The sequence below is a fragment of the Marinobacter sp. B-21 genome (assembly GCF_056857895.1).
In genome coordinates, this window is sequence record NZ_JBSXNZ010000087.1 from 57,672 (window position 1) to 114,564 (window position 56,893).

The following is a 56,893-nucleotide window of genomic DNA, read 5'->3' on the forward strand; positions in this document are numbered from 1 at the left end:
TGCGCTGGGCCAGGTTACGAACTTCATCGGCAACCACCGCAAAACCGCGCCCTGCCTCACCGGCCCGAGCCGCCTCAATGGCTGCGTTCAGGGCCAGCAGGTTGGTTTGCGCAGCAATGCCCTGAATCACGTCCAGCACCGTGGTGATGGAGCTCACATCCTTGCCAAGGGTATCGATCACCTCCGCAGCGGCGTTAATTTCTTTCGACAGCTTCTGAACGGCGTCCCGGGAGGCCGCGACTGTCTCCAGCGACGCACGGCTGTCACTGTCAGCTGTGTTTGCGGCATCTGCGGTCTGTTGGGCGTTCCGGGCTATTTCTCCGGCCGCAGCGGACATTTCATTGATTGCGGTTGCCACCATATCAATCTCGGCCTGTTGGCTGTCAACGCTGGCGCGGCTGGCGCTGGCAGTGTCTCTCAGAGACCTGACATTGCCGCCAAGCTCGGCACTGCCCTTCTGAACATCCCGGACCACGGTCTGGATGTTCTCAACGAACCGGTTAAAGCTTTTCGCTAACTGGCCAAACTCGTCTTTGGCACTGTCGTCCAGACGCTGGGTCAGGTCCGCATCGCCGCTGCCGATATCCGCCATGGCATTATTCAGGCGGCGAACCGGAGCCATAAGAACCTTGATACCAAGGTGCAGAACGACCAGAGAGACGATCAGGCCAATAGCAGCCATGACCAGGCCTGTCATCCGGGCACTCTGTACCGGCGCATTGATCTTGTCGTCATTGACAAAGGTACCCAGGTACCAGTTCACGCCCCGGGCTTCACTGATGGGGTGGAAGCTGGCGTTCCAGGTGCCTTCGTCATTCTCATAAACAACGGCATTGCCGCCCAGGTCCGGTTTGCCACCAATCAATCCACTGATATTTTGGCCGACCAGTTCCTGGCGGGGATGGAACAGAACCGTGCCCTGTTCGTTGATCACCGCAGCGTAGCCGGTGTCTGCCAGGGTAACCGTAGACAGCGTTTTGGCGATCGCTCCCAGGCCAATATCCGCACCGGCCACGCCTTCATACTCTCCACGTTTAACCGGCGCGAGCGTTGAAATGATCATGTCGCCGGTTCCCGCGTCCTGGTATGGCTTGGTAAAAGAAGCTCTGCCAAGACTCACGGCTTTCTTAAACCAGGGCCGCTGCCTTGGATCGAAATCCGCCGGCAGGGTCGCGTCGGCTTCAGGCGTTTGCATAAGCATGTAGCCGTCTGTCCGGCCCACGTAAGCATCCCTGAACCCGCCACCGCTCCTGATCATCTGCAGAACAAGCCGGGCCTGATCATCATCCTGAACACTTTCCAGCGCTTTTGCCGTGGCTTCGGTCATCGTCAGGCGGGTATTGAGCCACTCGGCAATACTCGACGTACTCTGCTTTACCGTGTCGTCGATCAATGCGTCGACATAGGTTTCCGTGGTGCTCTGCAGTCGTACATCGCCTGAGAGCGTGAACGCTGCCATGACCAGCAGCAGCAAAACACCGAAAGCCGTCAGGAGCTTCTGTTCGAAAGTCAGTTGCACATTCACTTCCTCGGTCAAAAAGGTGGGGGTTTGGAAAAGCGCCGGATACTACACCCGGCAGAAATTTATATCCGTTAAATCTTGTTTCGGCCCACCATGCGAAGTCTTTAACGGCTTCTGATAAACTTTCACAGTATTGACGGGTTCCAGCCCTTTGTCCTTTTTTTCAAATTAAACGGGAGCCGAACTGAATGGCCCATGAAGAACTGCATCTTAACCTCCGGAATCTGAAGCTTGAGGACTATGGCCAGCTTCAGCAACTGATGGACCGGGTCTACGATGACATCGGGGGCGCCTGGCCCAAGGAAACCATTAAGGCACTGGTAGAACAGTTCCCGGATGGGCAGATCTGTATTGAGGAAAGCGGGCAACTGGTGGCGGTAGCGCTGACTGTACTCGTGAAGTACGAACGGTTCAGTAACCCCCACACCTACGACGACCTGATCCTCCGAAACGAAAAAATCTGGCATAACGCTAATGGCGATTCGCTGTACGGGCTGGATGTGTTCATTCACCCGGAATACCGCGGTTATCGCCTGGGCCGTCGGCTCTACGAAGCCCGCAAAGAGCTCTGCCGTTCCATGAACCTGCGGGCGATTCTCGCAGGCGGGCGTATCCCGAACTATTTCAAGTACGCCGAGCAATACTCACCGGAAGAATACATTCAGCGGGTGGACCGCAAGGAAATCTACGATCCGATCCTGAGCTTTCAGCTCTCGAACGATTTCCAGGTTACCCGGCTGATGCACAAATACCTGCCGGAGGACGAAAAATCCCTCGGCTACGCCACGCTGCTGGAGTGGCGGAATATTCTGTATACCCCGCCCTCGTCGATTCTGAACGTTAAAAAGACCCAGGTTCGCCTGGGCGCCGTTCAGTGGCAGATGCGTGAATTTACCTCCGTGGAGGAAGTGCTGAAACAGGTTGAGTACTTCGTTGACGCGCTGTCTGATTACAAGAGCGACTTCGCCCTGTTCCCGGAATTTTTTAACGCGCCGCTGATGGGCCTGACTGACCAGATGGACCAGACCCGGGCCATTCGTTTCCTGGCCGGGTTTACCCAGCAGTTCCGGGAAGAAATGTCGGAAATGGCAGTGAGTTACAACATAAACATCATCACCGGCTCCATGCCGCTGATTGAAAACGACCGGGTGTACAACGTCTCATACCTGTGCCACCGTGATGGCCGGGTAGACGAGCAGCGCAAGATCCACATCACGCCCCACGAGCGCCGTGACTGGGTCATCGAGGGTGGCAACGAGTTCAAGGTGTTCGAAACCGACGCCGGCCGGGTCGCCATCATGATCTGCTACGACATCGAGTTTCCGGAGCTTGGCCGTATGGCAGCCGCCCAGGATGTGGACATTATCCTCGTGCCCTTCTGGACGGATACCAAGAACGGTTATCTGCGCGTTCGTCACTGTGCCCAGGCCCGGGCAATCGAAAACGAGTGTTATGTCGTCATCACCGGCAGCGTCGGTAACCTGCCGAAAGTTGAGAACCTGGACGTCCAGTATGCCCAGTCCTCCGTATTCTCGCCGTCTGACTTTGCCTTCCCCCACGATGCGGTGATGGCGGAGACAACGCCGAATACCGAGATGATCATGTTCTCTGACATGGATCTGGAAAAGCTGATGCTGGTGCGTAACGAGGGATCCGTTACCAATCTGAAAGACCGCCGTGTTGATATGTACGAACAGAAAAACAAGTGATTTGGCCCGGGCAGCCAGGCCAGGCTGTTGAAAAACTGCCTTAGGGGGCCATCGTATGGCACTGATGGCGTTGCAAAACCAAAAGTCAGTGTCTATTGTTTAATCAATATCCAACCTGTCTCCCAATGAGGTAGGTTGCTGTGGATACGGAAATCACCAGAGAACCTGAATTCATGAATGAAGCATTGCCGGATCTTGTCGCCCATTTCAAAGTCAGGCAGGGCCTTTTCAAAAAGGAACTTGTCGAAGCCTCCCTGTATGAACTGGACGGCTACGGGTGTGTTATAAAAACCGACAGGGTATTCAACCCGGGCGATACCCTGGTGCTGGATCTGGTTATGGATATGCCCTTTGACAAGATCCGTGCCGAAGGAATGTCTGGCCTGGTGACCGAGCGCAGAAAGCATTGCAGCAATTTCTTTTATTCCATCGATTTCGTGGAATTCGACTCCAACGGAAACTCTTCCCCGGCTGAGAAACTTCGCAGGATCCGGGAAGTGCTTTCCAAAAAGCAGTCGCTCAGATCACGTCGTTCCTCAGGCTCCGTACCCGGTTTCCGGCAAATGGCCTGATTCAGATTGTTTGTTGAAACCCGTCCAGAAGGAGACATTTCATGGCGAAAAAAGCCAAACAGAACGTTGATAAAATCGTCAAGAAAGTGAATAAGGAGTTCGAAAAAACCTCTTCCCAGATCGAAGGCCTTGTTAACGATGCGTTGAAGCAGTTCGACAGCCTGCAGAATCAGGTTCAGGAGCCGGTGCGCAAACTGCTCAAGGAAATCGACGAGCTGCGTGACCGAGAGATGAAGCGGTTCCATGAGGAGTTCGAGCGTCGCCTGAACGAATTCCACGAGCTGCAGAGCAGCATTCTGGAGCGGCTCGGTGTCGCCTCTAAAGAGGCGGGCGCCGAGGTGAAGAAGCTGACCGATGAAGTCAGCCGGGAAGCCAGCACCGCAGCCAAGAAAGCCGCGCCGAAAAAAGCCACCAAGGCACCTGCCAAGAAGCCCGCTGACAAAAAACCTGCTGCCAGAAAAGCACCTGCCGCCAGGGCCACGAAGCCGGTGGACAGGAGCGATCTCACCCAGGTCAAAGGCATCGGGCCGGCAACCGCGAAAAAGATGAAGGATGCGGGCATCACTTCGATCGATCAGATTGCCAACCCTTCGGAGGCAGATCAGGAAAAGCTGAAGGCCTTCTCAAACATCAAGGGATACAGCCAGCTGACCGCTGAAGCCAAAAAAGTTAACTGATGCGAACGCCTGACCAGCCTGTTTTACGGGACATAGTCCTGATTGGCGGCGGGCACAGCCACGTCGGGGTACTGAAGCGGTTCGCCATGAACCCGGTCCCCGGCGTGCGTCTTACGCTCATCTGCCGGGATACCCACACACCCTACTCCGGCATGCTGCCCGGTTACATAGCGGGCCATTACAGCTATGACGATGTCCACATCGACCTGAGTCGACTGGCGGAATACGCGGGAGCCCGTTTCTACCGGGCCGAGGCCATCGGCATCAACCGTGATCGAAAGCGGGTTATCTGCCGCGGCCGCCCGGATGTGCCTTACGACATTCTCTCCATCAATATCGGTTCGTCTCCCCGGGTCAATGACGTGGAAGGTGCTTCAGACCATGCGGTTCCGGTGAAGCCGATTACCGGTTTCAACAACCGCTGGCTCGCCCTGCTCTGCCGCATTGAAAACCACGAAGGGCCGCTTACCGTGGCCGTGGTTGGTGCCGGTGCCGGTGGTGTTGAACTGACTCTGGCCATGCAGTTCCGCCTCAAGAACGAGCTGAAACAGCGGGGCAAGGACCCAGCGCAACTGCATTTTCACCTCTTTGATGCTGCTGACGAACTTCTTCCTACCCACAACCCGAAGGTTCGTGAGGTATTCCGGAAAACGCTGTCTGAGCGTGGTGTGAAAGTTCATCTCGGAGCGCCGGTGAGCAAGGTTCAGCAAGGTCTGCTGGTCACCGAATCCGGTGAAACCCTGCAAACCGACGAGGTACTCTGGGTAACCCGGGCCGGAGGTCCGGAGTGGCTGAAGGAAACGGGCCTGGCCCTGGACGACGGCCTTTTCCTCCGGGTTCGAGACACCCTGCAGGTCGAGAACGACGACAGCATTTTTGCCGCTGGCGATATCGCCAACGTAACCAACCATCCCCGGGAGAAAGCGGGTGTGTTTGCGGTGCGGCAAGGCCCCCCCCTGGCGGACAACCTCAAACGGCTGGCAACCGGCAAAGACCCGAGGGACTTCTACCCGCAGCAGAAGTGGCTGGCACTGATCAGCACCGGTAACAAGTATGCGGTGGCATCCCGTGGCGATATGCGGTTTGATGGCCGCTGGGTTTGGCGCTGGAAAGACTGGATCGACCGCCGGTTCATGAAAAAATTCAACGACTTGCCTCCCATGGAGGATGAATCGAAACTACCGGATACGGCTGCCGCCCAAAACTCTGAGGAAGCCTCCCAGGCCATTTCTGCCGTGTCCATGCGCTGTGGCGGTTGTGGCGCCAAGGTAGGCAGTACCGTTCTTTCCCGGGCCCTGGGCGAACTCAGGCCCATTGAACGGGACGACATCCTTATCGGCCTTCACGCCCCGGATGATGCGGCGGTTCTGAAGGTACCGCCGGGTAAAGCGGTGGTTCATACCGTGGACTTCTTCCGCGCCTTTATTGACGACCCCTACGTATTTGGCAAGGTTGCCGCCAACCATAGCCTCGGCGATGTCTTTGCCATGGGCGCCGAAGCCCAGAGTGCCACGGCAGTGGCCACCGTGCCTTACGGTATTGAATCCAAGGTTGAAGACGTGGTGTACCAGATGATGTCTGGTGCGGTGGAAGTGCTGAACGAAGCCGGCTGTGCCCTGGTGGGCGGCCATACCGGCGAAGGCAAGGAGCTGGCACTGGGCTTTGCGGTAAACGGCCTGATCGACCCGGAAGACGTGATGAGCAAAGGAGGATTGGAAGCCGGAGACACGCTGATTCTCACCAAACCCATCGGCACCGGAACGCTCTTTGCCGCCCACGCCAGGCTGGCTGCCAAAGGCCGCTGGATCGACTCTGCCCTCGCCTCCATGGTTCAGTCCAGCAAGGCCGCAGCGGATTGTCTGAGAAAGTTTGGTTCCAAAGCCTGCACGGATGTGACCGGATTTGGTTTGCTCGGGCACCTGGTGGAGATGACCAGACCGTCCGGAGTAGATGCGGAGCTGGACCTGTCCGCCATTCCGGTATTGCCGGGTGCTGAGGAAACCGCAGCCGCGGGCATTCTGAGTTCGCTGCAGCCGGCCAATATCCGGTTGCGGCGCGGTATCCGGGATCAGGAGAAGTGGGTAAATCATCCCCGCTATCCGCTGATTTTCGATCCCCAGACGGCCGGCGGCCTGCTCGCCGGCGTCGCTGCCGACAAGGCAGAGGAATGTGTCCGGGAGCTGAAAACGTTGGGCTATCCCCACGCCGCCATCATTGGCCGCGTCACGGCTCAGGACGAAACCGGTCCCATAGAGCCTGTCTCCCTTCGGGATTAAACCCTCTCTGAGCAGCGCTGCACCGCCAGGGTCAGCGCCTGCTCCAGAGATGCCTGCTCCTTTTCCGGTACAAAACGCCCGGCCAGTTGGCTGACCTGCTCTTTCAGGGCTGCCAGAAATTCCGGATGCTGTTCGGCCCGGTAAAGCAGGTCTGCCAGGGTCCGCTCATCCTTCACGGGAAAATAACCGGGATATTCCTTGCCAAGCAATCCGATATTACCGGGGATGCCTGAGGCAATCACCGGCAGACCGGCCCTGCAGGCTTCCGAGACAACATTGGCACCGCCCTCCATCACGGAACTGATCACCATCAGCTGACTGTTTGCCATCAGTTGCCGGATTTCATCCTGCTCCAGTTCGCCCAGCCAGCGGAAGCGTGGGTTCTGCTCCATTTCCCGCTCGGCCATCCTCTGCCACTCCCCGTTGTGGGGCTTACCAGCGCAGAGAACCCGGATCGATGAATCGTCTGGCAGCAACCTCGCTGCATACGCAGCCCGTAGGGAGTCCTTTTCCTCTCTCAGGTGGCCAATTACACACACGCCGAACCCTGCATTCGCCTGGGTTGGTTGCGGTGAAGGATAGGTTTCAGACCCCTCCGCTGACTGGCAGAGGGTGACCAGTTTGGTGGCGAACCCAGCGGGAATGTCGTTTGCCACCAGCGCATGCAGCCCGATCAGCGCATCTGCTTCCGTGATGGAATACAGCGTGTCCTGCGGAAACTCATGCTGGTGCCGGTAGATATCGGTTCCGGTAAGCGCGACAATTAAGGGCTTTCCCGGGCGGGTTTCCCGAAACTGGCGTATCGCCTGAACGCTGCGCCAGGCATGCAATGCCACGAAGGCATCACAGGGCTCCCCCCGGTATTCCGTAACCACAGAGACCCTGTGCCCGACATTTCCCAGTAGGGATTTCCATCGCTCTGCCGTAGCCCGGTTGCCAGCTTTTGACCCAGGTTCTGCTGGCGTAATTATAATTATCTTCATGGCACTCGCTTGGGATTGAATAAGTGAAAAATAAGGCGCCGGTCCCTGAGCCAATTAATCCTGGAAATCGTATAGCTGTTCAGAGTTAACGTAAATCAAGGTATCCTGCGGGACACTAGGAATCGCTGATTTCCCTCGTTGCAAATCCCAACGTGGTAAACCCAAACTGCCTGGCTATTCAAGGAACTTCCATGGCTCTTAATGTTATACGGAAATTGATGATTTCCAGCCTTTTCTGTTTCACCGCAGTATCGGCGTCCGCTGAAACCTTTGTGTTTACAGCCATACCCGATGAGGATGAAACCAAACTGGTAGAGCGCTTCAAAGGTGTTGCGGATTACCTCTCCGGTGAACTGGATGTTGAGGTCCGCTACATCCCCGTTAAATCGTACGCCGCCGCGGTTTCCGCGTTCCGCAATAATCAGGTTCAACTGGCCTGGTTTGGCGGGCTGTCCGGTGTTCAGGCGCGTCGCCTGGTGCCGGGCTCCGAGGCGATTGCCCAGGGCGTGGAAGATGAAGCGTTTGAAACCTACTTCATTGCCAACACCAGCACCGGTATAGAGCCTGCGGATGAACTTTCCGCGCTGGAAGATGAACTTCGGGGCAAAACCTTCACCTTTGGTTCCAAGGGCTCTACATCCGGCCGCCTGATGCCTGAATTCTATATCCGTGACGTGTTTGGTGCCCAGCCGGCAGACTTCTTCTCCCGCGTTGGCTTTAGTGGCAACCACACCCGTACCCTGCGTCTCGTCGAAGCCGGTACCTACGAAGTGGGCGCCCTGAACTTTCAGGTTTGGGAAAAAGAACTGGCCGACGGCAACATCGACACCGACGCGGTTAAGGTCATCTGGACCACGCCTGCCTACCCGGACTATCAGTGGACCATTCGCGGTGACGTCGACGAGCGTTTCGGCGACGGTTTCAAGCAGCGCGTCACCGAAGCTCTTCTCAACCTGGACGATCACAAACTGCTTGAGAGCTTTCCCCGCTCCGGTTTTATTCCTGCATCGAACGACGATTACGAGCCTGTTCGCAAGACTGCGGAAGAGATTGGGATCCTCGATTGATGTCAGGCTTTGACCTAACGGGCCTCACGGCCTCTTTCGGTGGTGAGCGGGTTATTGGCCCGCTCTCACTGAGGGTTCAACAGGGTGAAAAGGTCGCTCTGGTTGGCAAGAGCGGTGCCGGTAAGTCCACACTCATGCGCTTGATTCACGAACGGGTTGATCGCGAGTCCTCCCTGGTACCCCAGGATCTGGGCCTGGTGAATGCACTGCCGGTATTCCATAACGTGTTTATGGGCCAGCTCGACAAACATTCTGCCTGGTACAGTACGGTTACCCTGATACGCCCGTTTTTCCGGGACCGCGATAAGGTTCGCGAGATTCTACAAGCGCTGGGCATGTCGGAAAAACTCTGGATGCCGACCGCTTCGCTCTCCGGAGGCCAACGTCAGCGGGTTGCCATTGCCCGTGCTCTTTATCGTAATGCGCCGGTGTTGCTTGCTGACGAGCCAATTTCCGCACTCGACGGCCCCATGGCTCATCTGGTAATGCAGCTACTCAGGCAACGATTCGCCACAAGTGTGATAGCCCTCCACGATGTCGAAATGGCCCTGAAATACTGCAACCGGATCGTCGGAATCCAGGACGGACAGGTGGCCCTGGATGAAGCCAGTGACCACCTGAAGGCAGCCGACATCATGTCTCTCTACTAGGGAAACGGCCAGTTACATGCTTTCTTCGCCAACGGTTCGCACCAGCCTGATCTTCCTTGGCATCGCCCTGGTCGGACTGCTGTTTGCTGACATCGCCATTACGGCATCGAATCCCTGGCGGGACCTCGGCAACTTCTTTCTTGGCGTGATCACTCCGAATTTCTTCAGCAGCGAAGGCTTGATGACCGCGCTGCTGAGAACCGTTGCCTTTGCCTTTGTGGGGGTGGCGTTGGGTAGCGCTTGCGGATTTTTACTGTCGCTGGTCTACCACTTGCTGCCTGTCCGGATATTCTGTGCCTTTATCCGGGCCATCCACGAGCTTTTCTGGGCGCTCATTTTTCTTCAGTTTTTTGGATTTCACCCCCTTACCGGGGTGCTGGCGATAGCCATTCCCTACTCAGGGATTTTTGCCAAGGTCTATTCCGAGATCCTGGATGAGGCGGACCCGGAACCCGGCCGTCTGCTGCCGCCGCGCACCGGGGTTATCGCGGCGTTTCTCTACACCCGGATTCCCGATTGCTGGGTGCAGTTGCGGACCTACACCGCCTACCGCCTGGAATGCGGCCTTCGTTCCAGCGCCATTCTCGGGTTCGTTGGCTTGCCCACGCTCGGCTTCTACCTGGAATCTTCCTTCTCCCAGGGGCTCTACTCCGATGCCGGGGCAATGCTGATCCTGTTTTACGTGTTGATTGCAACGATGCCCCTGTGGGTGAAACCAAAGCTCTTGCCGGTTTATGTTCTCGGTGCTCCATTCTTTCTGGGCGAAGGGCTGCCGATTGTCTGGGGCAATATGGAACGCTTTTTCACTAAGGACATCGTCCCCAGCCCGCTGCGGGATGGCGAGGGGCTGGCAGGCCTGCTCCCCTGGCTGAGCGACCTGATGATTAACGAGGCCCTGCCCGGCATCTGGAATACCCTGGTACTTACCCAGATCGCCCTTGTGGCTACCGGAATACTGACCCTTCTGGCTTTCCCGTTGATCTCCAATCATTTCGGCGGCCCGGTCCGGCGTACCTCCGGACATGTTTTCCTGGTGATTGCGCGTTCCACGCCGGAATACATCCTGGCCTATATTCTCCTGCAGCTCTGGGGACCGTCCATGCTGCCAGCAGTGGTGGCACTGGCGCTTCATAACGGCGGCATCATCGGCCACCTGATTGGCCGGCAGACCAACTCCATACACCTGCGCCCGGACGCGCCCACCGGTTTCAACCGTTACAGCTGGGAACTGGTTCCGCGGGTCTACCGGTCCTTCCTTGCGTTTCTTTTCTACCGGTGGGAAATCATCATGCGGGAAACCGCCATTCTCGGCATTCTTGGTATCTACACGCTGGGCTTCTATGTCGACAGTGCCATCCAGAACATCCGGTTTGATCGGGCCATGATCCTGATCCTGATCACCGCCCTTCTGAACATCGGCATTGATGCCCTGGGCCGTTACATTCGCAGGAAACTGGCCCTGCAGACCATGCCAACCTGCTGATCGGCCTGCTTTTCACGGAATGCCCGCTGCGATCCCTGTCACAGTTCCGTCATTTGAGTCAATTCTGAGCCAGGATATGGCGACAGGTTGGCGGTATTGGTCAGATACATACCGTTACAATGTAATCACCTTTTGCAACATTCCGGGTTCTGGTGACCATGGTTGACGGGTTGATTCTTCTTACTCAGGTGGGGCTGCTGGCGCTGCTTCTTTTACTGGCTTTCCGGATGTCGGCGCTGGTGCGCGCGGAACCCGTTAATTGCACGTCTCCTGTCTATGTCAGTGAGCCCCGCACCGCTGCCCGGGGAAGTTTCGGGCAGCATTCGTCCAGACCTGTTTCAGATCGGGCCCGGCTGATCACCCAGTTGCATATCCTTGCCGGCTTGCAGGAGCGGGATTGCAGGGTGAACGGCTTGGAACTGCCTGCGGCACCGGAAGTGGTGCGGGCGTATGCCGCGGCGTGGTTGTACGGTGCCGGATGCGCACTCAGCGAAAAATCCACCCGCCATTCCGGGGCGCTGGCCCGCGTGGTCGCCCAGATCGCCAGCCGTAAGACCGGCATCCCGCAACAGGAAGCCCTCCAGGCAATAAGCACATTAACCGGAAGCACCGTACTGCTGGCCTGCTTCCGGGCAGGGCTGGAAGGCGCGGAATTCTGGCGGGAAAGTCAGTACGTGCCGCCGGCGTCGAGCCTTTACGAGGCCATTACCGCCAACGCGTTTATCTAGCGGCCTGTCTCGGAGTGGTTTCAAGCACCCAGTCAGTGCCCAGGGCAACCGGTTCTGCGTGGTCCTGTTCGTCTGCCCGGGTACCGGTAATCTCTGGGTGTGTGAACCCGCCATCATCGGTATTGGCCATGCTGTCCACATCCACCGACCGCACCACGTAGGTGACGCCGCCGGCCAGCACTTTCGCCCGGTGGGTCAACCCGAAGACAAAACGGCAATAATCGAGTTTCAGTTGGATCAGATCCTGCTCGGCCTTGCGGATTTTCCTCAGCAGTACCTTCTGAACACTATCTCCGTAATCCATCACGTGCCCCCTGACATTGGCAATTTCGCCATTTTACACAATCCCGACCGCTTGTCAGCCAACCGATTCCCGGTTTGCGGCTCTCAGCGTGACTGGGCCTGAAATACCAGCTTTAGCGGAATATCACCGATCGGCTCCTGGCCCTGCTGCAGATCAATACGCCAGGTCATGGCGGAGTCCATAGTGCAGAAAGGCGCGGTAAAGCGTGCGGAATATTTGTTTTCAATGCGGTTGCCCAGAGGCACCGGATACTCCCCCATGTACATGGATTCGCCTCTCAGAACCGCCAGAAACCGCTCAGGTCGCTGCGGGGTGGTTACTGTGAGCTGGTATTCAATACCCGGCTCACCCTCCCCGGTTAATGTATCCAGAGTGGCCTCCCACTTGCCAGCGGGCGTCGTCCACTGGCAGGGCGCAGCGAGAAGATTGCACTCGGCCATGGGTTGGCCGCTCCCGCTTTGGTTAACGGCATCCCCCAGCATTCGCGGGCCGAAGACCACGGCAGCAATCAAACCCACGATCAATCCCACAACTGCTATTGCGCGTACCATAACCGCACCCTGAATTAACCAGCACGGTATTATGGTGGTTTCTCCTGCCAAGGCAAAGGTTTCTAAACTGGCGCCAGTCATGAGAAAATACGGCGCCTTCAATTGACCCATTCTGACCACAGGACACGCCCGTGCAGCCGGATATTTCCGTTAAGCACCTAAGCAAGGTTTATGATGACGGCTTCCAGGCCCTGAAAGACATCAACCTGGACATCAAGCGTGGCGAGATCTTCGCCCTGCTCGGCCCCAATGGCGCCGGCAAAACCACGCTGATCAGTATCATCTGCGGCATCGTCAACCTCTCTTCCGGCCAAGTACAAGCCGCCGGTTACGACATCGTCAAAGACTACCGCAAGGCCCGGGAAACCATTGGCCTGGTACCCCAGGAGCTGAATACCGATTCCTTCGAGACCGTCTGGAGCGCGGTGTCTTTCAGCCGTGGCCTGTTCGGCAAGCCACCGAAGCCGGCACACATCGAGAAGGTGCTGAAAGACCTGTCCCTGTGGGACAAACGCAACAATCGGATCATGTCCCTCTCGGGCGGCATGAAGCGCCGGGTGATGATTGCCAAGGCCCTGTCCCACGAGCCGCAGATCCTGTTCCTGGATGAGCCCACCGCCGGCGTTGACGTGGAATTGCGCCGGGACATGTGGGAAATGGTCCGCAAGCTCCGGGAAAACGGCGTCACCATCATCCTCACCACCCATTACATCGAAGAGGCCGAGGAAATGGCGGACCGCATCGGTGTGATCCGGGGTGGTGAGATCATCCTGGTGGAAGACAAAGCCCAGCTGATGACCAAACTGGGCAAAAAGGAACTCCGGCTCCAACTGCAGCAGAAGCTGGACAAGATGCCCGGCGAACTCATGCTGGAGCCCGTGGAACTGTCGGACGACGGTTACGAGCTGGTTTACACCTTCGATTCCCAGCAGGAACAAGCCGGCGTGGCCCGGCTGCTTCGCACACTCGGCGACCTTGGTATCGAGTACCGGGATCTGCAAACCCGGGAAAGTTCCCTCGAAGAGATTTTTGTCGGCCTGGTGCATGAATAAGCCCGCCGACCCATTGGAGAAAGGCATGAACCTTTACGGTATCCGCGCAATCTACAATTTTGAAATGGCCCGCATGAAGCGCACGGTGATGCAGAGCGTGCTTTCACCGGTGATCTCCACCTCCCTGTACTTTGTCGTTTTCGGCTCGGCCATTGGCTCACGCATGGGCGACATCAACAACATCGCCTACGGTGCCTATATCATTCCCGGCCTGGTGATGCTGTCCCTGCTGATGCAGAGCATTTCCAACGCCTCCTTCGGCATCTACATGCCCAAGTTCTCCGGCACCATCTATGAGGTGCTCTCGGCGCCGGTGTCCTACGTGGAAGTGGTGCTTGGCTACGTGGGTGCTGCGGCCACCAAGTCAGTCATCCTGGGGCTGATTATTCTGGCAACGGCGAAATTCTTTGTGGATTACGACGTGCTGCACCCCTTCTGGATGGTCTCCTTCCTGGTGCTCACCTCAATCACCTTCAGCCTGTTTGGATTCATCATCGGCATCTGGGCGGACGGGTTCGAGAAACTGCAGATTGTACCCATGATGATCGTAACGCCGCTGGTGTTCCTTGGCGGTACCTTTTACTCCATCGATATGCTGCCGGAAACCTGGCAAACCATCAGCCTGTTCAATCCTGTGGTATACCTGATCAGTGGCTTCCGCTGGGCGTTCTATGGCGTGTCCGACGTCCATGTGGGCATCAGCGTAGGCATGACCCTCGTGTTCCTGACCGCGTGCATGACAGGCATCTGGTGGATTTTCAAAACCGGCTACCGGTTGCGCTCGTGAACCCGGGAATCAGCCTGTTCCGCACGCTGAAGTACTGGGCGATACTTGCAGCCGGTCCCGCAGTGTATGGCTGCTCCCTGGGCGTAGCCGCGCCCCAGGAGGGCCTGCCGGTCATTGATGCTTGCTTTGTCTCAGAGGCAGGCTCCGTGCCCGTCCAACTGGAAGTGGCCAGCACCGCGGAACAGCGGCGAAAAGGATTGATGGGTCGAACCTCCCTGGCGCCCGATGCCGGCATGCTCTTCGAGTACCGGGAACCCAGAGACGCCGGTCACGGCTTCTGGATGTACAACACCCTGATTCCGCTGGACATCGCGTACCTGAACCGGGACGGGGTGATTGGCAGTATCCGCCAGATGGTGCCCTGCGTTTCAGCCAGTGGTTCCAGGTGCCCCAGCTACCCGGCCGGCGTGCCTTTCATCAAGGCAGTGGAGATGAACGCCGGGTTCTTCCGGAAACACCAGCTCCGGCAAGGTGATCGCCTGAACCTGAGAACGGAGAATTGCCCGGCACGTTAGCCGGGCAGGCCTCAGCTGTCCTTCCAGTCCGGCTTGCGTTTGTCCAGGAACGCACAGATACCTTCCTGGGCATCGTTCGCCATCATATTGTCCGCCATCACCTGAGAGGTGTACTCGTAGGCCTCGGCCAGTGGCATTTCCAACTGCCGGTAGAACGCCTCCTTGCCGATCTTCAGGGTATGGCCCGATTTTCCGGCAATGGTGCGGGCCAGCTTGTAGACGGCTTCATCCAAAATCTGCTCATCCACCACCTGGTTCACCAGCCCCAGGCGCTCTGCCTTCGGCGCGCTGATCAGCTCACCGGTCAGCAGCATTTCCATCGCATGCTTGCGCGACACATTCCGCGACAGCGCTACCATCGGCGTTGAACAGAACAGCCCGATATTCACCCCGGGCGTGGCAAACCGCGCGGTATCCGCCGCCACCGCAAGATCACAACTGGCCACCAGCTGACAGCCCGCCGCTGTTGCAACGCCCGCCACCCGGGCAATCACCGGCCGGGGCAGATTCACGATCTGCTGCATTACCTTGCTGCACTGGTTAAACAGTGCCAGCTGAAACTCGTGGCTATCGAACTGTTCCCGGACTTCCCGAAGATCGTGCCCGGCGCAGAACACGTTGCCATGGGCCGCCAGAACCACAACCCGGGTTTCAGAATCCGAGGCGATGGTCTCCAGCTCTTCGGACAATGCCTCCAGCATGGCCATCGAAAGGCTGTTTTTCTTACCGGGCTGGTTCAGCGTGAGTGTGGTAATGCCGTTTTCGCTGTACTTGTGGACCAGCGGTTCCGATTGTTCTGTCATGACTGCTCTCCTGTTCGAGCCCATATACGTGGCAGAGGCGGTCCGGAAGTTGTTCCCAAAATCGTGCGGAGCCAAGCGTACAGGGAAGTATTTACAGCGTATTTTGGGAACAACTTCCGACCGCCTTCTCCGAAGTCCAGGTTCCAGTATTGCCGAGACCGGCTATACTGTCGAAGCGACTTTTGTAGGGTCCACAGTTTTTCGGCTACAGGGTTGTTACAGGCCGCCGCTGCCCATAAAGTCCGTAGAGACGTCAAAAATGCCGACAGGAGCCACTCATGTGGAAATCGATCATTATCAAAGCCATCCTCGCCATTGCTATTATCGGCGGCGGCATCATGGTGATCATCAAGGACGATCCGGCAGTCCCAACCGGAGACATCAATAGGATCCAGCCACTGCCGGAGCAGAACGATCCGTAGACAGTGTTCCGACTGGTTAATTCGTCAACCTGCTGAGCCACTGGTAACTCCTTAGATGCCTTCATGTTCGCGATGTCTTGTCATTCAATAGTGTCTTTCATTGACAGGGGCGTCCACCGACAGAAACCGCACAGTGTTGATGCAAAGCTGATCGAGTGGGTCTGACATGGCCACTCCTTAACTGTGCAAATAGTGTGGCGCGCATCAATGCCCCGTCAGCGCCTGGTCGACGATGGTCTGCGCCTCGCTTAGCAGGGCACGCAGGTGGTCTTCGCCGCGAAAGCTCTCCGCGTAGATTTTGTAAATGTCCTCGGTGCCGGACGGCCGCGCGGCGAACCAGCCGCTGGCGCTGACCACCTTGATGCCGCCGATCGGGGCGTTGTTGCCAGGCGCGCGGTCGAGTATGCGGTCGATCTTCTCGCCGCCCAGTTGCGAGATCCGCACCTGTTGTGGCGAGAGTTTTGACAGCATCGCTTTTTGCGCCGGCGTGGCAGGCGCCTCGACCCGGTCATAGGCAGGTTCGCCGAACTCGCGCGTCAGCTCGCGGTAGATCTCGCCGGGATCGCGGCCCATGCGCGCGGTGATTTCCGCGGCGAGCAAAGCCGGAACGATGCCGTCTTTGTCCGTCGTCCAGACGCTGCCGTCACGACGCAGGAAGGATGCGCCCGCGCTCTCTTCGCCGCCGAAGCCGAGCAACCCGTCAAGCAGGCCATCCACAAACCATTTAAAACCGACCGGCACCTCGTAGAGCTGGCGGCCGAGCTTGGTCGTGACGCGATCAATCATCTGGCTGCTAACCACCGTCTTACCCACCGCCGCATCCTTGCTCCACTCCGGCCGATGCTGGAACAGGTAGAAAATGGAAACTGCCAGGTAATGGTTGGGCGGCAGCAAACCCGCGTTGCGGGTGACGATGCCGTGCCGGTCGTGGTCGGTGTCGCAGGCAAAAGCGATGTCGAAGCGATCCTTGAGGCCGATCAGGCTCTGCATCGCGTAGGCTGATGACGGGTCCATGCGGATCTGGCCGTCCCAGTCAACCGTCATGAAGCGGAAGGTCGGATCGACGGCTTCGTTCACCACCGTCAGATTCAAACCGTAGCGCTCGGCAATCGGTCCCCAGTAGTGAACGCCGGCGCCGCCGAGTGGATCCACGCCCATACTGATGTTCGCGCCGCGGATCGCCTCCATGTCGATCACGTTGCCGAGATCGCTCACGTAAGCGTTGAGGAAGTCGTGGCGGTGGGTGGTGGCGGCGTGCAGCGCCTTCTCCAAAGGCATTCTCTTCACGCCCTGGAGGCCGTTTTTCAGAAATCCGTTGGCTCTGGCTTCGATCCATCCGGTAACGTCCTTATCCGCCGGCCCGCCGTTGGGCGGGTTGTACTTGAAGCCGCCGCTGTCGGGCGGATTGTGCGACGGCGTGATGACAATGCCGTCCGCCAGTCCGCTAGCGCGTCCGCGGTTGTAAGAGAGAATGGCGTGAGAAATCACTGGCGTGGGCGTGTATTCGTCGTTCTCGGCAAGCATGACGTCCACCCCGTTGGCCGCCAGCACCTCGAGCGCGCTGGCGCAGGCGGGCTCGGACAGCGCATGTGTGTCGATACCCAGAAACAGTGGGCCATTGATGCCCTGCTGCACTCGGTAATCGCAAATGGCCTGACTGATGGCGAGCACATGCCCTTCGTTGAAGCTGTTTTCGAACGCGGAACCGCGATGCCCCGAGGTGCCGAACTTAACTCGCTGCTCCGGCACTGAAACATCTGGCACGTCCGAGTAATAGGCCGTAACAAGTTTAGACACATCGACCAGTACCGCTGGCGTGGCCGGCTTGCCTGCAAGGGGACTCGGCTTCATGATCGTCCGCTCCGCGGCAGGACGGTGTGCAGCACGGCGCGTTTTTCCGTCACGTTGATCGGCGGCTCTGCCAGGCGTTGCGCCGGCGCGGCCGAAACTGTGGTCAGCGTCGCGCCGCTCATGTCTGCCTGGCCTTGGTCAGCACTTCGATTTTTGAGGCGACGCGGTCCAGCAGATCGCGCGTGATGTTGTCTAGCAGCCTGTCCACGTCGAGCAGAAACACCACTTCGTTCGTCATTGTCATTTTCTCGCCTTCACCGGTATCGGGTTGTACCAGCTGCCGTCTGCCGCAATAAGCGCATCTGCTGCCTCTGGCCCCCAACTACCGGGTGGATACGCCAGAGCCCGGTGATGCGTGGTCAGAACCGGGTCAACGACCGCCCAGGCAGCCTCGAGACAATCTTCGTGGGCGAATAGCGCCCCATTACCGGCCATGGCGTCTCCCAAAAGCCGCTCATAGGGCGATTCATCTTCCGGCTGCTGATCCTGCAGGAAGAGCTCGTGCTGGTCGCCGGTGAAGTCCTTGCCTGCGCGCTTGATGCGGGCGGCCAGGGCGACGGTGGAGCCCGGGGACAGCCGGAAGCGCAGATAATTGGCCGACCCGGTCGCCGGCAGCGAATCGTCGAACAGCCGCTGCGGCGGCGGCTTCAACTCAACCAGGACCTCGGCCACCGTGGTGGGCAGACTCTTGCCCGCGCGCAGATACCACGGTACTCCCTGCCAGCGCCAGGAATCTATGAACAGCCGCAGAGCGCAGAAGGTCTCGACGTCGGACTCCTTCGCCACACCCGGCTCCTGGCGGTAACCGGCGTACTGGCCGCGCACCAGGTCGTCGGGCGCGAGCGGGCGCATGGCCCGGAACACTTTGTATTTTTCGGCGTGCACCGCGTCAAAACCCTGATAGCCCGGCGGCTCCATGGCCAGCAGTGCGAGGATCTGGAACAGGTGGTTCTGGACGACATCCCGAAGCGTGCCGGCGCTTTCGAAAAATGCGCCGCGCCCCTCCACACCGAAATCCTCGGCCAACGTGATCTGCACGCTGGCCACGTGGTCGCGGTTCCAGATCGGCTCGAGGAAGGAATTGGCGAAGCGGAAATAGAGGATATTCATGATCGCTTCCTTGCCGAGGTAGTGATCGATGCGGAAAATTGCATCTTCCGCAAACACCGAACGCAGCACGTGGTTGAGTGCCCGCGAGGAAGCCAGGTCGCGCCCGAACGGCTTTTCGACGATGACGCGGGCCTGCCCGGCCAGGTCCGCGGCACCGAGCCCCTGGGTGACTGTCTCGAACAAGGAAGGCGGGATAGCCAGGTAGTGCGCCGGTCGCCGGGCCTCGCCCAGCGCTTTCCTGAGTGCCGTGAACGTACCCGGGTCGTTGTAGTCGCCACTGACGTAGTCGAGCAGGGAGAGCAGTCGATCAAGGGCGGGTTTGTCATCGATCTTGCCGGACGCCTCGATGGCATCCCGGGCGCGCTGGCGCAGTTGCGCCGGGCTTAACCTGGAATTGGCGACGCCGACCACCGGGACGTTGAGGGTGCCGCGTTTGGCCATCGCGTAGAGCGCCGGAAAGATCTTCTTGCGGGCAAGATCACCGGTAATGCCGAACAGCACCAGTGCATCCGCCGGCGGTATGTGGTTGTGGCCGATATCCAACTCAGTGCTCCTTTTTCTTTTCATCGTGCCCGCCAAACTGCTTTCGCATCGCAGACAGCACCCGGTTGGCATAGTCGGCATCGCCACGCGAGCCAAAGCGCCCGAACAGCGCCGCGCTGATGACCGGCGCCGGCACGCCCTCGTCGATAGCCGCCAGTGCTGTCCAGCGCCCCTCACCGGAATCCGACACCCGCCCCGAGAAGCCGCGCAGATCGGCATCCTCCACCAGCGCCGCGGCCGTGAGATCGAGCAGCCATGACGCCACCACGCTGCCGCGCCGCCAGACTTCCGCGATCTCGGGCAGGTCCAGCTCGTACTGGTAATACTCGGGGTTGGGCATTGGCGCAGTCTCGGCATCACTATCATGCGCGCGCTTGCCGGCGTTGGCGTTGTGCAGGATGTTCAGGCCCTCGGCGTACGCCGCCATCAGACCGTATTCGATGCCGTTGTGGACCATCTTGACGAAGTGCCCGGCGCCGTGCGGACCGCAGTGCAGGTAGCCCTGTTCGGCGGTGCTGCCGGGCTTGTCCCGGCCAGGGGTGCGTGGCGCCGTGCCCATTCCCGGGGCCAGCGTGGCAAAAACCGGATCGAGGTGCCGGACGATGTCCTGCTCGCCACCAATCATCAGGCAAAAACCACGCTCCAGACCAGCGACGCCGCCACTGGTTCCCACATCCACATAATGCACCTCGTTCTGCTGCAGTTCGGCCGCGCGCCGGATATCGTCGCGGTAATAGGAATTGCCGCCATCGATGACGATGTCGCCCGCTTCGAGCAGCGGCGCCAGCCGTGCCAGCATCTCATCCACGACTGTCGCGGGCACCATCAGCCAGACCGCGCGCGGCGGGGTCATGCGGGCGACAAAATCCTCCAGCGACACCGAGCCGACGGCGCCTTCGTTGGCAAGTGCCTCGACGGCTTCGGGGCTACGGTTGTACACCACACATTCGTGCCCTCCCCGCAGCAGGCGCCGCACCATATTGCTGCCCATACGTCCCAGGCCTATCATTCCGATCTGCATCTTCAATCTCCTTTGTTCGGGTCTCACCCGCAGCGCATCATAATCCGCGGCATTCATTTTCGGCAGTGTCATCACAAACGCGACAATGTCCCACAGCTCCTGGTCGCTTCGGGACGGGCCCCAGGCGGGCATTCCGGTAAACCGGATGCCTTGTTTGGTCGCCCAGAACAGCTCGGCGGCGGTCATATCATTCTCTTCAAAGGTCGGCGCTTGCGGATTCAGGCCGATCGCGAACCAGCACGACCACGGTCCTGGCCGGAACGCGATAATGCATCGACGGCAACGGGCTTTCGGTGCCGGGTTCGAGAAAGTCGGACGGGCTGTCGAGGCTGGTATCGATCAGGCGCCGCCACGTGTTAGCTTCCCCCTCCTGTATCTCAAAGGTCAGTTCCTCCCACCAGGCGTTGATCATCACGTAGAGGTCGTCATCCTGCTGCGAGCCGCCGTACAGGGCAAAGGCGAGGCTGCGGGAATCACCGCCAAGGTCGGGATCCCGGCCAACCCCGTACCACTGGATATCCTCGCGCCAGAACCGGCTCCGCGCCAGCGACGGATGCGCCTTGCGAAACGCGATCATCAACTTGAAAAAACGGAAGATGTCCGGGTTGGCGTCCAGTCGGCGCCAATCGATCCAAGCCGTTTCGTTGTCCTGATTGTAAGGGTTGTTGTTGCCGGCCTGGGTGTGCATGAACTCATCCCCGGCACGGAACATGGGCGTGCCGTTCGACAGCAACAGCAGGCAGCAGAAATTCCTGATCTGTTGTTTGCGCAGTTTCATGACGTCCGGCGGCACGTCCTCATCGCCTTCCCAGCCGCAGTTCCAGCTGTGGTTTTCCGCCATGCCGTCGCTGTTGTCGTGGCCGTTAGCCCAGTTGTGCTTCTGGTTGTAGGCCACGAGGTCGTAAAGGGTGAAGCCGTCGTGCGAGGCGACGTAGTTGACACTCTGGTGGGGATGATAGGCATTCATCCGGTCATCGGGGAACAGATCGTCGCTGCCGTACAGACGACGCATCAGGGCTGGCACCATGCCGGGATCGCCCTTGACGAAGCGACGGAGATCGTCCCGGTATCTGCCGTTCCACTGGCAGGCCATGATGCCCGGGAACGCCCGGCCCAGCTGGTACACTCCGGCGGCGTCCCAGGGCTCGGCAATCAGGCGCAGCTGCGCCAGATCCGGGTCGGAGGCCATGTCGCTGAGCAGCGGCACGTCGTTGGCGTTGACCGAGCCGTCCGCTTTACGGGTAAAGAGGGACGCGAGGTCAAAGCGAAAGCCGTCGACGTGCATCTCGTGGGCCCAGTGACGGGCGCTGTCCATGATCATCTTGCGGACGGCGCGGTTCGACGTATTGAGCGTGTTGCCGGTACCGGAAAAATTTTCGTAGGGTGCATCCGGCCGGTCCGCCATCAGATAGTAGGTGCTGTTGTCGATCCCCTTGTAGCTATAGACCGGGCCCATGTGATCGCCCTCGCCCGTATGATTGTAGACCACATCAAGTACCACCTCGATATTCGCCTGGTGCAGCGCCTTGATCATGTCGCGCAGCTCGTTGTGTTGCGCTTTGACCGTGTGGTTGCTGAGGTAACTGTGGTGAGGGGAGAAAAAGTTCAGCGGCATGTAGCCCCAGTAGTTGCCGTCGGCGGGGTCGTACTGGAACACCGGCATCAACTCCACCACGGTGACCCCCAGATCCTTCAGGTACGGGATCTTCTCGACCAGGCCCGCATATGTTCCGCGCGCCTCGTCCCTGACGCGGGAGTTGGGGTTCTTGGTGAATCCTCCGACGTGCAGCTCGTAAATGACCGTGTCGGCCTCGTGCCGGGGGCGATGGTCGCCTTGCCAGTCGAAGCCCTCGCTGTCGCCGGCAAGCACGCCCAGCGGCGCCTTGCCGGCATTCGAGCCAGGCCGGACGGCGGCGAGCCGGTCGAAGGCCGGGGGAAAGAACACCGACTTGGCATAGGGGTCGAGCAGGATCTTGTCGTGATCGAACGTGTGCCACTCGAAGCGGCCATCCGGTCTGGGTCCCCCGACACGATACGCGTAGTAGGCCGCGTCCTTCATTGACGTAAACGGGATACGACAATGCCAGACCCGGCCCGTTTTGTTCTTGAGGAAATCCAACCGGAATTCGAATACCGGATTGACCACATCGCTCTCGGTATAGAGTAACAACGTGACGCTCTCCGCATGTTTGGAGTAAAGCGCGAAGTTGCAGGCGCCCTCTTTTTCTATCCTGGTCGGGCCCAGGGGGAACGGAAGCCCTTCGGTCGCCGCCCACCGGGATGATGCTGTCTCCGGCGATGTCATGTTTCCCCCGATCTCACTTTCAACCCTGCATTACAAATGCGATACGCCACGTACTCAATGAGGGTCCGGCGCGCCAGCGACAATTGCCAGCACTTCTGCACGGTTTCGCCGCCCATTTCATGGTAGCTCTCGCCCGTCTTCGAGTCGAGATTCAGGAGTGGCAGTATGCCGCGCATGGGTTCATCAATGATGATCTTGGAGCGGAGGCCCGGCAAGACGCTTTGCAGGCATCAATCGCTCGAACCATAAAAATATGGTGCCCGGAGCCGGAATCGAACCGGCACAGCCTTGCGGCCGAGAGATTTTAAGTCTCTTGTGTCTACCAATTTCACCATCCGGGCATTCGGAGGGAGGTTTTGAGGGGCAGAATTGTATAAGGCTGCGTAGGGTAACGCAATTCGGATTCTGCCCTTGCTCTCTACTCCGCTGATCAGGCCTCTGCAGGCTTGATGGCCCTGCCCTTGTAGATGTAGCCGGCGATCTTCGGCGCCTTGGGAATATAGAGGTTTTCCAGCTCCAGGATTTCGAAGCCGGAGTGCCGGATCAGGTCGGCGATGTGGCGGTTCAGGTGGCAGCCGCCAGCGAGTTTCTTCCAGCCCGGGGTGATGCGGTGTTGCCATTTTCGGGTGCTGTCGTGGGGTGATTCGCCGTGCTCCAGGAACAGGAGTTCGCCGCCGGGCTTTAGCACCCGCTTCATTTGCTGGAGCGCGGTGTGCCAGTCCGGGATGGTGCACAGGGTAAAGGTGAGCAGAACGGTGTCCACGGAGTGGTCTTCCAGTGGGATTTTCTCTCCGGGCAGGTCCAGCCATTCTACCTTGACTGGAGAGCGGGCGAGATTGGTTTGGGCCTTGCGGCGCATGCCGTCTGAGGGCTCAAGGCCGTACACCATCTCTACCTGGTCGGGGTTATAGAATTCCAGGTTGATGGCGGAGCCCATACCCACTTCCAGCACCCGGCCCTTAGCGTGGGGTACTACCTGGCTGCGCAGTTTCATCACCTGGCCCATGGAACAAGCGCAGTCTATGATGTGTGGCAGTATCCGGTCCTCGTAAAAGCTCATTGGCTTGCCCTTACTTGTTTTATATCAAGGGGTGCGACAATCTGCCCTATCGGCTTTGTCGCCATGTTTAGTAGCATGACAACCATCTGCCGGTAATAACAACATAACAAAATGAGCCAAGGCAGCGGCTGAACGGGTTCGCTGGACCCGTTTATTTTGATGTGAACATTACCGGAGGGTTCCCATGGTACTTGATCCTCTCATCCTGTCGCTGATCCAGTTCGCGTTCGTGGTGTCATTTCACGCCATTTTTCCAGTGTTTACCATCGGCCTGACTTCCTGCATTGCGGTTCTCGAGGGCCTGGCCTGAATGAAGTGCCGGTTGCCATCGTCTTCTGGTCGTTTCGGATTATGATATCGTAATGCACGCTCTGGTGATCCCGGCCAGTCAGGGAGGTTGCTGATTATGGAACTGTCTGATCCGCCCCTTATCCGGGCCTTCATTACCGGCTTCGGCATCATCATTTATGTGCCATGGCAACGAGACCTGGCTGGTGCAGGGTGGTGCCGGCCTACACCGCCTGGACCGACTGGGTATTCCGGCCGCGAGGGCTACCACTAAGTGGCTGAGCCACGGGCTGACGGGGGCGGAGAGACAGCCGCCGCCAACCAGCAAGCCGTGAAGCAGTGGCTTGGGCAACTGGCCCGTGGCAACCGTCTCTGGATCCGGGGTACGGTTGCGGCGGGTGCGGTTGCCGGGCTGGCCACCATTGTCCAGATGTTCCTTCTCGCCCGGATTATTCATCTGGGTGTGACCGATAACGTTCCCGTTGCGGAACTGACTCCCCTCTTTCTTGGCCTGATTCTGGCCATCCTCATTCGCGCTATTGGCCAGGGCTTTCAGACCCGGCTTGCCGCCCGCTGCAGCGAGCAGGTGCGCCGGGATGCCCGGCGGCAGATTCACAAGCACTGGCAAGCCACTGGCCCGGTCGGGTTGGGCCAGTCTTCAGCCGGCACCCTCGCCCGGGAATGGATAGACCATGTTGAGGCCCTGCACGGCTACTTCGCCCGCTTCCTTCCGCAAATGAGCCTTTCGATGATTGTGCCTTTGCTGGTTCTGGCTCTGGTGTTCTGGCTGGATTGGCTGGCAGGGATCTTTCTTGTGCTCTCGGCCCCTTTGATTCCGGTTTTTATGGCCCTGGTGGGGATGGGCGCGGAAAAGCTGAACCAGCAGCATTTCGAGACCATCAGCCGGCTCTCCGGGCAGTTCCTGGACAAGGTTCGCGGGCTGACAACTCTTCAACTGTTTGGCCAGACCACCGGTGCCGCCGAGCTTATTCGCAAGCGGTCGGACTATTACCGGCGTATCACCATGAAAACCTTGCGGATCGCCTTCCTGTCGTCGGCGGTGCTGGAGTTCTTTGCCTCGGTTGCCATCGCGGTAATCGCGATCTATATCGGGTTTGGCCTGCTGGGTTACATCACCTATGGGCCTTCGGGGGAGCTGACGTTATTCTCGGGGCTGCTGATCCTGTTGCTGGCTCCGGAGTTCTTTCAGCCGCTGAGGACCCTCTCCCAGCACTACCATGACCGTGCCGCGGCTATGGGGGCCGGCGCGGAGATTCTTGAGCGCCTGAACAGAAAGGTGGATCGCCATCGGTCGGTTGAACTGGCGGACACAGCCGCCGCAATCGATGTGATTGAGCTGAATTCGGTGTCAAAGGTGTTCCGGGCTGACCATCAGGTTCTGAAGGAACTGTCGCTGACGATCCGGCAGGGCGACGTTATTGCCCTTACCGGTCCCTCCGGTGGCGGGAAATCCACCCTGTTGCACCTGCTGGCCGGCTTTATGGCACCGGACAGCGGTACCATCCAGCTGTTCGGCCAGACTCCCGGCAGTTTCCGGTTTGGCTGGCTGGGACAGAAAGGGTTTCTGGTTCAGGGCACATGGGCGGACAACCTTCGGCTGACCACGCCGGACGCCTCCGATATTGCCATTGCAGCTGCCCTGCGCAATGTTGGCCTGGGCCCCCTGCTGGACAGTCGGAAAGACGGAATTCACAGTACAGTGTCCGAAGACGGTCACGGCCTTTCTGGCGGGCAGGCGCGGCGCCTGAGTCTGGCCCGTATCTTCCTGGCCAATTACGATCTGATCCTGCTGGACGAGCCCACGGCGGGTCTGGACTGCGACAGTGAAGTGTTTGTGCTGGAGGCCCTGCACAAATTGGCGGTGGCTGGCAAAACCCTGATTTTTTCCACCCATCACCAGGCCTTGCTTACACTGGCCAACCGGGTGCTGCTGGTGTCCGGCGGGGAGGTTCGGGATGCGTGAACTGAAACCCTGGCTGGACCTGATCTGCAAACGCCCTGGCCGGCTTGTAATGGGTGGGTTCCTGATTCTGGCAACCCTGCTCTCCGGCATTGCCCTGCTCGCGATTTCCGGCTGGTTTATCACAGAAACGGCGCTGGTGGGACTTCTTCTGGCTGCCGGAGTTGCCGCTACCATCAATCTGTATGTGCCCGGCGGGGCCATCCGGCTCTTTGCGGTGTCCCGCACGGTGTTCCGGTATCTGGAGCGGGTGTACAACCACGATACGGTGTTGCGCTTGCTGACCGACATCCGGGTGGCGCTGTTCCGGGGACTATCTCTCGCGAGCCGGAGCCACAGGAGTGAGCTGACGGGGGCCCAATGGCTGTCAAGACTGACCAGCGATGTCGATTCCCTGGACACCCTGTATCTTCGGCTGATCGCACCAACCGCACTTGCTGCGCTGGTTTCCGTACTGGTCGTGATGCTGGCAGCGGTGCTCTTTGATTTACAGACAGCCATGCTGGTGGGCCTGGTACTGCTGGTGGCGTTCCTGATCGCTACCATCGGCGTTTATCTGCGAACCCGACACCTCTCAGCCGGGCAGAGTGACCGGCAGGAAGCCCTGCGAACCGCCGTGGTTGAACACATCGAGGGTTTTGCGGAGCTGACCGCGGCCGGAAGAACCGGAAAACATGCGGCCGGGTTGATGCGCCAGGCTCATCAGGTAACCTCAGAGCAGGCTAAGGCAGACGCCCGGATTGGCTGGCACCTGGCCGGTGCTCACCTGTTGATCAACCTTTCTGCCGTTTTCGCGCTCTGGGCCGGTTTTGCCCTGTATCAGGCCGGTACATTATCCGGGCCGGTGCTGGTTCTTTTGCCGATTGCCCTGCTCGGACTGGCAGAAGCCTACACCATGCTGCCGGATGCATTCGGCAAGCTGGGGGCGACCGTGGCCTCGGCTACACGCCTGAACCGGGATTGCCGGGCAAGTCAACCGGCTGTTCATTCCGGCGCTGTGGATCTGCCGGCGGATACCGCGCTTCGGGCAGAGAATATCACAGTAAAACATGCGGGTTACGCGCCATTGTTCAAACATTTCGAGCTTGAGGTTCAGGCCGGCGAGCGACTTGGAATCCTTGGCCATTCCGGTAGTGGCAAGTCTTCCCTGGCGGACACCTTCGCCGGGGTGCTGCCAGCACATGGCACATTCGCGTGCCAGGAACGGGTTTATCTGACCCAGAAAACCGTGCTGTTTGAGGATACTCTGAGAGCAAATCTGTTGCTGGGCTCCCCGGCGGCGAGCGATACCGACCTGTGGAGCATTCTGGAGCAGGTGGAGCTGGCGGAGCGGTTCGCTTCGGAACCGGACCAGCTTGATACCTGGCTGGGAAGCGCGGGCAGCCGGCTGTCTGGTGGTGAGGCTCGGCGGGTGGCGCTGGCGCGGGTATTGCTGAACCCTGCCCCGCTGGTGGTTCTGGATGAGCCGTTTACCGGCCTGGATGCTGAGACCCGGGCTCGAATAGCGAAACGGATGGATGGTCTTCTGGACGGGAAAACGGTAATCAGCCTGGCGCACGGGCCGGATGCCCTTCCGGGCACCGACCGCGTGATTTACCTGAGCCGCTAGCGGGTTTCAACCACCTCGAAGGTCAGGCCAGCCTTGCTGGTCAGACGTTCCATCAGTTTGCCGTCCAACAATGACGCCGGGGTCCAGAAACCGCCGGGCTGGTCTGCCGGAATATCAAAAGCCAGGCACATCCCCGCTTCGCCCAGCATCTTGCCGGTGGAACCGTAACCCGGGTCCCGATCGCCGGTCACCTTGGTGATGATGGTCTTGCCATCCTCGGTCCGGCCCACAAAGCGCAGATCGTAGAATCCGGATTTCTGGGCTTCCGGGCTTGGCCCTTCGCCGGGCTGAGGCACGAACTTCTCAACCAGCCAGCGGGTAGGCTTGATGGCAGAGGCGGTAAAGAACGCCGCCAGACCACCGATGATGGCGTAGGCAGCCAGTCGCCCCTTGGTGCCGCGGCCGGTCATCATTGCCTCGTCGTAGGTGAACTCCTTGCCGTACCGGGCATCCTGCAGCGCATTCGAGCGATGCACCACCCGGGTATTGATGGCTCCCATCACAAACGGCGCCAGCCAGGCGTTAAAGGTTTTGTCGAACTCCGCGCCCTTCAGACTCGGCTGACGGGTTTCGGAGCGGTGCTCCGGCGGGCAGATGGAGAATGGGTTAGCCAGTTCCTTCCGCAGCTTGGGATCCGCCGCTGCTTCCTTCGCCACGTTCATCATGGAGGCCACAGTGCCACCGGAGAACTCGCCCTTGGCCGTCTTCACCCGCATGCGGACATCGCGACAGGGCTCACCAAAGACCTGCTCTGCCTGGTTCTGCAGGAACCAGACGCCCATATCGGACGGAATGGAGTCGAAACCGCAACAGTGAACAATGCGGGCGCCGGAAGACCTGGCTTCCTCCTCGTAGCGCTCCACCATTTTACGGATCCACTGCACTTCGCCGGTCAGGTCGCAGTAATCGGTCCCGGTGCGTACGCAGGTCTGCACCAGCGGCTCACCGTACAGAGCGTAGGGGCCGACGGTGGAAATGATGACACGGGTCTGTTCGCACATGGCCTGAAGCGCCGCCTCATCAGAGGCATCGGCCAGAATCACCGGCAGATCTTTCGCGGTGTTACCCAGTTCGGATTTCAGGGTATTCAGCTTGCTCTCGGAGCGCCCGGCAATCGCCCATTTCACCGACTGACCCACTCCGTAGGTGTCGAGCAGGTAACGGGTAAGAATCTGGCCGACAAAACTGGTGGCACCAAACACCACCAGATCATGGGTCGTTTCTGCGGATTTAGTCATTGATCTTCCTTAGTCGAGACTGTTGATTGAATATTCATCGGAGGCCCGATGGCGCTTTTGCAGCCATCAGGCGCATGAACACGGCAACACCCAGGCCCCAGAAGCCGTTGAGAAGAAGCCCGCCCACCCAGGTCTGGGCGGACACATCAAGCCCTTTGAGGGGGAAAACCACCAGCATGGCGACTGCCGTGGGACCTATTGCCCCTACAATGACATGACCCAGCCAGAACCTCACCCCGGCCAGACGGCCAAGAATGAGCCATAACACCATACCCCATAGGCCGCCAAAGAACGCCAGCGATACAACGGCCGGAACACCCAGCGGTGGCACCGGGGACAGGTTGAAAGGTGCCTTGGGCACTACGTTACCAAGCCAGAACAGCGTGAGCAGGCCCTGATGGAACACCAGGGTCGCGAGAAAACCACTTACAAACGCTTTGAACCAAACCATGAGCAATCCTCCGTTAGCATGAATAGTCGACCTTAACTCATTGATTTAGCCTAGTTCACTGCACAACCCTAACCGATATTAGCAGGTTTGAGCGCCGTTCTATTTTCCCCGCCCCACCGGTAAATCCGTCGTCACGGCCAATCGTTTGTCACACTCTATCAGGCACACTGCCCAGGCACACTGCCAGGCAGTGAACAGAACGATTCCCGGAGGTCCGAATTGATCACCTTTCTTACGGTACTGAGCATTCTGCTTGCCCTGTTCAGCGGCTTTGTCTGCTGGCAGGTTCTGGAACAGCGTAAAGTGATCGCCCGAATGATGGAGAATGACAATATCGTGGAGTCAGCGCAGGAACCGGAGCTGGTTATTACGCTGCGGGTGCTGGATCCGATTGCCCTGGCCAAGCGGGAATCCCGCTCAGCCCGCGTGCTTGCGGACAAACTTCCGGTAATGGTTCGTAAAATGGTTTACCAGGAAGTGATGAAAGAGCTTGAAGAAGAGCTGACAGAGCGTGAAATTGATGTGGATATGCAGATCGAGTACCGATAGGAGCGCATTGTTGTGATCACTATAGTTATCGTGTCAGCTCTCCTTCTCCTGGCCTTAGCTGGGCTGTGCTACACGTATTGGCAACTGCTGCTTTGCCGGCGGCAGGCCCGGATCCTCAACTCCCATCGCCTGGCGGCAAACAGCGCCATCCAGAAGAGCAGAATGGACCTTCTTGAGGTTCGGAATCGCGCCAGACTCCTCGAGGATACCGTTTCAAACGGTGCCAGCGCGGTCGAAAAACTGCATAAGGCTATCTCTAATACAACATTTGGCCTGATCGATCTGTTTTCACGGGATGAAGACTTCCGGCAGACCGCGCGCAAGGCGCGGGAAACCCACGATGAGACCAGCCAACAGATTTATCGAACCGTGCGCACCACCAACAAGGCGCTGCACATTCTCGCGGACACCCTGATTATCGGGAAAGCCGAAAAACGTCTTGCCTCCCGCAAGTGTGGAACGACACCGGGTTCAGAAGATAGTCAGTGATTTCAGTCGTTACAACTTCTCGAAACGTTTCAGTATGACATCCACCGTCACATCCAGTGATTCAAGTGCCGCTGCCTTTTCAAGGCCTTCTGAGCTGGCCCGGTAAAGATGCGGGGTCATGGCCAGAAGGTCGGCAATGCTGTCCCGTTCTGGAAGGGTCAGCGGGAAACGTACCACGGTTGAATCCAGCTGCTGGAAACCCTCCGGGGCAAGGGTCTCATTGTCTCCGGGCGGTTTCAGTTCGGGATAAATGATTTCGCGCAGTTCCCGGAGGTGGTCCGCACCGGCATCCACCTGTATCAATTGCCCTCCGGACCTCAGTACCCTGAAAAATTCGCTGTAAACCGGAAACCCGAACAGGCAAAGCACCAGATCCACTGATTCCGGCAATACCGGCAGGTTTGCGTTGCTGCCGACCACCCATCGGGTCTGCTTATCCTGTTTTGCCGCTGCCAGGACCGCCCATTTCGAGATATCGACGCCAATCATGGCAAGGCTTCTGTCGCCAGCGACGCCTGCCAGGTGGCGCAGGTAATAGCCTTCTCCGGAACCGGCATCCAGCACCGAGCCAGTCCCCTCACTCGGAAGCGACTGCAGCGCGAGTTCGCTCACGGCGTCGGCGATTTGTTTGTAGAAGCCGGCATTCAGGAACCGTTGTCTGGCCGCGACCATTTCCTTACTGTCACCCGGGTCCAGGGTGCGTTTCTTCTGAACCGGTAACAGATGCACATAGCCCTGCTTCGCAACATCAAAGCTGTGCCCATTCTCGCACCGCCAGGTCTTTTCGCTGGGGATGAGCGGGCAACCGTCCAGTGGGCAGGCTAATGCATCAAACGGCATAGTGATCATGGTTCGTGTATCCAGTTCAACAGTCGGGGCCGGGTATCATGGCAGGTATTTTGGTCTTACCCAAAGAGAAAGGTACCCTCGGCCCACTGCCATCCCAAGCACTGAAATCTGGGTTTTTCAATCTTTAACTTACAGCAGTCGGACCAGCAAGAGAAAAAACTGATCAAAGGCAATTAGTTGACCTGGCACGTTGATACGACGGATAGTCAAACAGGGTAAGCGTCTTGCGGGCGCAATTCCCGGTACGCCTGCGTGGAGACCTTTCCCAAGCGTGGTGTCAGCCGGCAGGTACGTTTATCCCAGGGGTATTCCGCCTGACGCTTCAGCCATTCAGCGCCTTCGCCCTGTTTCCAGGCTTCCAGATCCAGGTCACGCCAGAACCGGGGATTACGCCCGGCTTGCTGGTCGTGCTCGGCTGTTACCGGATCCAGATGACGGAAGGGCTCCAGCCTTGGCACATCCGGCAGCGGCTGGGATACGTCCATGTACCGCTGAAGCATGTCCCACAGGGCCATGACCTCTTCTTTGCTTGGCTCAATCCGGCTCAGGGAGGTCTGGCTGAACTGCTTACCGGTGTAGCGATGAACAAACATCAGGCGGTAGAAGATGCCGCCATGCTGGACCACACGTTCCACGTAGGCGTCGAACTCTTCAAACGGAGCCGTCAGCTTCTTTCCACCCGGAAGGGCAAAACTCAGCTTGCCCGTCTCTCGGTTGAAGGCGCTTTCGCCTGAATCCAGGCCGCGGTCCAGGAGTTTGCCCAGTAATTTGTCGAATGGTCTCAATAGCGGGGCGAAACCGCCCATGACCCAAGGCATGGTTTTAATGAGGATATAAAATGAAACTGGCATCCAAACGAAAACTGCAAATAGAATCACTAGAACTCGAAGAAAATATGCCGTATCGGTTGTAGTAACTAGCAAATAGTACACTGCGGCAACGCCACCACCGCCAACTAAGGCGGTGCCCCATACAGATGGAATAAGCAGCAGCAAAACCGAAAGGCCAATAAATGCCTTACCATTGAGAAAACGAATTTGACGCTGATCCCACCACCACTCCCCAGATGTAAAGCCATCCGGGTCGCCCTGTTCCTGATGATGGACCGCAGCTACATCTTCACACACCAGGTAATAGGGCTCGATACCGGCGTAATCACCAAATGGCTGAAGGTCCTCACCAAGTCGTTCGCGTTTCTTTGGAGGCTCCGGCAATTCCGGAATCTGATCCGCTCGGAAACTGGTTTTCCCTTGGCTACTTGTGTGGCCATTCTCACTCACACGGCGACCTCTTTCACAATCCAGTAGGGTACTGGCTCATTGTCGAATGGGTTCAAAGCCTGGGGCCGTTTATCGGGCAACACACTGTGACGACTGATATCAAACGCCTCGTAATCATCAAGTACCGGCATAGGAACCCTAAATGGCGCTATTTCGCTCTCAATGCGCGCCTGCAAGACAACCCTCAGGCTGATGGTTCGCCTTTCACCATGACCAAACGCATGGGTTTCGCCACCGGCCAGGTTCCGTTCTATCAGAAAATGCACGGCGTGGTCTTCCGGTACGGGAACCCAAGTCGTCACCTTTCTTAAGGGCGTGTTTCGAGTCAAGTAATATTCATCGACTTGTCCGGCGGGGGTATCCATTACGCCGTGCGTATATTCCAGTTCCTGAACGCCCAGCCTCAAATCCGGCTTCCTGTCTTTGGCTTTACCTTCCGCTGGCTGGCCAAGTTTGAAGCGGCTGACCAAGGGAGAACGCACCGTCACCCTGTAGTCGTCCGGGGACGGGTTGTGGCACGCAAGCATCGCCTGTTCCTTACCGCTCAAGTCACCATACCGTTTGGCGGATACCGTTACCGGGGAAAGCTGGCTGAGCAACTGCGGATAATAGACAGCATCGTCAGCAGGCATTCCCTCGTGGGCCGGACCCAGGCCAAGGGGGCCCTGTTTCAGCACGCGCTCTATCTCACTGTCGGTAGCTATGGCTGCGAACACACTACCACCCAATACAACACCCAACCCAAGCAGTGCCCAGCCCCAACCGGGTACCGCCAGCAATCCGGTCAGTAGTGGCGACGCCAGGAAGACGCTGCCGCCGGCAACAGCCAAACCATGCCCAAGAGCAGCATCCATATCACCACGGCTGAGACTATTTCGATAGTCCCAGGCGCTGATACCTACCATAAAACCCCCGGTCATATAATTGACCAGCCCCATAGCCCGAACAATTGTGCCGGCCCCAACCTTTAAAAGTCGCTTCTGGATAAGGGGGCCAATCATTGGCACGGATTTAATCTCAAAAAGGGGCCTGAGTATGACCTTTGAGACCAGCTTGCTATCCGCCGGAGCGCTTACGACATGAAGCTTCATCAATGCTGTGGAGAGGTCTAAGACAGCCCCAATGAATTTAACAGCTGCAATTCCATATTCTTCAGGCTTTAACTGTCTCCAGGACCAAATCTCTGAAGCGAGATTATACGCCGCCAACCCAACCAACACCCGGGATAACCCCGGCCCATCAGCAAACGCTTTGGCCTTTTTCGCCCAGTCAATTTTCACGGCACTGAATGTCCGGGCTTCCGGGTGATCAACGGGCAGAACAAACACCCAGGTATGAGCCGCGGCCTTGACCAAGGTTTCGCTCCCTTCATCGATCAACCGGCTCGGGCTGGTGGACGCTATCCGTTTACCCGCTGCGTCTGTTCTGTCTGCAAACAGGTAATCATTGCGCCTTGTCAGGGCTTCGCTCTGGCGGCCTGCATCGGTTAGCCCGAAGGAGAGGCCCTTGCCGTGGACCCCCACGATGCTGTAGCGAGTAAGATCAACCTCCCCCCGATGCATTACCCGCAATTCCCCTCCAAGGTTGGGATCCGCGATATCGGCCGATTCTTTGACCGACGTGAACACGCGGTCCAGCTTGATGGCAGCCAGATCGCCACTCTGGCGCAAACCTTCAACGGCCTTGAGTACAGCAGCGCTCCAGCCTCCCAAGGCTGTTTGAACCATTCCCGCTGCGGTGCCTGCTGCACCGCTGGGGACTGCGGACGAGCCATTGCCCGGATTGGAACCACCTTCTTCCTGCTTCAGTTGCTGGGCCAACGCGCTGATGGACGAGAGGCCCGCTCCGGTCAGGCTGTCCTCCGTCAGCGTATTTTGATCGCCCGCGAGTTCCTTTAATCGCGCCAGCAAGGGAGGAAGTTCACGGTCCGACTTTGCCCCCTCAGCGAGGACGTCGATGAGCGGGTTCTTACCCAGGCCCTGTTTGAGCAGCCGTGACAAGATGCCCGGAGATTCCAGGCCGTGGGCATTCAGCACGCCGGGGAGTTGTTGTGTCAGGTTCAACAGATCGGTCTGGAGCGCAAACGCTTCGCAGGGCCCCAGCCCGTTGTGGCTGAGGTAGTCGTCACAAACGGTGTCGAATTCTCCGCTGTTGACCAGTTCTTCCAGCATCTCCAGATGGACAGAGATTTCCTCAAGCACCTTCTGGCGCTCGGAATGATCGAGAACCTTGTGGAGTTTTTTCCGGTCCACTGCGGCTCGCAGGGTCTCAACTTGTTCACTTGGGGCTGACGCTTGTGGATCGAACAGCGCCTGGCGTATCAACGTGGCGGAATGAATCAACGGTCGGTTTTTCAGGGATAGGTCGATGGCATCGAGGTAATACAGGGCCAGGTGCAACTGCGCCAGGGCATGGCGCAGGCGGAACAGCGGGTCGGGAATGGCGACGCACACGATGGCACTGTGCGCCCTGGCTTCGGCCAGGGTATCGTCTGACGGGTCTGCCTTCAGGGTCAGGTCGGAAAGTTCAAAGCGATTCTGCAGAAAAACCGGCACCAGGAAGTCGGTCACGGGTTTGCCCACCGGTGAACGGCGGTCGGCTTTTTGCTGGCGGGCGGGTGTCAGGTCGACCTCGCTGAGGGTGCCCTCGGAACTGACTTCGAATTCCCGCCAGAGTGTCTGCCCCCGGAATACATAGAGGTAACCGGGGCGCAGTGTGGCAACAGCCCGCCCACCAAACACGGTCACGCCGCTGACCTTGATGGGGCGCTTGCGGTGGATCTCCGCCACCGGGCACACGCTCAGCAGGGTATTGCCGAGCTCGCCTTCCGGCTTTTCTTCCAGTGGTGTCCAGTCCTCCAGCACCGGCACGTTGAAGGTGTTCACCCTCCCGGGTTGGGATAGCCATCACCATCCCTGCTGGCTCACCGGTGTCGTTTTCGGCCCTCAGGCGGATTGTTTTTTCCAGTTTTTCAGGTTTGAGAGTGAAAGATTCGCTCATACCGTCTTGCTCTTCCCTGAGGTTGATGTACTTTTCAGCAGGTCCTGCTCACTGTCCCGGCCTCTGACGTCCGCAAGCCGGTCCTGCCCATCCTCCTCGCTGGCCGGGGCCACTTGAGTCGGGTTGCTCTCGGCTTGCCTGGCCCGGCCAGTGAGGGCCGTTGTTGCAGGCGCGGATTCCGGGTCGGCGTTGGCTCGGGTGCTGGTTTGCGCTAACGATCCCTGTGTAACCTTGGTGCCTGCCACCGGCCTTGAGGGTGACTTCCGCGCCCGCTTCGATCACGATTTTCATGCCGGCCTTGTGGTGGATTTCGCTGCCGGCTTCATGGCCGATTCTCGGAAGTGCGATGAACCCGTACTGTCCACCGGCCCAACCCTGGCTGACTCTGAGCCAGGCACTGCTGTGTTCATCATTTTCTGAATAGCGATCCCAGGGGAATCGGACTTTCACCCGGCCGTACTGGTCGCAATGGATTTCTTCGCCTTCCGGGCCGGTGACGGTGGCGATCTGGGGGCCGTCCATCAGAGGGCGGTGGTTGACCTGTGGCCGCCAGGTGCGGTCCGCGGGGATCGCGCTGAAGGCATTGTGGTAGGTGGTGGCGCCACTGCCTCCCTCCTCCTCCAGGGCCTGGGGCTGTTCGCCGGTGTGGGTGATACTGGTGAACAACCACTCCCGGTTCAGGACCGGGTTGTCGTGGTCGGTGAGTTCCACTTTGGCCCCCACGGTGAAGTCGGGGCGGTTGCTCTGGCCATTGGCGGTGGCGGCGTCGTTCCTGAGGGCATCCAGGCGGCTTTCGGTGAAGGGCTGGCCACTGGCGTCCTGTTTGAACCGGCCGGGGTAGTCGTAATGTTGATAATCTTCCCGATGGGCCTTCAGCCTGTCGGCCTGCTGTTCGTGCATCAGGGCGTAGGCGGGGTTCCTGAAGGTGTAGTCCTTCATGGCCACGGAGGCGACCCTGACCCGTTCCCGGTAGCTGAACCGGAAGATGGCACTCTGGCGGGTGCGGCCACCGGCCTTGCTGTTGTACGCCACCGGGTCGAGCCTGGGGGCGTCGCCGTGGTGGTCGGCGATGATCAGGGCGGGTGATTCGTTGCCTTCCACGTCGCCGTGGTTGTAGCGGTAGTGCCAGCCTTCCTCGGCGGTCAGTCGCTGGACAAAGTCCAGGTCGCTTTCCCGGTGCTGGACGCAGTACTCCCGTTCTTCGGGGGTGCGCTTCAAATCGAACACGGTGTCGACGATGCCCCGCTCCTCCAGCAGGGTGCGCACGATGGCGTCAGTGCCCCGGGTCTGGAAGATGCGGCTGTTGTGCATCAGACCCAGACGCCACAGCGGGGGCTGGACGATGACTTCGTAGCGGGTGCGATGATGGCCCCTGTCTCCGCGGGCGAATTCGTTGACCACGCCGGTAAAGCGCCGAAGCGGTAAGCCGTCCTGCCAGACCACCAGTTCCACGGCCTGTTCCAGCACTTCCTCGGCTGAAATGTCCGGGGAGGTACTGGCCAGCTCCAGCTTGCAGTAGCAAAGCCTTGAGAGGTGTTCGGTCAGTTCAAAGCGGGCGACCACGAACAGGTCTTTGGGGAGTTGGCCAAGGGTGGCCGTGAACTGCAGTCCGGTTGCCTGGGGCATGATTCCATCCTTGATAAACTAAATCCATTTAGTTTTGCAAAGCCAGAAGCCCCGCTTCCTGCGGGTGCCCTGTCGGCTTTATACGGGAGGACAGTAGCAAAACAGAGGCTCTGAGTCCATGGTTCTTTAACAGGATTGCTCGATAATAGAAAAGGCACCCGAAGGTGCCTTTTCTCAAGCTGAACAGAAAGTTAAAGAACTTTCTTCAGCTCTTCTTCAAGTTGCGGAACCGCTTCGAACAGGTCCGCTACCAGGCCGTAATCGGCAACCTGGAAGATCGGCGCCTCTTCATCCTTATTGATCGCAACGATCACCTTGGAATCAGACATACCGGCCAGGTGCTGGATGGCACCGGAAATACCAACGGCAACGTACAGTTGCGGGGCGACGATCTTACCGGTCTGGCCAACCTGCATGTCGTTCGGCACGAAACCGGCGTCAACAGCGGCACGGGAAGCACCGACGGCAGCACCCAGCAGATCAGCAACCTGCTCCAGCATCCTGAAGTTGTCGCCGTTCTGCATGCCGCGGCCACCGGAGATAACGATGCCGGCACTGGCCAGATCCGGACGGTCAGATTTGGCTTTCTCTTCGTTTACGAAAGAAGACAGACCAGCGTCCTTGACCACATCCAGCTGCTCAACGGCGGCGGAGCCACCTTCGGCCGCAACCGGATCGAACGCGGTCGGACGAACAGTGATGACCTTGATGCTGTCGCTGGACTTTACGGTCGCGATGGCATTACCCGCGTAGATCGGACGAACGAAAGTGTCGTCTGACTCAACGCGCATGATGTCGGATACCTGGGCGACGTCCAGCAGCGCTGCAACGCGCGGCATGAAGTCTTTGCCAGTGGTACCGGCAGCAGCCAGGATGTGGCTGTAGCCCTTGCCCACTTCGGCAACCAGCTCGCCCAGGTTCTCGCCCAGGAAGTGACCATAAGCAGCGTTATCGGCAACCAGTACCTTGTTAACGCCTTCGGCCTTGGCTGCTGCTTCGGCAACGGCGCCACAGTTTTCACCGGCAACCAGTACGTCGATGTCTCCGCCGATGGCCTTGGCAGCCGCTACAACATTCAGGGTAGCCTGCTTCAGGCTGCTGTTGTCATGTTCAGCAATTACAAGGATGCTCATTCAGATCACCTTCGCTTCGTTCTTCAGTTTATCGACCAGCTCGGCAACGTCGGCCACTTTTACACCCGCCTGACGGGAGGCAGGCGCTTCAACTTTCAGAGTGGAAAGACGCGGTGCAATGTCGACACCCAGATCGGCCGGGCCCATGGCGTCCAGCGGCTTCTTCTTGGCCTTCATGATGTTCGGCAGGGATGCGTAACGCGGCTCGTTCAGACGCAGGTCCGTGGTGACAACCGCCGGCAGGTTCAGGGAAAGGGTCATCAGACCACCATCTACCTCACGGGTTACGTTGACTTTGTCGCCTTCAACAACCACTTCGGATGCAAAGGTGCCCTGCCCCATTCCGGTCAGCGCGGCCAGCATCTGGCCAGTCTGGTTGTTATCGGAATCAATGGACTGCTTGCCGAGAATGACCAGCCTGGGCTCTTCCTTCTCAACAACAGCCTTCAGCAGCTTGGCCGCTTCGAGAGACTGAACCTCCTCGTCCGTTTCGACGTGGATACCACGGTCCGCACCCAGCGCCAGCGCAGTGCGGATCTGCTCCTGGCAGGCTTTCGGGCCAATGGAAACCACCACGATTTCACTGGCAACACCCTTCTCTTTCAGGCGAACCGCTTCTTCTACCGCGATCTCGCAGAACGGGTTCATTGCCATCTTGACGTTGGCGAGATCAACACCGGTATTGTCCGGCTTGACGCGCACCTTTACGTTGTAGTCGATTACTCGTTTTACAGCGACCAGAACCTTCATAGATTCCTCGTTCTTCTACGATGGGTTTATGACTGCAGTCCTCACGTGAAGCCTGCCGAAATTCGATGCGCACTAATAATGGAGGCAACGCTCAGCAGAATCAATAGCCTCAGACGACGCGTCAGGACAAATGTTTCAGCCAGCTTCCCGGTATTGACCGGGAATGGCGGTGAGACGATACTAGATTTCGACTCAAAACACACGATGTTTCAGTGTGCTCATACAATGCCAAAGGACAGACCAAATTTCAAACAAACGTTTGTTTGATTCATCAAATACGGTATCCTTTGCTATAAACAAGTCGTTGAATTCGGCTTCTGGCAGTCGTCTATAGGCAGTTTTACCGGTATGATGACGACCCAGAAAAATTCGCCTGCGGGCACATAATATCCATTAAAGATGTTTGAGGAGACCAACGTGGAACGCGAATCGATGGAATTTGATGTTCTGATCGTCGGCGGTGGCCCGGCGGGCCTGTCGGCAGCTTGTCGTGTCATGCAACTGGCACAGGAAGCTGGCGAGGAACTCACCGTATGCGTGGTAGAGAAAGGTTCTGAGATCGGCGCCCACATTCTGGCCGGTACCGTATTCGAGCCCACCGCCCTCAACGAACTCTTCCCGGACTGGAAAGAGAAAGGTGCCCCGCTCAACACGCCGGTTACCCGTGACGACATTTTCCTGCTGAAAAACCAGGAAAGCGCCACCAGGATCCCTAATGCGTTTGTGCCCAAGAACATGCACAACCATGGCAACTACATTATCAGCCTGGGCAACCTGTGCCGCTGGCTCGCCGAGCAGGCCGAAGGTCTGGGCGTTGAAGTTTATCCGGGCTTCGCGGCCGCCGAGACCATCGTCGAAGACGGCCAGATAAAAGGCATCATCACCGGTGACATGGGCGTTGCCCGTGACGGCTCCAAGAAAGACGGCTACATGCCGGGCATGGAACTGCGCGCCAAGTACACCCTGTTTACCGAAGGCTGCCGTGGGCACCTGGGCAAACGCCTGATCAACGATTTCAAGCTTGATGAAGGCAAGGATCCGCAGCATTACGGGATTGGCATCAAGGAGCTGTGGGACATTGATCCTGCCAAACACGAGCCGGGCCTGGTTGTACATACCACGGGCTGGCCGCTGAACGAAACCGGTTCCACCGGTGGCTCTTTCCTGTATCACCTGGAAAACGGCCAGGTTTACGTGGGGCTGATCACCGATCTTTCCTACAGCAACCCGCACCTGAGCCCGTTTGAAGAATTCCAGCGCCTGAAGCTGCACCCGGAAGTGAAAAAATACCTGGAAGGCGGCAAGCGTGTCGCCTACGGCGCCCGAGCTATTACCAAGGGCGGTTTCAACTCCCTGCCGAAGATGAGCTTCCCTGGCGGCCTGCTGCTCGGTTGTGATGCTGGCACCCTGAACTTTTCCAAGATCAAGGGCTCCCATACCGCCATGAAGTCCGGTCTACTTGGCGCAGAAGCGGTGTTTGAAGCGCTGAAAGAAGGCAGGAATGGCGAGGAAATCACCAACTTCCAGAAGCGGTATGAAGACAGCTGGCTTTACAAGGAGCTGTACGCAGAGCGTAACTTCGGCCCGGCCATGCACAAGTTCGGCAACGTGATTGGCGGCGCGATCGCCTTCTTCGAGCAGAACATCCTGCATCGCAGCCTTCCGTTCACTTTCCACGACACCACGCCGGATTACGCCACCATGAAGCCGGCCTCTGAGTGCAAGAAAGTGAGCTATCCGAAGCCAGATAACACCCTGACCTTCGACCGTCTGTCGTCGGTATTCATTTCCAACACCAACCATGAGGAAGATCAGCCGGTTCACCTGAAGCTGACCGATCCGGAGCTTCCGATCCGGGACAACCTGCCAAAATACGACGAGCCCGCGCAGCGCTATTGTCCGGCAGGCGTGTACGAAGTGGTCGAAAAAGACGACGGCAGCGGCAAGCGCTTTCAGATCAACGCCCAGAACTGCGTTCACTGCAAGACCTGTGACATCAAGGACCCGGCCCAGAATATTACCTGGGTGACGCCGGAGGGGGGCGGTGGCCCGAACTATCCGAACATGTGAACCTGGGGTCAGATGAAGGTTTTCATCTGACCCCGTTTTCTCGATCTGCCGGATAGCCGGTGAACTCGGGGTCAGATGAACTTTTCATCTGACCCCTTTTTCGTTCGCTAGCGCTTAAGAAAAGCTTAGTGGGCGTGACCGTGCTCTTGCTCTTCGTCAGTCGCTTCGCGGGCCTCTACCACTTCCACATCGAAGTGCAGAGTCTGTCCGGCGAGCGGATGGTTGGCATCGATGGTAACGGTCTCGTCGCCAACTTCAACTACACGAACAACCTGGGGGCCGCCCGGAGTCTGTGCCTGGAACTGCATGCCCGGCTCGATCGTATCGACACCTTCAAATGCAGAACGCGGAACAGGCTGAACCAGCTCTTCGTTAACTTCGCCGTAGCCTTCAGTAGGTTCTACAGAAACCTTCACCTGATCGCCTGGGTTCTTTTCGTTCAGTGCACTTTCCAGTCCACCGATAATGTTCTGTGCACCTTCCAGATAAGACAGGGGCTCGCGACCTTCTACACGGGAGGAATCAAGCTGCTCTCCCTGATCGTTAGTGAGCGTGTAATGGATGGTGACAACACGAGGTTGGGCCATGTGATCTCCTTGCGTGTCGCAATGACTGTTTAATTGATTTAGGCAATCGAAAGTGATCGTGAACAGCCAGACTGCACAGAGGGACTAACGACCACCGGGCCTCGTTAGAGAGCCAGGCTCGTAACAAGTACGAAAACACAGTTTAACAAGTGACAGAGTGCGTTTTCTACCGTCATTTCTGGGGGCATGGTACGGGTTTTCAACCAACCTGCCCGATTTTGTAGAAAATTCCGTGACTAAACACGCCCAGAACCGGGTGGCCGTCTTCGTTTCGCTCGACCACATGTTCCGCCAGGTCGTAGTAGGCGGCGGTCACCAACCGGGCCTCCACACCGTGCCGCACCGCCACAACCGGTCTTGGCTCCTCTGAGCGGGGATAGGTGCCAACCTCCAGCGGATGCTGCTGCCCGACTTCCAGGGTTTCGCCGACGTTGGTGATCAGAGAAATCACCTGGCAGTCACCCTCACCGGTGACCTGCAGGGAATGTGCGAGCAGCGGCGTGTCCTCCACCTGAATCCGCCATTTTTCCACCGGCGTGACCAGGTAATATTCGCCATCTTCTTCCCTGCGCAGGATGGTTGAGAACAGCCGCACGATGGCCTCACGAGCCAGTGGCTCACCCTTGAAGATCCACTGACCATCCCGGCTGACTCGCAGATCCATGTCGCCCGACAGCTCGGGGTGCCACTGATCAAGGGGCGGATTTCCGGGATTTTTCACGGTTTCCTCTACCTGCTTTGCAAGACTTTCCGGATTCGTGTGCATAACGGTGGCTCCCGGTTCAGTGATTCGGAGTATCAGGGCAGAAACTGTGCTTTCAAGTCTGCGCAGCCGGGCCCCACTACAGGCATGTCGAGCATAACCGCCTGGGAGGTCATGAAGGGTATGCCCCGGCGATGGGCATCCACCAGCAGTGTAGCGAGGCTGCCAACCAGCGGCATGTGGGAAACAATCATCAGTGGTGATTGATCCTGCTCGATCAACGCATCAAGGCATTCCCCGGGATCGTCGTCCGGGGTAATGAACATTTTCTCTTCCACCGGGCAATTGAGGATTTCGGAGACAATGGCGGCGGTTTGCCGGGCCCTTACCAAGGGGCTGCTCCAGATCAGTTTCGGGCGCCAGGGGGATTCGGCGATCCGTGCTGCCACCTCCGCAGCGCCCAGACGGCCCGATTCGGTCAGCTCCCGCTCCTGATCCAGTGTGTGCCAGCCGGCTTCACCGTGGCGCATGATGAGCAATTGCAAAGGCAACCTCCGCTAAGTGGTCGGCTACTGGGTTATGGTGCGGGGTAGTATGAATTCCACGTCGGAATTCTGGACCGACATCATCAGGCTGTTGATGACTGCCTTGATGGATGCAGAGCGATACAGAATCTCATAAAGGCCGCGCACCAGTGGCATATAAATGCCGATTGCCTCAGCCTTTTCTTTCACCAGTTTCAGGGTATAGATACCCTCAGCCACCTGCCCCAGTTCCGCCACGGCGTCATCCAGCTTCTGGCCCTGGCCCACGGCGTAGCCGACCCGGTAGTTCCGGCTTTTGGAGGACGTGCAGGTCACGATCAGGTCACCGACGCCGGCCAGCCCCATGAAGGTCATAGGGTTGGCACCGAGGCTTACGGCGAACCGGCTCATTTCAGCAAGGCCTCGGGTGATCAGCATGGCCTTAGCATTCTCACCCATCTCCAGAGCGGAAGCGAGACCCGCGACAATGGCATAGATGTTCTTAAGGGCGCCGGCAAGTTCCACGCCGTAAATGTCCACGTTGGCATAGACGCGGAAATACTCGCAGCCCAACAGATCCTGAACGGCCCGGCGTACGTCCGGGTCCTTGGCGGCAATGACGGTGGCGGTGAGGTCGCGGTTCACGATTTCAGCTGCCAGGTTCGGCCCGCTGAGTACGCCGATACGGCAGCGCGGGATCTCTTCCTGGAGAATCTCGCTCATCAGTTTGAAGCCGTGCTCCTCAATGCCCTTGGTCAGGCTGACGACGATCTGGTCATCGCGGAATTTGTCGCAGTTTTCCCGGATAACGGGCCGAAAAGCCTTGCTGGGAATGGCAACCAGCACGATTTCTGCCTTGCTGACGGCGTCGGCAAGGTCGGTGGTTGGCTGAATATCGCCAGTCAGTTCGATGCCCGGCATATACCGGCTGTTGATGCGGGTGCTGCGGATTTCCCTGGCCTGGGCCTCACCACGCATCCAGAAATGAACGCGATGGCCGTTCTCCCCAAGCACTTTGGCCATGGCGGTGCCAAAACTGCCGCCGCCGAGAACCGCTACGTCATGCACCGGCCCTGTTGCCTCATTTTTTTGAGGCGTCGTTTTTTCAGACATAGTTCTTCCGTTTTTTCAGATCAGGTGTGAAACCGGTGTCGCCAGGCGCAGCAGGCGGGTGGCGTTAACCGGGCTCTTCACATTCCAGAGCGCGCACCAGATTCCTGAACTCTTCCCTGTTGCGATTGTTCAGGCCCATCAGCACCTTGTGGGCATCTAGAACCTTATCCCGAACCTGCTGTTCGCTGGCCCTAAGAACAGGAATTTCTTCAAGTTCTTCAATACGGGACGCGGGTTCACGGACAATGATAAAGATCTTGTCGAACCCCATGGATGTGATAATGCGGGTAATGTCAGGATTGGTGGAAATCAGCGTGGGCAGGAAATGACTTTGCTTCTGAGCCGCCATGGCGATCTTGGCCAGCAGACCGAGTGTGGTGCTGTCGATGATCTCCGTTTCGGTGAGATCAATCACCACGGTCTTGAACTGAGGATCCTGAGTGATGGACTCAACCAGATTGTCCAGCGTCGAACACAGGTTCAGCCGGATTTCCCCGATAAACTTCAGGACGTAAATGCCCTGTTTTTCAGCTTGCAGGATCTTGTAACCAGCCATGTTTCACGCTGCCACTATTTCGACGAGGTGTTGTCTGACCCATCCATAGTATCAGTAACCGACACAATAGCGATATCGTCCGGCAACTCTGTGATCTCCTCGAGATTCAGAGCTTCGCTAAGAGCTGCGATAGTGTGACGGCCTCCTGACACGAGTTCAAGTAGTGTCCGTTCCTTTTCATCAAGACTTTTTTCCCGGATGACTTCCAAAATTCCATCCGAAAACAGGGTCAGGTGGAACGGTTTGTCCAATGGCACCTCATACACTTCCCATTTCGGCGTCTCGAAAAGCCCCACCGGCAGCCCACTTCCCTCCAGGAAAGCGGTTTCACCACCTTCAAAGGACAGGATCGGCATCGGGAAATGCGCACCTACTGCATACTGTAATCTACGTTCGCTGACAGAAATGATGCCAACAAAGACGGTGACGTGTTTACCAAGACCGGTATCCAGCAATTCCGAGTTAATCCGTTCAAGGAAGCGCTCAGGGAACAGAATGTCGTCACTCGATCCACGGCGGAGGTTGCGTTGCAACCGGTTCGTAAGGTTCTTAAGCAACACGGTAACGAACGCGGAACTGGCTCCGTGGCCGGATACATCGGCAATGTAGACCAGAACCTTGTCGTCAGAAATCCGGAAGTAATCCAGAAAATCACCGCTCAGGTACAGTGACGGTTTGATCAGGTGGTCTATATGCAAGCCACTCATCACCTGCTCGTGCTCCGGCAGCATCCGTAGCTGAACCTTCCGGCCGGCGCGCTGATCCGCCCGCAATTCGGCGATGCCGTCCCGCAGATCCCGGTTCGCCTCTTCCAGTTCCTGCCGGTAAAGCTGGTTCAGCCGGTTGACCCGGACCCGGTCAAACAGTTTTCCAAGGACATCATCCAGTGCACCTTTGTCGTCGTTGCAGGGCTTCAGGACAAAATCTGCGGCACCGGCCCGCAGGGCGCTGACCACGTCGGCACTGGATTCACTCGATGAACAGGCCACAATCGGAGTAAAGGTCTCGGCTTCTTCCAGACGATTGGCAAGGTCCCGAATGGCCTCAGGAGACAGGTCTGCAAAGATGACGTCGGGAATGTTATCGTCAAATAGTGCTTTGGCGCTGGCGAGATCCGGATAGCCAGTCACGTAGAACCCCCTCGCTTCAAGGTAGCGGGCGAGATCCGTTCGGGCCTGTTCATCGGCATCTATTATAAGTATGCGCTCGGTGCGCGAGGTCATGGCGACTGCCCTAAACTACCAGCGATAAACGATAAATTGGCTTGAATAAGCCTATTCTGGCACGCCCCTGTGATATAACAAGGCCAGTTCTATGAAATTGGGAGATTCCATCTGATGAGACGTGCCGTTAATGATCTTCTCGGAGCCTATGACAAGCTGATCATGGATCCGGTTCACGGAGGTATTCCACTTTACCGGCACGAAATCCAGGTGATCGACCACCCGCTGTTCCAGCGCCTGCGAAACATCTGCCAGAACGACATTCTGAGCCTGGTGTTCCCGGGGGCAACCCACTCCCGATTCCTGCACAGCATTGGTGTGATGCATGTGGGCACCCGGATGTTTCGATCAATGATCGACGCCTACCTCAGGGAGCGACAGCTCAGTGAGCAGACCGATCTGAGCCTGAGCCAGCTCGACGCTATTGATTACCTCGCCAAGACCATCCGGCTGGGTTGTCTGCTCCATGACAGCGGCCATTCCAGCTTTTCCCATCAGTTTACCCAGGCTCGACGCATCCGGGAGCTGATGTCGCGGCCCGGCCGTTTCCGGGATCTGTGGCACGGTGTGGATTATTCCGTCTATCACCCGGAGGAGCCCGATGAACTGGAACACGAGCATTATTCCGTGCGCGTTGCCCACGATGTGCTCATGGCAGTGGATCTGGAAAGCGCTGGTCTTTATGCCCGGGATGTTATCGGCATCATGGAAACCACCAAAGTACGGCCCAGCGAGACATTCTGCCGCCATGCCCGCACCTTCTGGGCCTTTATTGCGGGCGAGGATGCGGCCGCGGGCTCGCCCCTGAGCGACAATATTCCGGGACTGGTGATGGACCTTCTGTCGTCCATTGTATCCGGTGAGATTGACGCCGATCGCGCCGATTATATGCTCCGTGACGGATTCCACTCGTCAGTCACCATCGGTGGCTTCAATCTGGATCACCTGTTGAGTAACCTGCGTTTCGGTTGGGATGTGTCCGAGCCCTGGCTGGGGCTGGCGATCACCCAGAAAGGCCTGGGTGCGCTTGAGGATTTTGTTTATAGCCGGCACCAGATGTACCGGAAGGTGTATGCCCACAAGACCGCGCTGGGCTTTGACTGGCTGCTTCGGGAGGCCATTAACGAGGTACTGGATGACCCCGAGAATTTCGAATGGGTGGATACCTGCCTGAGTGATATGGCGTATTTCGCAGAGCTCACCGATAACTTCTTCTGGGAGGCCTTCCGGAAAGTGGCCCGCAAACATCCGAAGAGTTTCTCCTTTTGCATCGTCAACCGGGTGAAGCTGAACCACCTGGATACCCGGGAAGACCTTTCGGCCCGGGGCATTGAGCGGCACAGCGTCTGGTTGGCAGCAGAGCTCGCGCTCAATCCGTCGCAGGTAGTGACCTGCTCCATGCGGGCGCGTTTCTCTAACATTCAGGACAACTTCAACGGCATCAAGGTGCTGGTGCGCGAGCCCATTCACCGCACCCGCTCACTGAAGAAGATCACCGATGTGAGCGCCTTCTTCAGCAAGTTCAGTGACGGCACCATCACCCATTTCTATACACGCCCGGATGTAACCACCGGCAGCCAGGATTCTTTCACTGAGTAGTGGGCACCGCGTTCATTTCGGCGACCAGTCCACAGGCGCTGTCAAACGCGCCCTCAACGCGGCCGCCACTGAGCCAGTCGCCTGCCAGGCCAATACTGTGGTCCGCAAACCAGGGGTGACCCGGCTGCTCTCCGCCCCGGTTATCGGAGACCGACCACGCCTGGTCCTTCCGGGCCAACCTGCCGACCCGAGGGTCTGGAAACCAAACCGCCTTTGCCATGGGCCAAAGCATTCGTTGTCGGCGAATTTTCGAAGATAGCCGCTGTCAGCCCGGCCAGCCCTGAACCAACAATCGCGGTACGGCGAATAACAGGCGAATCAAAGGTTTGATTAAACATGGTTTATGGTGCATCCAATTCCTGTAGTGAGATCGTACAACCCCTCATGAAACAGAATCAGCCACCGGGCTGATCGTGCGATCAAGGTTCCATTTAAGAGAAAGGGCAGTTAGGGTATGACCCGAGTGCAGCATTGGCTTACAAACATTCTGAGATGGTTCGATTCCGAGGCAGGTTCGGATCACATCGACACCACGTCCAGATCGTTCAACTTCTTACGTGTTATTCCGTTCATAGCGCTTCATATGGCCTGCTTGCTGGCCTTTTATACCGGGGCTAGCGCCTTCGCCATCGGATTTGCGATTGCCTTCTTCCTGGTGCGCATGTTTGCAATTACCGGATTCTACCACCGTTATTTCGCCCACAAGACCTTTAAAACCAGCCGCCCTGCCCAGTTCGCATTCGCCGTTCTTGGCACCAGTGCCGCCCAGCGCGGGCCGCTCTGGTGGGCCGCTCACCATCGCCATCACCACCAGCATTCCGATGAAGCGCAGGATCTTCACTCCCCCCATCATGGTGGCTTCTGGTGGTCGCACATGGGCTGGTTTACCTGTGACGCAGGATTCGCGACCGATGAACGGCGAATCCGGGACTGGCTGAAGTTTCCTGAGCTCAAGTTGATCAATCGGTTCGACTCCCTGGTGCCCGCCCTGGCCGCTGCCGGTATCTACGCCCTCGGTGAGGCCCTGGCCGCCTGGGCGCCTGGCCTGGGAACCAATGGTCTGCAGCTGTTGGTATGGGGATTCTTTATTTCCACCGTAGCGTTATTCCACGCCACGGTCTCGATCAACTCACTGTCCCATGTCTGGGGCAAGCGCCGGTTCGAGACACCGGACGACAGCCGGAACAACTTCTGGCTGGCTCTGCTCACCCTGGGTGAGGGCTGGCACAACAACCATCACCGTTGGCCCCAGTCTGTGCGCCAGGGATTCCGGTGGTATGAAATCGACATCACATGGTATGGCCTCTGGCTGATGTCAAAGCTGGGCATAATCTGGGAGCTCAACCCGATACCCCAGCATATTCAGGAAGAGACAACCGAGCTGGATAAGATGAGGAGGAGAAGGCAATGACAACCGCCTCAAAGATCGAAGTAGGTACGCGTAACTCGGCGGTGCCGGCAACGCTCGACAACTTCCGGGCCCTGTTCAACGAACTCGACAAGGGCGACCTGAACAAACTCGCCCGTGTTTACAGTGAAGAGATTCGGTTTCAGGACCCACTGGGCACGGTTCAAGGGCTCGATGAGCTCACCCGTTATTTCGCCGGGGCCTACGCCAACGTCATCTCCTGTCGCTTCGAGTTTGGTGAAGCCGTTGTCCAGGGTGAGTTTGCAGCGGTTCCGTGGGTGATGTACCTGCGCCACAAGCGCATTTCCAAAGGCCGGGAAGTGCTGGTTCAGGGCATGAGCCACCTGGAAATCCGGGACAACATGGTGTGCTACCACCGCGATTACTTTGACGTAGGAGAAATGCTCTACGAAAACCTGCCGGTGGTTGGCGGGGTTATTCGCTGGATCAAGGACCAGGCAGGATGAGTGACCGACTTCAGGAAACCTCAAATATCTGGATTACTGGCGCCAGCTCCGGCATTGGCGAATCCGTAACCCGGGCCCTGGCCCGCGGTGGGCATCGTTTGGTCATCACCGGCAGACGAAAGGGCGCGCTCGAAGAGCTTGCCTCCGCCGCCCCTGAACTGATCATTACGGCTGCGGCAGACACTACCAGCAAGGAAGATCTCCAGTCGGTTGCCGGCTCTCTTGAGATGCACGGCGACCTGAACATGGTGATCCTCAACGCCGGCACCTGTGAATACCTGGAAATCGGCAATTACAGCAGTGATGTGATCGAGAAGAACATTCACACCAACATGATTGGCACCGCCCGCTGCCTGGACATCGCCCTGCCCGCTCTGCGCCGCAGCAGGGCAAAGGGACAGCCGGCCACTCTGGTGATCGTCAGTTCCTCTGCCTGGTGGTTTCCCTTTGGCCGGGCCGAGGGCTATGGCGCGTCCAAGGCAGCCCTTACCTACTTTGCCCGCTCCCTGAGAGCAGACCTGGACGCAGAAGGTATCGATGTGGTGGTGGTTTCGCCAGGCTTCGTGAAAACACCGCTGACCGACCGCAACAATTTCCCGATGCCGTTTCTGATTTCTGCAGAAGACGCTGCCGAACGAATCGTCAGCAGCCTGGCCCGTGGCCACAATGAAATCGCCTTCCCTAAGCGTTTTACCTGGATGCTGAGAGCGCTCAGCGCCCTTCCCCGGCCTCTGGTTGACCGCATAGCGGCCTCCATGGCCCGTAAAAGCAACACCGCACAGGAAAACAGTAGATGAGTAGTGAACGTCAGCGAGTTGCTGTCATCGGTGCCGGCGTTTCCGGCCTCACGGCTGCCTGGCTTCTGGCCGAGAAGCACGAGGTTCACATTTTCGAGGCGGCCGGTTACGCCGGCGGCCACACCAACACGGAACAGGTTGAGGCCGGTGGCCGTGCCTGGCCAGTCAATACCGGTTTCATTGTGTTCAATGACTGGACCTACCCGAATTTCATCCGCCTGATGGACCGGCTGGGCATCGCCTCGGAAGTCAGCGATATGAGTTTCAGCGTTGACTGCGGCACGAGCGGCCTGCAGTACAACGGTACCAGCCTGAACACTCTGTTTGCCCAGCGCCGGAACCTGATCAACCTGCCGTTCCTGAAGATGGTGCGGGAGATTCTCCGGTTCAACAAGGAATCCCGGGCAGATCTCCAGTCCGGGAGCATCAGCAATGAGGAAACTCTGGGCGAATACCTGAACAGGAATGGTTACTCACGGTATTTCAGGAATTACTACATTGTGCCCATGGGCGCTGCCATCTGGTCCGCCCCGGAGATTGTGCTGGAGCAGTTCCCGATTCGCTTTTTCCTGCAGTTTTTCAATAACCACGGCATGTTGTCAGTAGACGACCGCCCGACCTGGCGAGTGATTTCCGGGGGCTCAGCCCAGTATGTGACAAAAATGATGGAACGCCTCGGCGACTCAGCCCACCTGAACAGCCCGGTAGACAAGGTGGTCCGGGATGAAACCGGCGTGACCGTCTGCGTCGGAGGACAGGAGCACCGCTTCGATCAGGTTATTTTTGGCTGCCATAGCGACCAGGCCCTTGCCATGCTTGTGGACCCGACTGACAAGGAGCTGGATATCCTCGGCGCCATGGGATACCAGAAAAACGATGTTGTGCTTCACACCGACAGCAATGTGTTGCCGGACAACCGGCGCGCCTGGGCGGCCTGGAACTATTTCATTCCTGCCCACAGCACGGAGCCCGTGTCGGTCACCTACAACATGAACATTCTGCAGAATTTCCACGATGCGCCGGAAACCTTCTGCGTAACCTTGAATCGAAGCCACGATATAGCCCCGGACAAGGTAATCAAGCGCTTCGAGTACGCCCATCCTGTGTTCACACTGGATGCGGTGGCCGCCCAGGAGCGATATGACGAGATCGGTAACCGGAACCGCACTCACTTCTGCGGGGCCTACTGGTTTAACGGCTTCCACGAGGACGGGGTTCGCAGCGCACTCCGGGTAATCCGGGCATTCGGGGTGGAGCTTTGACCGTGAACAGCCAGTGGCTGGAGGGTACTGTCCGGCACAGGCGGAAGTACCCTGTGCAACATGAATTCAGCTACGGCACCGGCATGCTTGCTCTGGACACCGATGAGTGGGGTAGCATCGCCGATGTCAGTCCGCTGTTTTCTCTGGAACGTTTCAACTGGATTTCCCTGAAACGGAAGGACTACTTCCGGCCGGAGGCAGGGGACCTGTCGGCGGCTGTACGGGATCATGTGGAACAAGCGACGGGCTGGCGCCCTGAGGGCGAAGTGGAGCTGATTACCCACCCCCGCTATTTCGGCCACGTGTTCAATCCGGTCAGTTTCTACTTTTGCTACGGTGCTGGAGACCGGTCCGTCGAAGGCGCTGTGCCCAGGGTTATTGTTGCTCAGATTACCAACACACCCTGGCAGGACCGCCATGTCTATTGTCTGGAAACCGCGGGTTCAGAACCCAACAAGGCAGGCTGGCGCACCGAGCAGTTCGGTTTCAGCAAGCGTTTTCACGTTTCTCCGTTTAATGGCATGAACCAGCACTATGAATGGAGTTTCAGTTTCCGGGGCCCGGAGCTGAGAATCCACATAAATGTTCTGGAACAAGGCCGCAAGCATTTTGATGCCACCCTGGTAGTCCAACGTACCCCTGTCACTCGTAGAAATGTCCACAGAAGTCTTCGGAAATTTCCGGTTGAAGCATTCAAGGTGGTGGCAGGCATCTACTGGCATGCCCTCCGGCTTAAGCTCAAGGGTGCACCTTTCTATACCCACCCAGACAAACTTCCGGCAGACGATATCGCCCATCGCCGTGGGCATGATGATTCAGGGCTGGACGTGACCAGCGCTGAAACCAACGACAAGACTCGTGGAAGGGTAAGCTCATGGAGAACCTGAATACTTCGGTTGAAACCACCTCATCCGGCTCAGCCAGTGTGCCAATGCTTAGTCGGTTTGCGAGAAACCTGGTGATTCAGCAGCTCCGGTTACTGGGCGAAGGTAAGCTGACCGTTCGGGAATCCGGGTTTGAAGACCTCGTATTCGGCGACGGCAACACCCGATACGAGCCTGCCGAGCTGATAGTCCACGACCACAGCACCTGGCGGGACCTGCTGACCGGCGGTAGTGTTGGTGCCGCCGAGGCGTTCGTGGCCGGAGACTGGTCTAGCCCCGATCTGGTTGCGCTGCTTCGCTTCTTCACCCGCAACGTCGACCGGATGAATGAATTCGAGGACCGGTTCAGCTGGGTTACCAAGCCGGCTCTAAAAGGGTTGCACTGGCTGAACCGCAACACCAGGGAGGGCTCCCGGAAGAACATCAGTGCCCATTATGATCTGGGCAACGACCTGTTCGGGACCTTCCTCGACCCGACCATGATGTACTCCTCGGCTATCTATCCGAGCGCCGGGTCGACTCTGGAAGAAGCCGCGGTGCACAAGCTGGACACCATATGTCGCAAACTGGATCTTCAGCCCGGCGACAAGGTGATGGAAATTGGGACCGGCTGGGGTGGTTTTGCCATTCACGCTGCTAAAAACTACGGTTGCCACGTAACAACCACCACGATTTCAAAGGAACAACTGGAGCTGGCGAAAGAGCGGGTTCAACAGGAAGGTCTGGCAGACAGAATGACTCTGCTGTTTGATGACTACCGTGATCTGGAAGGCCAGTTCGACAAACTGGTGTCCATCGAGATGATCGAGGCAGTCGGCCCCCAGTTTCTGGACAGCTACTTCTCCCAGATTAACGCCCTGCTCAAGCCGGATGGGCTGGCGCTTGTGCAGGCCATCAACATGCCGGAACAGCGCTACCAGAGGGCCCTGAAGAACGTGGACTTCATTCAGCGCTTCATATTCCCAGGCAGCTTTATTCCTTCGTTCGGAGCGATCCTCGAATCGGTTCGCAAGGAAAGCAAGCTGGTGCTGACCCATGCCGAAGACACCGGTTTCCACTATGCCCGTACACTTCGCGACTGGTGTGACCGCTTCATGGCCCAGCGCGATAAACTGGAATCAATGGGTTACGACGAGGCATTCCGACAGCTGTGGCACTTTTACTTTGCTTATTGTGAGGCGGGCTTCAGTGAGCGCACCATCGGCGTGGCTCAGCTGGTTTTCGCCAAGCCCGGCAACAAACGCGAGAATATTCTGAGCGTATGATTGCGTCAGAAACGGCTCGTAACGTACTGAACTTCCTGCTCTTCCAGGCAGGGTGGTTTGCCTGCGTGTTCTATCCGGGGCTGATCGGTGCCGGGATCGTGGTGGCGTTTCTGATCCTGCATTTTGTCCTGGTCAGCCAGAACCGGATGACCGAATTGCAGTTCATCGGCCTGGGCACCGTGGTTGGCTCCGTTCTGGACGGCATCTGGTTCCAGACCGGTATTCTGGACGACGGCACCGGCCAGGTAATGCTGACGCCACCGTGGCTGGTGGCCATCTGGGCCATTTTCATGACCACCCTCAGTCATTCTCTGGACTGGGTCAGCAAGAAGGCGTGGCTGCCGTTCGTGCTTGCGCCCTTCGCCGGTCCGTTCGCCTACTGGTCCGCAAGCCAGCTCGGCGCAGTGGAGCTGCCGGAATTGATGCCCTCGCTGATTGCGCTCGCTTTCGGCTGGCTGGTCGTTTTTCCACTGCTCTTGTTCGCCCGTAAGACCCTATACCCGGAGCTAGTGCGATGAGGCACACGACCGTGACTGTTTCACTTGCCCTGATGGCTGCAGCCCTGCCGGCCCTGGCCCAGGATTTCCGCTTTAGCGGTACCGCGACCACCGATGATGGTAGCGTGATCTATGAGGAGCGCCACGCGGTTGACGGCACCTGTGAGGATGGAATCTTCCGGCCTCAACAGCATGAGGTGGCCTATCATAAACCGGATGCAGAGGAGTCGTTCGCCCGTAAGGCGCTCGAATATGACGCTTCGGTGCTTCGCCCGGCCGTAGATTTCTCTCAACCGACGTTCGATGAAAAAATGGAGATCACCTACCCCGAACCGGAAACGCTGGTTATTAACTGGCAGACGCCCCGCGGCGACTCAGAGCGGTTTGAGGTGGCATACACGCCTAACACCGTAGTGGACTCCGGGTTCGACAACTTCGTCCGCCAGAACTGGCAGAGTGTGGTGGCCGGCGAATTCGTTGAGTTCCGCTTTCTTGGACCTACCCGGGGCGAGCACTATGGCTTTGTGCTGGAACGGGTCGAGAGCGACCGGGTGAACGCTGACCACGTTGTGCAGATACGTCCCACAGGCATGGTGGTGAGATTCCTGGTAGATCCCATTGTATTGGGTTACAACGATTCCGGCGCCCTTTCCGATTATCTTGGCCTGACCAACATCCGGAAGAATCAGGATGAGAATTATACCGCTCATATCCGCTATTCCGTGGATACCTACCCGGATTGTGAACTGACCCCCTGAAACTGTCGGCCCTGCCAAGGCAGACCCCGGGGGCCAGTATGCTAAACTCCGGCAGGAACCAACGCCGGAGAGTTTTTTGCAATGATGTTCGTCTCTTTCAACGTCAACAGTATTCGTACCCGCCTGCACCAGCTTGAAGCCGTTATCGACGCCCTGGCTCCTGATGTTATCGGTCTTCAGGAGACCAAGGTTCAGGACGATGACTTTCCAGTCGAGGCGATCCGCGAACTGGGCTACCACGTGCATTTCCACGGCCAGAAAACCCACTACGGCGTTGCCCTGCTCTCAAAAGCGGAGCCAGAGCAGGTTATCAAAGGCTATCCCTGGGACGGGGAAGATTCCCAGCGCCGCCTGATTACCGGCCAGTTTACGGTAAACGGCGAAAAGCTCTCGGTGGTTAACGGCTATTTTCCCCAGGGAGAAAGCCGGGACCACCCGGTGAAGTTTCCGGCAAAGGAAAAGTTTTATGCCGACCTCATGCGGTACCTCGACGACCTCAACAAGGCCGGTGGCCATGTGGTGGTGATGGGTGACATGAACATTTCGCCCACCGACAAGGACATCGGTATCGGCGCCGATAACGCCAAACGGTGGCTCCGCACCGGCAAGTGCTCTTTCCTGCCGGAGGAGCGGGAATGGCTGGGCCAGGTGGAAGCCCGTGGTTATACCGATGTATTCCGCCACCTGCATCCGGAGGAGGCCGACACCTTCAGCTGGTTTGATTACCGCAGCAAGGGCTTTGAACGGGATCCGAAACGGGGCCTGCGAATTGATCTGATCATGGCCAGCGACAGCCTGCTCCCGAAAGCCCGGGAGGCGGGTGTTTCCTACGGCATTCGCGCCATGGACCGGCCGTCAGACCATTGCCCGGTCTGGGCGAGCTTCGAGCTCTAGGGTCTGGCACGGCGCGATATGAAAAAAATCAAAACCCGCGACCGCATCCTGCAAACCAGCCTGGCGCTGTTTAACAGCGTCGGCGAGCCCAATGTTACGACCTTGCTGATTTCCGACGAAATGGACATCAGCCCGGGCAATCTGTACTACCACTTCAAGAGCAAGGGTGACATCGTCGAGGAACTGTTCGACCAGTACGAGCTGGACATGCTGGATCTGTTGACGGTTCCTGAAGATGCTGATATCTCTCTGGACCAGCAGGGATTCTTTCTGCACCTGCTGTTTGAGACGGTGGCGCGTTACCGGTTTCTTTACCAGGATCTGGTGAATGTGCTGTCCCGGTACGACCAGTTGCGGGTGCGGTTCAAACGGATTCAGAAGAAGAAAACGTCGGCATTCAGAGCGATCTGCGAAAGCTTCCGTCGGCAAGGCACCCTGATAATTGATCAGGAAGAGCTTGATTCCCTATGTGAGCAGTTAACGCTAACCGCTTGTTACTGGAGCGCTTTCGATACACTTTCCCACCTGGACGACCGGGAGTCGGTAGACCCCGGCCGGGGCGTTTACCATATGATGCACCTGGTAATTCCCTACCTGGCACCAGCCGACCGGGAAGAAGCCCGGCTGATGAGCCGGGACTATCTTTAAAGACAACCGGCTCTGACGACAGCTGGCGTTATTCTTCCTCGTCGTCTCCGGCCTGATCACGCAGCCGTGCCAGTTCCCTTTCAAGCACTTCGACCCGGCGCGCCAGGGAGTCAATTTCTTCCCGGCGATGAATGCCGAGTCTTCTGAGGGCACCCGACACCCGCTCGTCGAACATGTGCTCAAGGCGGTCCCAGGTGCCCGTCGCCCTCTCGCGAACGCCTTCAACCCGGTCTTCAACGGATTTGATCTGCTTTTCAACGACACCCCGGGTTCTGTTCTCGAGTTGCTCGCCTTCCTGAACCAGCCGGTCAAAGAAACGACCGGTATCTTCCTCGGCCTTGGTGTAGGCACCCAGCCCCGCCAACCAGATCTGGCGCGCGGAACCCTTGATTTTTGCGGCCAGT

55 protein-coding genes, 1 tRNA gene and 2 pseudogenes (2 of these 58 only partly in view) are annotated in these 56,893 nt (G+C 58.1%); 29 read left to right on the forward strand and 29 right to left on the reverse strand.

Features of this window, described 5'->3' with window-relative positions:
- On the reverse strand, positions 1-1,519 hold the 5' portion of the coding sequence (locus AC13C0_RS17725; RefSeq protein WP_482954806.1) for a methyl-accepting chemotaxis protein. 368 nt of this gene lie to the left of the window's left edge; only the first 1,519 of its 1,887 coding nucleotides appear in the window; it begins with the start codon at positions 1,517-1,519; its stop codon lies beyond the left edge, outside the window.
- A gap of 191 nt (positions 1,520-1,710) precedes the next feature.
- Here AC13C0_RS17725 and AC13C0_RS17730 point away from each other — a divergent pair, with 191 nt between their 5' ends.
- The 4 genes from AC13C0_RS17730 (at position 1,711) to selD (ending at position 6,756) form a co-directional block, all read left to right on the forward strand.
- Entirely contained in the window at positions 1,711-3,231 is a 1,521-nt protein-coding gene (locus tag AC13C0_RS17730) for a GNAT family N-acetyltransferase (protein ID WP_482954807.1), read from the forward strand.
- 173 nt (positions 3,232-3,404) lie between these two features.
- Positions 3,405-3,803 carry a hypothetical protein gene (locus tag AC13C0_RS17735; protein WP_482954808.1) on the forward strand — a complete coding sequence of 133 codons (399 nt, stop codon included), beginning with the start codon at positions 3,405-3,407 and terminating at the stop codon, positions 3,801-3,803.
- Positions 3,804-3,844: 41 nt separating this feature from the next.
- Positions 3,845-4,480, forward strand: a complete 636-nt coding sequence (locus AC13C0_RS17740; protein ID WP_482954809.1) for a helix-hairpin-helix domain-containing protein — start codon at positions 3,845-3,847, stop codon at positions 4,478-4,480.
- A complete protein-coding gene (gene selD, locus AC13C0_RS17745; RefSeq protein ID WP_482954810.1) occupies positions 4,480-6,756 on the forward strand; it encodes a selenide, water dikinase SelD in 2,277 nt (758 codons plus the stop codon). Before AC13C0_RS17740 ends, selD begins: the two co-directional genes overlap by 1 nt.
- Here the strand turns inward: selD and senB are convergent.
- A complete protein-coding gene (senB, locus tag AC13C0_RS17750) occupies positions 6,753-7,739 on the reverse strand; it encodes a selenoneine biosynthesis selenosugar synthase SenB (protein ID WP_482954811.1) in 987 nt (328 codons plus the stop codon). The two genes, selD and senB, sit on opposite strands and share 4 nt — an antisense overlap.
- Before the next feature lie 191 nt (positions 7,740-7,930).
- On the opposite strand from senB, the gene AC13C0_RS17755 reads away from it, so the two are divergent.
- The 4 genes from AC13C0_RS17755 (at position 7,931) to AC13C0_RS17770 (ending at position 11,667) form a co-directional block, all read left to right on the forward strand.
- A complete protein-coding gene (locus AC13C0_RS17755) occupies positions 7,931-8,806 on the forward strand; it encodes a putative selenate ABC transporter substrate-binding protein (RefSeq protein WP_482954812.1) in 876 nt (291 codons plus the stop codon).
- The gene (locus AC13C0_RS17760) at positions 8,806-9,456 is read left to right on the forward strand and encodes a phosphonate ABC transporter ATP-binding protein (protein ID WP_117617146.1); all 651 of its coding nucleotides are present in this window, start codon (positions 8,806-8,808) and stop codon (positions 9,454-9,456) included. Before AC13C0_RS17755 ends, AC13C0_RS17760 begins: the two co-directional genes overlap by 1 nt.
- Positions 9,457-9,472: 16 nt before the next feature.
- The gene (locus AC13C0_RS17765; RefSeq protein ID WP_482954813.1) at positions 9,473-10,939 is read left to right on the forward strand and encodes a PhnE/PtxC family ABC transporter permease; all 1,467 of its coding nucleotides are present in this window, start codon (positions 9,473-9,475) and stop codon (positions 10,937-10,939) included.
- 158 nt (positions 10,940-11,097) lie between these two features.
- On the forward strand, positions 11,098-11,667 hold the full coding sequence (locus tag AC13C0_RS17770) for a hypothetical protein (RefSeq protein WP_117617148.1): 570 nt from the start codon (positions 11,098-11,100) through the stop codon (positions 11,665-11,667).
- Here the strand turns inward: AC13C0_RS17770 and AC13C0_RS17775 are convergent.
- Together AC13C0_RS17775 and AC13C0_RS17780 are read right to left on the reverse strand one after the other, a co-directional pair.
- Positions 11,660-11,971 (reverse strand): hypothetical protein, encoded by a 312-nt coding sequence (locus AC13C0_RS17775; protein ID WP_482954814.1) that lies wholly within the window; start codon positions 11,969-11,971, stop codon positions 11,660-11,662. The genes AC13C0_RS17770 and AC13C0_RS17775 overlap by 8 nt on opposite strands.
- A gap of 83 nt (positions 11,972-12,054) precedes the next feature.
- Positions 12,055-12,489 carry a hypothetical protein gene (locus AC13C0_RS17780; protein ID WP_482954815.1) on the reverse strand — a complete coding sequence of 145 codons (435 nt, stop codon included), beginning with the start codon at positions 12,487-12,489 and terminating at the stop codon, positions 12,055-12,057.
- A 164-nt stretch (positions 12,490-12,653) separates the two neighbouring features.
- Here AC13C0_RS17780 and AC13C0_RS17785 point away from each other — a divergent pair, with 164 nt between their 5' ends.
- Genes AC13C0_RS17785 through AC13C0_RS17795 form a run of 3 tightly spaced genes read left to right on the forward strand, consistent with a single transcriptional unit; the run spans position 12,654 to position 14,876 of the window.
- A complete protein-coding gene (locus tag AC13C0_RS17785) occupies positions 12,654-13,574 on the forward strand; it encodes an ABC transporter ATP-binding protein (protein ID WP_117617150.1) in 921 nt (306 codons plus the stop codon).
- Between the two features lie 25 nt (positions 13,575-13,599).
- Complete coding sequence (locus AC13C0_RS17790; protein ID WP_117620244.1) at positions 13,600-14,361, forward strand: ABC transporter permease; 762 nt, start codon at positions 13,600-13,602, stop codon at positions 14,359-14,361.
- A complete protein-coding gene (locus AC13C0_RS17795) occupies positions 14,358-14,876 on the forward strand; it encodes a DUF192 domain-containing protein (RefSeq protein ID WP_482954816.1) in 519 nt (172 codons plus the stop codon). The genes AC13C0_RS17790 and AC13C0_RS17795 overlap by 4 nt, the downstream gene beginning before the upstream one ends.
- Positions 14,877-14,887: 11 nt before the next feature.
- On the opposite strand, the gene AC13C0_RS17800 is transcribed toward AC13C0_RS17795, so the two are convergent.
- Positions 14,888-15,679, reverse strand: a complete 792-nt coding sequence (locus AC13C0_RS17800) for an enoyl-CoA hydratase (RefSeq protein ID WP_117617151.1) — start codon at positions 15,677-15,679, stop codon at positions 14,888-14,890.
- Positions 15,680-15,957: 278 nt separating this feature from the next.
- Here AC13C0_RS17800 and AC13C0_RS17805 point away from each other — a divergent pair, with 278 nt between their 5' ends.
- Complete coding sequence (locus AC13C0_RS17805; protein ID WP_162893668.1) at positions 15,958-16,101, forward strand: hypothetical protein; 144 nt, start codon at positions 15,958-15,960, stop codon at positions 16,099-16,101.
- Positions 16,102-16,305: 204 nt separating this feature from the next.
- On the opposite strand, the gene pgm is transcribed toward AC13C0_RS17805, so the two are convergent.
- From pgm to AC13C0_RS17845, 8 genes are all read right to left on the reverse strand, one after another.
- Positions 16,306-17,952: a phosphoglucomutase (alpha-D-glucose-1,6-bisphosphate-dependent) gene (gene pgm, locus AC13C0_RS17810; protein WP_117617152.1), complete on the reverse strand. Its 1,647-nt coding sequence runs from the start codon at positions 17,950-17,952 to the stop codon at positions 16,306-16,308.
- On the reverse strand, positions 17,949-18,074 hold the full coding sequence (locus AC13C0_RS17815) for a hypothetical protein (RefSeq protein ID WP_264756462.1): 126 nt from the start codon (positions 18,072-18,074) through the stop codon (positions 17,949-17,951). Before AC13C0_RS17815 ends, pgm begins: the two co-directional genes overlap by 4 nt.
- Entirely contained in the window at positions 18,071-18,196 is a 126-nt protein-coding gene (locus tag AC13C0_RS17820) for a hypothetical protein (protein WP_264756463.1), read from the reverse strand. Before AC13C0_RS17820 ends, AC13C0_RS17815 begins: the two co-directional genes overlap by 4 nt.
- The gene (gene zwf / locus AC13C0_RS17825; protein WP_205422256.1) at positions 18,193-19,605 is read right to left on the reverse strand and encodes a glucose-6-phosphate dehydrogenase; all 1,413 of its coding nucleotides are present in this window, start codon (positions 19,603-19,605) and stop codon (positions 18,193-18,195) included. Before zwf ends, AC13C0_RS17820 begins: the two co-directional genes overlap by 4 nt.
- A gap of 1 nt (position 19,606) precedes the next feature.
- Entirely contained in the window at positions 19,607-20,812 is a 1,206-nt protein-coding gene (gene gnd / locus AC13C0_RS17830; RefSeq protein ID WP_117617154.1) for a phosphogluconate dehydrogenase (NAD(+)-dependent, decarboxylating), read from the reverse strand.
- A 10-nt stretch (positions 20,813-20,822) separates the two neighbouring features.
- A complete protein-coding gene (locus tag AC13C0_RS17835; protein ID WP_482954817.1) occupies positions 20,823-22,931 on the reverse strand; it encodes a glycogen debranching protein in 2,109 nt (702 codons plus the stop codon).
- A gap of 254 nt (positions 22,932-23,185) precedes the next feature.
- Positions 23,186-23,272 (reverse strand) — tRNA-Leu (locus AC13C0_RS17840).
- Positions 23,273-23,361: 89 nt separating this feature from the next.
- Positions 23,362-23,991, reverse strand: coding sequence for a class I SAM-dependent methyltransferase (locus AC13C0_RS17845; RefSeq protein ID WP_482954818.1), 630 nt, complete (start codon positions 23,989-23,991; stop codon positions 23,362-23,364).
- 184 nt (positions 23,992-24,175) lie between these two features.
- On the opposite strand from AC13C0_RS17845, the pseudogene AC13C0_RS17850 reads away from it, so the two are divergent.
- From AC13C0_RS17850 to cydC, 3 genes and pseudogenes are all read left to right on the forward strand, one after another.
- Positions 24,176-24,298, forward strand: a pseudogene (locus tag AC13C0_RS17850) (cytochrome ubiquinol oxidase subunit I); the annotation flags it as partial.
- 255 nt (positions 24,299-24,553) lie between these two features.
- Positions 24,554-26,263, forward strand: coding sequence for a thiol reductant ABC exporter subunit CydD (gene cydD / locus AC13C0_RS17855; RefSeq protein WP_117617158.1), 1,710 nt, complete (start codon positions 24,554-24,556; stop codon positions 26,261-26,263).
- Positions 26,256-27,869, forward strand: coding sequence for a thiol reductant ABC exporter subunit CydC (cydC, locus tag AC13C0_RS17860; protein WP_482954819.1), 1,614 nt, complete (start codon positions 26,256-26,258; stop codon positions 27,867-27,869). The genes cydD and cydC overlap by 8 nt, the downstream gene beginning before the upstream one ends.
- Here cydC and AC13C0_RS17865 read toward each other — a convergent pair.
- Both AC13C0_RS17865 and AC13C0_RS17870 read right to left on the reverse strand, forming a co-directional pair.
- On the reverse strand, positions 27,866-29,107 hold the full coding sequence (locus AC13C0_RS17865) for a saccharopine dehydrogenase family protein (protein WP_117617160.1): 1,242 nt from the start codon (positions 29,105-29,107) through the stop codon (positions 27,866-27,868). The genes cydC and AC13C0_RS17865 overlap by 4 nt on opposite strands.
- Before the next feature lie 34 nt (positions 29,108-29,141).
- On the reverse strand, positions 29,142-29,558 hold the full coding sequence (locus AC13C0_RS17870) for a hypothetical protein (RefSeq protein ID WP_117617161.1): 417 nt from the start codon (positions 29,556-29,558) through the stop codon (positions 29,142-29,144).
- 219 nt (positions 29,559-29,777) lie between these two features.
- On the opposite strand from AC13C0_RS17870, the gene AC13C0_RS17875 reads away from it, so the two are divergent.
- Both AC13C0_RS17875 and AC13C0_RS17880 read left to right on the forward strand, forming a co-directional pair.
- On the forward strand, positions 29,778-30,107 hold the full coding sequence (locus AC13C0_RS17875) for a hypothetical protein (protein WP_117617162.1): 330 nt from the start codon (positions 29,778-29,780) through the stop codon (positions 30,105-30,107).
- Positions 30,108-30,119: 12 nt separating this feature from the next.
- A complete protein-coding gene (locus tag AC13C0_RS17880; RefSeq protein ID WP_482954820.1) occupies positions 30,120-30,596 on the forward strand; it encodes a hypothetical protein in 477 nt (158 codons plus the stop codon).
- 9 nt (positions 30,597-30,605) lie between these two features.
- Here AC13C0_RS17880 and AC13C0_RS17885 read toward each other — a convergent pair whose 3' ends face one another.
- The 6 genes and pseudogenes from AC13C0_RS17885 to AC13C0_RS17910 form a co-directional block, all read right to left on the reverse strand.
- Positions 30,606-31,445, reverse strand: a complete 840-nt coding sequence (locus AC13C0_RS17885) for a putative RNA methyltransferase (protein ID WP_117617163.1) — start codon at positions 31,443-31,445, stop codon at positions 30,606-30,608.
- A gap of 206 nt (positions 31,446-31,651) precedes the next feature.
- On the reverse strand, positions 31,652-32,725 hold the full coding sequence (locus AC13C0_RS17890; RefSeq protein ID WP_482954821.1) for a hypothetical protein: 1,074 nt from the start codon (positions 32,723-32,725) through the stop codon (positions 31,652-31,654).
- Positions 32,722-35,610: a hypothetical protein gene (locus AC13C0_RS17895; protein WP_482954822.1), complete on the reverse strand. Its 2,889-nt coding sequence runs from the start codon at positions 35,608-35,610 to the stop codon at positions 32,722-32,724. The genes AC13C0_RS17890 and AC13C0_RS17895 overlap by 4 nt, the downstream gene beginning before the upstream one ends.
- 436 nt (positions 35,611-36,046) lie before the next feature.
- Positions 36,047-37,351, reverse strand: a pseudogene (gene tssI, locus AC13C0_RS17900) (type VI secretion system tip protein TssI/VgrG); the annotation flags it as partial.
- A 191-nt stretch (positions 37,352-37,542) separates the two neighbouring features.
- Positions 37,543-38,484, reverse strand: coding sequence for an electron transfer flavoprotein subunit alpha/FixB family protein (locus tag AC13C0_RS17905; RefSeq protein WP_482954823.1), 942 nt, complete (start codon positions 38,482-38,484; stop codon positions 37,543-37,545).
- Positions 38,485-39,234 (reverse strand): electron transfer flavoprotein subunit beta/FixA family protein, encoded by a 750-nt coding sequence (locus AC13C0_RS17910; RefSeq protein WP_482954824.1) that lies wholly within the window; start codon positions 39,232-39,234, stop codon positions 38,485-38,487. It abuts the gene before it with no gap.
- A gap of 417 nt (positions 39,235-39,651) precedes the next feature.
- Between AC13C0_RS17910 and AC13C0_RS17915 the strand changes: the two genes are divergently transcribed.
- Complete coding sequence (locus AC13C0_RS17915) at positions 39,652-41,304, forward strand: electron transfer flavoprotein-ubiquinone oxidoreductase (RefSeq protein WP_482954825.1); 1,653 nt, start codon at positions 39,652-39,654, stop codon at positions 41,302-41,304.
- Positions 41,305-41,429: 125 nt separating this feature from the next.
- On the opposite strand, the gene AC13C0_RS17920 is transcribed toward AC13C0_RS17915, so the two are convergent.
- The 6 genes from AC13C0_RS17920 to AC13C0_RS17945 all read right to left on the reverse strand — a co-directional run bounded on the left by AC13C0_RS17920 (position 41,430) and on the right by AC13C0_RS17945 (position 46,010).
- Entirely contained in the window at positions 41,430-41,891 is a 462-nt protein-coding gene (locus tag AC13C0_RS17920) for an FKBP-type peptidyl-prolyl cis-trans isomerase (protein ID WP_117617168.1), read from the reverse strand.
- A 199-nt stretch (positions 41,892-42,090) separates the two neighbouring features.
- Positions 42,091-42,657, reverse strand: coding sequence for a DUF1285 domain-containing protein (locus AC13C0_RS17925; protein WP_117617169.1), 567 nt, complete (start codon positions 42,655-42,657; stop codon positions 42,091-42,093).
- A gap of 32 nt (positions 42,658-42,689) precedes the next feature.
- Positions 42,690-43,139 (reverse strand): SixA phosphatase family protein, encoded by a 450-nt coding sequence (locus AC13C0_RS17930; protein ID WP_117617170.1) that lies wholly within the window; start codon positions 43,137-43,139, stop codon positions 42,690-42,692.
- A gap of 24 nt (positions 43,140-43,163) precedes the next feature.
- Positions 43,164-44,231 (reverse strand): NAD(P)H-dependent glycerol-3-phosphate dehydrogenase, encoded by a 1,068-nt coding sequence (locus AC13C0_RS17935; protein ID WP_482954826.1) that lies wholly within the window; start codon positions 44,229-44,231, stop codon positions 43,164-43,166.
- A 64-nt stretch (positions 44,232-44,295) separates the two neighbouring features.
- On the reverse strand, positions 44,296-44,787 hold the full coding sequence (locus tag AC13C0_RS17940; RefSeq protein WP_117617172.1) for an STAS domain-containing protein: 492 nt from the start codon (positions 44,785-44,787) through the stop codon (positions 44,296-44,298).
- 14 nt (positions 44,788-44,801) lie between these two features.
- Positions 44,802-46,010: a PP2C family protein-serine/threonine phosphatase gene (locus AC13C0_RS17945; protein WP_482954827.1), complete on the reverse strand. Its 1,209-nt coding sequence runs from the start codon at positions 46,008-46,010 to the stop codon at positions 44,802-44,804.
- 114 nt (positions 46,011-46,124) lie between these two features.
- Here AC13C0_RS17945 and AC13C0_RS17950 point away from each other — a divergent pair, with 114 nt between their 5' ends.
- Positions 46,125-47,609, forward strand: a complete 1,485-nt coding sequence (locus tag AC13C0_RS17950; protein ID WP_482954828.1) for an HD domain-containing protein — start codon at positions 46,125-46,127, stop codon at positions 47,607-47,609.
- Here AC13C0_RS17950 and AC13C0_RS17955 read toward each other — a convergent pair.
- Positions 47,599-47,829: a hypothetical protein gene (locus AC13C0_RS17955; RefSeq protein WP_482954829.1), complete on the reverse strand. Its 231-nt coding sequence runs from the start codon at positions 47,827-47,829 to the stop codon at positions 47,599-47,601. The two genes, AC13C0_RS17950 and AC13C0_RS17955, sit on opposite strands and share 11 nt — an antisense overlap.
- A gap of 234 nt (positions 47,830-48,063) precedes the next feature.
- On the opposite strand from AC13C0_RS17955, the gene AC13C0_RS17960 reads away from it, so the two are divergent.
- From AC13C0_RS17960 to AC13C0_RS18005, 10 genes are all read left to right on the forward strand, one after another.
- Positions 48,064-49,020 carry an acyl-CoA desaturase gene (locus AC13C0_RS17960; protein ID WP_482954830.1) on the forward strand — a complete coding sequence of 319 codons (957 nt, stop codon included), beginning with the start codon at positions 48,064-48,066 and terminating at the stop codon, positions 49,018-49,020.
- Complete coding sequence (locus AC13C0_RS17965) at positions 49,017-49,484, forward strand: nuclear transport factor 2 family protein (RefSeq protein WP_482954831.1); 468 nt, start codon at positions 49,017-49,019, stop codon at positions 49,482-49,484. Before AC13C0_RS17960 ends, AC13C0_RS17965 begins: the two co-directional genes overlap by 4 nt.
- Positions 49,481-50,281 (forward strand): SDR family NAD(P)-dependent oxidoreductase, encoded by an 801-nt coding sequence (locus tag AC13C0_RS17970; RefSeq protein WP_482954832.1) that lies wholly within the window; start codon positions 49,481-49,483, stop codon positions 50,279-50,281. The genes AC13C0_RS17965 and AC13C0_RS17970 overlap by 4 nt, the downstream gene beginning before the upstream one ends.
- Positions 50,278-51,543 (forward strand): NAD(P)/FAD-dependent oxidoreductase, encoded by a 1,266-nt coding sequence (locus tag AC13C0_RS17975; protein WP_482954833.1) that lies wholly within the window; start codon positions 50,278-50,280, stop codon positions 51,541-51,543. Before AC13C0_RS17970 ends, AC13C0_RS17975 begins: the two co-directional genes overlap by 4 nt.
- A 2-nt stretch (positions 51,544-51,545) precedes the next feature.
- Positions 51,546-52,430, forward strand: coding sequence for a DUF1365 domain-containing protein (locus tag AC13C0_RS17980; RefSeq protein WP_482954834.1), 885 nt, complete (start codon positions 51,546-51,548; stop codon positions 52,428-52,430).
- Entirely contained in the window at positions 52,418-53,692 is a 1,275-nt protein-coding gene (locus tag AC13C0_RS17985) for a class I SAM-dependent methyltransferase (RefSeq protein WP_482954835.1), read from the forward strand. Before AC13C0_RS17980 ends, AC13C0_RS17985 begins: the two co-directional genes overlap by 13 nt.
- Positions 53,689-54,210 (forward strand): DUF2878 domain-containing protein, encoded by a 522-nt coding sequence (locus AC13C0_RS17990; protein ID WP_482954836.1) that lies wholly within the window; start codon positions 53,689-53,691, stop codon positions 54,208-54,210. The genes AC13C0_RS17985 and AC13C0_RS17990 overlap by 4 nt, the downstream gene beginning before the upstream one ends.
- Positions 54,207-54,947: a hypothetical protein gene (locus tag AC13C0_RS17995; RefSeq protein ID WP_482954837.1), complete on the forward strand. Its 741-nt coding sequence runs from the start codon at positions 54,207-54,209 to the stop codon at positions 54,945-54,947. Before AC13C0_RS17990 ends, AC13C0_RS17995 begins: the two co-directional genes overlap by 4 nt.
- Before the next feature lie 81 nt (positions 54,948-55,028).
- On the forward strand, positions 55,029-55,841 hold the full coding sequence (gene xthA / locus AC13C0_RS18000) for an exodeoxyribonuclease III (protein WP_482954838.1): 813 nt from the start codon (positions 55,029-55,031) through the stop codon (positions 55,839-55,841).
- 18 nt (positions 55,842-55,859) lie between these two features.
- Positions 55,860-56,489, forward strand: a complete 630-nt coding sequence (locus AC13C0_RS18005) for a TetR/AcrR family transcriptional regulator (protein WP_117617184.1) — start codon at positions 55,860-55,862, stop codon at positions 56,487-56,489.
- A 28-nt stretch (positions 56,490-56,517) separates the two neighbouring features.
- On the opposite strand, the gene AC13C0_RS18010 is transcribed toward AC13C0_RS18005, so the two are convergent.
- Positions 56,518-56,893 carry the 3' portion of a phasin family protein gene (locus tag AC13C0_RS18010; RefSeq protein WP_117617185.1) on the reverse strand. Its footprint extends 41 nt past the window's final position, so only the last 376 of its 417 coding nucleotides appear in the window; its start codon lies off the right edge, out of view; the stop codon is at positions 56,518-56,520.

Bases quoted from the DNA above. Each gene is read 5' to 3' on its own strand.
- AC13C0_RS17730 (WP_482954807.1), top strand. From the start codon at position 1,711: ATGGCCCATGAAGAACTGCATCTTAACCTCCGGAATCTGAAGCTTGAG.
- AC13C0_RS17735 (WP_482954808.1), top strand. From the start codon at position 3,405: ATGAATGAAGCATTGCCGGATCTTGTCGCCCATTTCAAAGTCAGGCAG.
- AC13C0_RS17740 (WP_482954809.1), top strand. From the start codon at position 3,845: ATGGCGAAAAAAGCCAAACAGAACGTTGATAAAATCGTCAAGAAAGTG.
- selD (WP_482954810.1), top strand. From the start codon at position 4,480: ATGCGAACGCCTGACCAGCCTGTTTTACGGGACATAGTCCTGATTGGC.
- senB (WP_482954811.1), bottom strand. From the start codon at position 7,739: ATGAAGATAATTATAATTACGCCAGCAGAACCTGGGTCAAAAGCTGGC.
- AC13C0_RS17755 (WP_482954812.1), top strand. From the start codon at position 7,931: ATGGCTCTTAATGTTATACGGAAATTGATGATTTCCAGCCTTTTCTGT.
- AC13C0_RS17760 (WP_117617146.1), top strand. From the start codon at position 8,806: ATGTCAGGCTTTGACCTAACGGGCCTCACGGCCTCTTTCGGTGGTGAG.
- AC13C0_RS17765 (WP_482954813.1), top strand. From the start codon at position 9,473: ATGCTTTCTTCGCCAACGGTTCGCACCAGCCTGATCTTCCTTGGCATC.
- AC13C0_RS17770 (WP_117617148.1), top strand. From the start codon at position 11,098: ATGGTTGACGGGTTGATTCTTCTTACTCAGGTGGGGCTGCTGGCGCTG.
- AC13C0_RS17775 (WP_482954814.1), bottom strand. From the start codon at position 11,971: ATGGATTACGGAGATAGTGTTCAGAAGGTACTGCTGAGGAAAATCCGC.
- AC13C0_RS17790 (WP_117620244.1), top strand. From the start codon at position 13,600: ATGAACCTTTACGGTATCCGCGCAATCTACAATTTTGAAATGGCCCGC.
- AC13C0_RS17800 (WP_117617151.1), bottom strand. From the start codon at position 15,679: ATGACAGAACAATCGGAACCGCTGGTCCACAAGTACAGCGAAAACGGC.
- AC13C0_RS17805 (WP_162893668.1), top strand. From the start codon at position 15,958: ATGTGGAAATCGATCATTATCAAAGCCATCCTCGCCATTGCTATTATC.
- pgm (WP_117617152.1), bottom strand. From the start codon at position 17,952: ATGAAGCCGAGTCCCCTTGCAGGCAAGCCGGCCACGCCAGCGGTACTG.
- AC13C0_RS17815 (WP_264756462.1), bottom strand. From the start codon at position 18,074: ATGAGCGGCGCGACGCTGACCACAGTTTCGGCCGCGCCGGCGCAACGC.
- AC13C0_RS17820 (WP_264756463.1), bottom strand. From the start codon at position 18,196: ATGACAATGACGAACGAAGTGGTGTTTCTGCTCGACGTGGACAGGCTG.
- gnd (WP_117617154.1), bottom strand. From the start codon at position 20,812: ATGACCGCCGCCGAGCTGTTCTGGGCGACCAAACAAGGCATCCGGTTT.
- AC13C0_RS17835 (WP_482954817.1), bottom strand. From the start codon at position 22,931: ATGACATCGCCGGAGACAGCATCATCCCGGTGGGCGGCGACCGAAGGG.
- AC13C0_RS17845 (WP_482954818.1), bottom strand. From the start codon at position 23,991: ATGAGCTTTTACGAGGACCGGATACTGCCACACATCATAGACTGCGCT.
- cydC (WP_482954819.1), top strand. From the start codon at position 26,256: ATGCGTGAACTGAAACCCTGGCTGGACCTGATCTGCAAACGCCCTGGC.
- AC13C0_RS17865 (WP_117617160.1), bottom strand. From the start codon at position 29,107: ATGACTAAATCCGCAGAAACGACCCATGATCTGGTGGTGTTTGGTGCC.
- AC13C0_RS17870 (WP_117617161.1), bottom strand. From the start codon at position 29,558: ATGGTTTGGTTCAAAGCGTTTGTAAGTGGTTTTCTCGCGACCCTGGTG.
- AC13C0_RS17885 (WP_117617163.1), bottom strand. From the start codon at position 31,445: ATGATCACTATGCCGTTTGATGCATTAGCCTGCCCACTGGACGGTTGC.
- AC13C0_RS17905 (WP_482954823.1), bottom strand. From the start codon at position 38,484: ATGAGCATCCTTGTAATTGCTGAACATGACAACAGCAGCCTGAAGCAG.
- AC13C0_RS17910 (WP_482954824.1), bottom strand. From the start codon at position 39,234: ATGAAGGTTCTGGTCGCTGTAAAACGAGTAATCGACTACAACGTAAAG.
- AC13C0_RS17920 (WP_117617168.1), bottom strand. From the start codon at position 41,891: ATGGCCCAACCTCGTGTTGTCACCATCCATTACACGCTCACTAACGAT.
- AC13C0_RS17925 (WP_117617169.1), bottom strand. From the start codon at position 42,657: ATGCACACGAATCCGGAAAGTCTTGCAAAGCAGGTAGAGGAAACCGTG.
- AC13C0_RS17935 (WP_482954826.1), bottom strand. From the start codon at position 44,231: ATGTCTGAAAAAACGACGCCTCAAAAAAATGAGGCAACAGGGCCGGTG.
- AC13C0_RS17940 (WP_117617172.1), bottom strand. From the start codon at position 44,787: ATGGCTGGTTACAAGATCCTGCAAGCTGAAAAACAGGGCATTTACGTC.
- AC13C0_RS17945 (WP_482954827.1), bottom strand. From the start codon at position 46,010: ATGACCTCGCGCACCGAGCGCATACTTATAATAGATGCCGATGAACAG.
- AC13C0_RS17950 (WP_482954828.1), top strand. From the start codon at position 46,125: ATGAGACGTGCCGTTAATGATCTTCTCGGAGCCTATGACAAGCTGATC.
- AC13C0_RS17955 (WP_482954829.1), bottom strand. From the start codon at position 47,829: ATGGCAAAGGCGGTTTGGTTTCCAGACCCTCGGGTCGGCAGGTTGGCC.
- AC13C0_RS17960 (WP_482954830.1), top strand. From the start codon at position 48,064: ATGACCCGAGTGCAGCATTGGCTTACAAACATTCTGAGATGGTTCGAT.
- AC13C0_RS17965 (WP_482954831.1), top strand. From the start codon at position 49,017: ATGACAACCGCCTCAAAGATCGAAGTAGGTACGCGTAACTCGGCGGTG.
- AC13C0_RS17970 (WP_482954832.1), top strand. From the start codon at position 49,481: ATGAGTGACCGACTTCAGGAAACCTCAAATATCTGGATTACTGGCGCC.
- AC13C0_RS17975 (WP_482954833.1), top strand. From the start codon at position 50,278: ATGAGTAGTGAACGTCAGCGAGTTGCTGTCATCGGTGCCGGCGTTTCC.
- AC13C0_RS17985 (WP_482954835.1), top strand. From the start codon at position 52,418: ATGGAGAACCTGAATACTTCGGTTGAAACCACCTCATCCGGCTCAGCC.
- AC13C0_RS17990 (WP_482954836.1), top strand. From the start codon at position 53,689: ATGATTGCGTCAGAAACGGCTCGTAACGTACTGAACTTCCTGCTCTTC.
- AC13C0_RS17995 (WP_482954837.1), top strand. From the start codon at position 54,207: ATGAGGCACACGACCGTGACTGTTTCACTTGCCCTGATGGCTGCAGCC.
- xthA (WP_482954838.1), top strand. From the start codon at position 55,029: ATGATGTTCGTCTCTTTCAACGTCAACAGTATTCGTACCCGCCTGCAC.
- AC13C0_RS18005 (WP_117617184.1), top strand. From the start codon at position 55,860: ATGAAAAAAATCAAAACCCGCGACCGCATCCTGCAAACCAGCCTGGCG.